General features: G+C 47.0%; 36 protein-coding genes and 1 pseudogene (1 of these 37 running past the window's edge). 18 read left to right on the plus strand and 19 right to left on the minus strand.

The window, feature by feature from the left end; genetic code table 11:
* Positions 1 to 408: 408 nt before the first annotated feature.
* The 6 genes and pseudogenes from NC796_RS15350 to NC796_RS15370 all read right to left on the minus strand — a co-directional run bounded on the left by NC796_RS15350 (position 409) and on the right by NC796_RS15370 (position 8,072).
* The gene (locus tag NC796_RS15350; RefSeq protein WP_310685635.1) at positions 409 to 645 is read right to left on the minus strand and encodes a DUF4469 domain-containing protein; all 237 of its coding nucleotides are present in this window, start codon (positions 643 to 645) and stop codon (positions 409 to 411) included.
* Positions 646 to 668: 23 nt separating this feature from the next.
* Positions 669 to 950 (minus strand): DNA-binding domain-containing protein, encoded by a 282-nt coding sequence (locus tag NC796_RS26835; RefSeq protein ID WP_409070385.1) that lies wholly within the window; start codon positions 948 to 950, stop codon positions 669 to 671.
* Positions 923 to 1,066, minus strand: a pseudogene (locus NC796_RS26840) (hypothetical protein); the annotation flags it as partial. The pseudogene NC796_RS26840 and the gene NC796_RS26835, both read right to left, overlap by 28 nt.
* 162 nt (positions 1,067 to 1,228) lie before the next feature.
* Positions 1,229 to 2,245: an IS5 family transposase gene (locus tag NC796_RS15360; protein ID WP_310685637.1), complete on the minus strand. Its 1,017-nt coding sequence runs from the start codon at positions 2,243 to 2,245 to the stop codon at positions 1,229 to 1,231.
* A gap of 653 nt (positions 2,246 to 2,898) precedes the next feature.
* Positions 2,899 to 3,558 (minus strand): energy transducer TonB, encoded by a 660-nt coding sequence (locus NC796_RS15365; RefSeq protein WP_310685638.1) that lies wholly within the window; start codon positions 3,556 to 3,558, stop codon positions 2,899 to 2,901.
* Between the two features lie 1,085 nt (positions 3,559 to 4,643).
* Positions 4,644 to 8,072, minus strand: coding sequence for a HEAT repeat domain-containing protein (locus tag NC796_RS15370; protein ID WP_310685640.1), 3,429 nt, complete (start codon positions 8,070 to 8,072; stop codon positions 4,644 to 4,646).
* Between the two features lie 1,123 nt (positions 8,073 to 9,195).
* Here NC796_RS15370 and NC796_RS15375 point away from each other — a divergent pair.
* From NC796_RS15375 to NC796_RS15440, 14 genes are all read left to right on the plus strand, one after another.
* Positions 9,196 to 12,603 carry a VCBS repeat-containing protein gene (locus tag NC796_RS15375; RefSeq protein WP_310685641.1) on the plus strand — a complete coding sequence of 1,136 codons (3,408 nt, stop codon included), beginning with the start codon at positions 9,196 to 9,198 and terminating at the stop codon, positions 12,601 to 12,603.
* A gap of 532 nt (positions 12,604 to 13,135) precedes the next feature.
* Complete coding sequence (locus NC796_RS15380) at positions 13,136 to 16,141, plus strand: TonB-dependent receptor (protein WP_310685642.1); 3,006 nt, start codon at positions 13,136 to 13,138, stop codon at positions 16,139 to 16,141.
* Between the two features lie 29 nt (positions 16,142 to 16,170).
* On the plus strand, positions 16,171 to 17,727 hold the full coding sequence (locus NC796_RS15385) for a RagB/SusD family nutrient uptake outer membrane protein (RefSeq protein WP_310685643.1): 1,557 nt from the start codon (positions 16,171 to 16,173) through the stop codon (positions 17,725 to 17,727).
* 122 nt (positions 17,728 to 17,849) lie between these two features.
* Positions 17,850 to 21,200 carry a VCBS repeat-containing protein gene (locus NC796_RS15390; RefSeq protein ID WP_310685644.1) on the plus strand — a complete coding sequence of 1,117 codons (3,351 nt, stop codon included), beginning with the start codon at positions 17,850 to 17,852 and terminating at the stop codon, positions 21,198 to 21,200.
* Positions 21,201 to 21,819: 619 nt separating this feature from the next.
* A complete protein-coding gene (locus tag NC796_RS15395) occupies positions 21,820 to 24,726 on the plus strand; it encodes a SusC/RagA family TonB-linked outer membrane protein (protein WP_310685645.1) in 2,907 nt (968 codons plus the stop codon).
* A gap of 50 nt (positions 24,727 to 24,776) precedes the next feature.
* Positions 24,777 to 26,441: a RagB/SusD family nutrient uptake outer membrane protein gene (locus NC796_RS15400; protein WP_310685646.1), complete on the plus strand. Its 1,665-nt coding sequence runs from the start codon at positions 24,777 to 24,779 to the stop codon at positions 26,439 to 26,441.
* A gap of 122 nt (positions 26,442 to 26,563) precedes the next feature.
* Complete coding sequence (locus NC796_RS15405; protein WP_310685647.1) at positions 26,564 to 29,983, plus strand: VCBS repeat-containing protein; 3,420 nt, start codon at positions 26,564 to 26,566, stop codon at positions 29,981 to 29,983.
* Positions 29,984 to 30,030: 47 nt separating this feature from the next.
* Positions 30,031 to 30,618: a hypothetical protein gene (locus NC796_RS15410; protein ID WP_310685648.1), complete on the plus strand. Its 588-nt coding sequence runs from the start codon at positions 30,031 to 30,033 to the stop codon at positions 30,616 to 30,618.
* 1 nt (position 30,619) lies between these two features.
* A complete protein-coding gene (locus tag NC796_RS15415) occupies positions 30,620 to 33,970 on the plus strand; it encodes a VCBS repeat-containing protein (protein WP_310685650.1) in 3,351 nt (1,116 codons plus the stop codon).
* Between the two features lie 125 nt (positions 33,971 to 34,095).
* Positions 34,096 to 35,034, plus strand: coding sequence for a hypothetical protein (locus tag NC796_RS15420; RefSeq protein WP_310685651.1), 939 nt, complete (start codon positions 34,096 to 34,098; stop codon positions 35,032 to 35,034).
* A 144-nt stretch (positions 35,035 to 35,178) separates the two neighbouring features.
* On the plus strand, positions 35,179 to 36,093 hold the full coding sequence (locus NC796_RS15425) for a sugar phosphate isomerase/epimerase family protein (protein WP_310685652.1): 915 nt from the start codon (positions 35,179 to 35,181) through the stop codon (positions 36,091 to 36,093).
* 79 nt (positions 36,094 to 36,172) lie between these two features.
* On the plus strand, positions 36,173 to 37,885 hold the full coding sequence (locus NC796_RS15430; RefSeq protein WP_310685654.1) for a GMC family oxidoreductase: 1,713 nt from the start codon (positions 36,173 to 36,175) through the stop codon (positions 37,883 to 37,885).
* 84 nt (positions 37,886 to 37,969) lie between these two features.
* Positions 37,970 to 38,578 carry a gluconate 2-dehydrogenase subunit 3 family protein gene (locus NC796_RS15435; protein WP_310685655.1) on the plus strand — a complete coding sequence of 203 codons (609 nt, stop codon included), beginning with the start codon at positions 37,970 to 37,972 and terminating at the stop codon, positions 38,576 to 38,578.
* Between the two features lie 63 nt (positions 38,579 to 38,641).
* Positions 38,642 to 39,364, plus strand: coding sequence for a DUF1080 domain-containing protein (locus NC796_RS15440; RefSeq protein WP_310685657.1), 723 nt, complete (start codon positions 38,642 to 38,644; stop codon positions 39,362 to 39,364).
* An 830-nt stretch (positions 39,365 to 40,194) separates the two neighbouring features.
* Here the strand turns inward: NC796_RS15440 and NC796_RS15445 are convergent.
* On the minus strand, positions 40,195 to 40,764 hold the full coding sequence (locus NC796_RS15445) for a gluconate 2-dehydrogenase subunit 3 family protein (RefSeq protein ID WP_310685659.1): 570 nt from the start codon (positions 40,762 to 40,764) through the stop codon (positions 40,195 to 40,197).
* A gap of 101 nt (positions 40,765 to 40,865) precedes the next feature.
* Positions 40,866 to 42,572: a GMC family oxidoreductase gene (locus NC796_RS15450; protein WP_310685660.1), complete on the minus strand. Its 1,707-nt coding sequence runs from the start codon at positions 42,570 to 42,572 to the stop codon at positions 40,866 to 40,868.
* Positions 42,573 to 42,772: 200 nt separating this feature from the next.
* On the opposite strand from NC796_RS15450, the gene NC796_RS15455 reads away from it, so the two are divergent.
* Positions 42,773 to 43,936: a Gfo/Idh/MocA family oxidoreductase gene (locus NC796_RS15455; protein WP_310685662.1), complete on the plus strand. Its 1,164-nt coding sequence runs from the start codon at positions 42,773 to 42,775 to the stop codon at positions 43,934 to 43,936.
* Positions 43,937 to 44,097: 161 nt separating this feature from the next.
* On the opposite strand, the gene NC796_RS15460 is transcribed toward NC796_RS15455, so the two are convergent.
* The 11 genes from NC796_RS15460 to thrS all read right to left on the minus strand — a co-directional run bounded on the left by NC796_RS15460 (position 44,098) and on the right by thrS (position 54,179).
* On the minus strand, positions 44,098 to 44,790 hold the full coding sequence (locus NC796_RS15460; RefSeq protein WP_310685664.1) for a tetratricopeptide repeat protein: 693 nt from the start codon (positions 44,788 to 44,790) through the stop codon (positions 44,098 to 44,100).
* Positions 44,791 to 44,913: 123 nt separating this feature from the next.
* A complete protein-coding gene (locus NC796_RS15465; RefSeq protein ID WP_310685666.1) occupies positions 44,914 to 45,609 on the minus strand; it encodes an ABC transporter ATP-binding protein in 696 nt (231 codons plus the stop codon).
* 12 nt (positions 45,610 to 45,621) lie between these two features.
* Complete coding sequence (locus NC796_RS15470) at positions 45,622 to 46,440, minus strand: TIGR00282 family metallophosphoesterase (protein WP_310685667.1); 819 nt, start codon at positions 46,438 to 46,440, stop codon at positions 45,622 to 45,624.
* A 214-nt stretch (positions 46,441 to 46,654) separates the two neighbouring features.
* Positions 46,655 to 46,954, minus strand: a complete 300-nt coding sequence (locus NC796_RS15475) for a cell division protein ZapA (RefSeq protein WP_310685669.1) — start codon at positions 46,952 to 46,954, stop codon at positions 46,655 to 46,657.
* Positions 46,951 to 47,211: a hypothetical protein gene (locus NC796_RS15480; RefSeq protein ID WP_310685671.1), complete on the minus strand. Its 261-nt coding sequence runs from the start codon at positions 47,209 to 47,211 to the stop codon at positions 46,951 to 46,953. Before NC796_RS15480 ends, NC796_RS15475 begins: the two co-directional genes overlap by 4 nt.
* Positions 47,212 to 47,219: 8 nt before the next feature.
* Positions 47,220 to 49,628, minus strand: coding sequence for a phenylalanine--tRNA ligase subunit beta (gene pheT / locus NC796_RS15485; protein ID WP_310685672.1), 2,409 nt, complete (start codon positions 49,626 to 49,628; stop codon positions 47,220 to 47,222).
* Positions 49,629 to 49,743: 115 nt separating this feature from the next.
* Positions 49,744 to 50,751 carry a phenylalanine--tRNA ligase subunit alpha gene (pheS, locus tag NC796_RS15490; protein ID WP_310685674.1) on the minus strand — a complete coding sequence of 336 codons (1,008 nt, stop codon included), beginning with the start codon at positions 50,749 to 50,751 and terminating at the stop codon, positions 49,744 to 49,746.
* 193 nt (positions 50,752 to 50,944) lie between these two features.
* On the minus strand, positions 50,945 to 51,292 hold the full coding sequence (rplT, locus tag NC796_RS15495; RefSeq protein WP_310685676.1) for a 50S ribosomal protein L20: 348 nt from the start codon (positions 51,290 to 51,292) through the stop codon (positions 50,945 to 50,947).
* Between the two features lie 31 nt (positions 51,293 to 51,323).
* Positions 51,324 to 51,521 carry a 50S ribosomal protein L35 gene (gene rpmI / locus NC796_RS15500; protein WP_310685678.1) on the minus strand — a complete coding sequence of 66 codons (198 nt, stop codon included), beginning with the start codon at positions 51,519 to 51,521 and terminating at the stop codon, positions 51,324 to 51,326.
* Positions 51,522 to 51,660: 139 nt separating this feature from the next.
* Positions 51,661 to 52,218: a translation initiation factor IF-3 gene (infC, locus tag NC796_RS15505; RefSeq protein WP_310685702.1), complete on the minus strand. Its 558-nt coding sequence runs from the start codon at positions 52,216 to 52,218 to the stop codon at positions 51,661 to 51,663.
* Between the two features lie 5 nt (positions 52,219 to 52,223).
* Positions 52,224 to 54,179 carry a threonine--tRNA ligase gene (gene thrS / locus NC796_RS15510; RefSeq protein WP_310685679.1) on the minus strand — a complete coding sequence of 652 codons (1,956 nt, stop codon included), beginning with the start codon at positions 54,177 to 54,179 and terminating at the stop codon, positions 52,224 to 52,226.
* A 321-nt stretch (positions 54,180 to 54,500) separates the two neighbouring features.
* Here thrS and NC796_RS15515 point away from each other — a divergent pair, with 321 nt between their 5' ends.
* The 3 genes from NC796_RS15515 to NC796_RS15525 all read left to right on the plus strand — a co-directional run.
* Positions 54,501 to 55,508 carry a formylglycine-generating enzyme family protein gene (locus NC796_RS15515; RefSeq protein WP_310685681.1) on the plus strand — a complete coding sequence of 336 codons (1,008 nt, stop codon included), beginning with the start codon at positions 54,501 to 54,503 and terminating at the stop codon, positions 55,506 to 55,508.
* Between the two features lie 261 nt (positions 55,509 to 55,769).
* Positions 55,770 to 57,119, plus strand: a complete 1,350-nt coding sequence (locus NC796_RS15520) for a Gfo/Idh/MocA family oxidoreductase (protein WP_310685682.1) — start codon at positions 55,770 to 55,772, stop codon at positions 57,117 to 57,119.
* A gap of 264 nt (positions 57,120 to 57,383) precedes the next feature.
* A protein-coding gene (locus tag NC796_RS15525) for an RNA polymerase sigma factor (protein WP_310685683.1) crosses the window boundary here: on the plus strand, positions 57,384 to 57,671 show its 5' end (the start). Its footprint extends 312 nt past the window's final position; 288 of the gene's 600 nt are visible here — the first part of the coding sequence; it begins with the start codon at positions 57,384 to 57,386; its stop codon lies beyond the right edge, outside the window.

Raw genomic sequence — 57,671 nt, forward strand, 5'->3', positions numbered from 1 at the left:
TCTGCCCACGGGCTTGCAAGCGTCCGGCTTTGGCAGTAGCCATTTCTTGTAGCTGTCGGGCAATAAGCTGCCCATCAGTTCAAAGTGAAACTGTTACATCATTGGCTACATCCCCCTGGCCCCCTTCAAAGGGGGAATTTTCCTGCCAGGCTCATAGCTTTACTCTTCAAAGGAGGGGTTTCTTATACATCGTGTGGGCCATACCCTGGAAATGCTGTTTAAACCTCTCACAAGCTCATAAGCCTCTCAAGAATCTTGAGCAGTAATGTTAAGAACCTTGAGCAGTAATGTTAAGAGTCTTGAGCAGTAATGACAAAACCTTTGAGCAGTAAGGGTAGCCCAGTTGTTCAAAAAAAGCCGCATGCCGTTAAACTGACATGCGGCCGTTTAACAGTGTAATGGTCTGTATTACGTGACGGCGAGGGGTGCTTTAAGAGTGCCTACACGCAGTTCGTTCGTGTTATGCAGCTTGGCCCGTACCTCCATGGTATACTCCCCGCTGGCCAGTCCCTCCGGCACCCGGAACCCCAGCTTGGAGGGACTGTTTTCTACAAACTCCTCGACCTTGGTTTCGGCCCCGTCCGAGGCGACCAAGAATAGCCCCTGGTCAGGATCTTCAGGGTCTATCTTCAGCAGTTCACCCACCAGTCGGCCGGTATGACTCGGGCTCAGCGTCTCGTTGTTAGTGTCGCTGCCGTTGTCATAGTATCGCTGCAGCTTGGGTTTGGGGCTCGCGGGCTCACCTTCTCCACGCTGATCCGCTCGGCAAGATTCTTCACACGTATCCCGGGATTCACGTTCAGCTTTACCTCGTGCCGCTCGGGATCAAAGCTGTCGGCGGGGCCGGTAAACACCCCGGAGATGGAGCCGTTGATCCGAAATAGCGGCGTGTTGATGCTTCCGCCCCGCAGCAGGATCTGGGCTATGGCGGCCTCAAACTCTTCGAGCACTGACAGCGTATAGAACCACGTGTAGCCATAAATTCGACGATATCTTCTAAGCTGTGGCTGTCCTGGTCGCGCACCATGGCCATATAGTCGTTGGAATTATCGGTTAAATGATTTTCATATAATGAGAGGGCTTTGAATTACCCTTGGTTTTGATTCACACGGCCATGTTGGCCGTCGTTCTTTAACATGATGTAGATTTCCGTGGTTTTTACCCGACCGGAAGCGGCGTTTCGGCCAATTTTTAGCCGAAATCGCCGCTCCCGGACATACTCCACCCCTCAGGTGGCCCCTGCGGGGATAATATCGGGTCGTTTTTTTGCCCACGTGATACTGCGTTCGATGTTCCAGCAGATCGCCGCCATCACAAACCGGGCCTGGTTGCGCGCTTTGGTTTTAGCCCGGGCCCAGCGCATTCCATAGCGGTCCTTGATGGCCGCAAACGGATGTTCTACCTGCGCGCGCACCCGCTGGTGATGCTTGTTGCGCTTCTTTTGAGCCGCGCTCAACGGAGCTCCGCGTTTGGCCTTGTCCAGGATCCCGTAGTACCAGCCCCGCTGACGGGCCGTCTGCTTCAGGGCCTCCCGGGCGTAGGCTTTGTCGCCGAACAGCGAGCGTTCGTCCTCGCTGACCAGCTCCTCCAGTACCGTACTGTCGTGGGGAGAGGCGGGGGTAAAGGCAACCTTGCGGATCAGCTTGCTGCCAACGTCCACCCCGATATGGCCCTTGTAGCCAAAGTAGTAGCGCCCGCCCTTTTTGGTGGAATCGGCGTCAGTGTCAACCTGCGAGGAGGGGCGTTCGTCCAACTCGGCGCGTTTTTCCTCCGACAGCGGGCGCCCGGAGGAGTCAATAATGGTGGCATCCACCACCGTGCCTTGTTTCAGCAGCAGGCCCTTGGCGGCCAGCTGCCGGTTGATCTCCCCGAACAGCTCTTCGACCAGGCCCTGGGTGGCCAGGGCTTCGCGAAACCGCCAGAAGGTGGAAAAATCAGGCACCGCCTGATCCAGCGGCAGCCCGGCGAACCGCCGGAAGCTGAGCCGGTCGATTAGCTGGTCTTCCAGCTGCGGGTCGCTCAGCTGATACAGATACTGCAGAAACAGCCCGCGGATCATCCACCGGACCGGGGTGCGGGGCTGTCCGCCTTTGGGGCCGGTTTTGTCAATACGCCGCCCGATTTGGTATAACGGCTGCCAGTCCAGCCACCCGTCAATTTGCTGCAGGCGCTTGGTGGAACGGGAAACCTGACCTGACTGGCCGGTCAATTGATCTAACATGCCGAGTTGAAAGCGCTTGTCCATAATCGAGGGTTCTTTAATTGGGTTGAGGTGGATGATCGCAACGAAATCTACATATTATTAACCGAAACATCGAAAATCAGGGGGTTCTGCAAAGCCCTCAATGAATAGGAAAGACTCATAGTTGTTTCCCGTTTATTAATAATTTTGACTCTAATGATAAGTTGAAAGATCTGTCTCTTGACGGATCTCTCTTGTCCTATAGATAGGTTTCAGGGCAAATCCTTACAGAATAATTTAAAACGGCTGTTTTGGGTGTTGGTAACCCGCTGTTCTCTTTCTCTTTATGGATAAAATTATTTTTTGGCGTGTTCCTCTTTTTCGGTGGATCGGGTTGTTAGGGGGGATGGGATTGTTGGTGCCCTGGTTGTTCTTTTTTTGCTCTTATTACTGTTAGAGGTGTTCATTTTTTTAGCGACAAAAAAATGAACGAAAAAAGTCGCCGGCCTTGGAAAACCTTCCCTGAAGGGCACTCCGTTCCGCTAAAAAAATCACAGATTTTTTCTTAACGCTTTCCGTCGCTTCCTTCCGGGTGGTCAGCTTTTCCAAGGCCGGGGGAGGTGCTTGCGACCTTAGGCTTTAGGACCTTCAACTTTAATCAACATCTCAACGCCTCAACAAATAAACAATTCAACATTTAAACAGTTCAATTCGGGCTAATACCTCAGCTTGAAGAGCACCGGCAGGCTAAATTGCACAGGCACTGGTTTGCCCCGTTGCCGGCCCGGTTCAAATTTGACCTGAGTTACCACGCGCAGTACTTCCTCGTCACATCCTCCGCCGATACCACGAAGTATATTAGGATTTTCAACTTCGCCTTTTTCATTTATTATGAACTGGATAATAACCCGCCCCTCAATACCTCTTCTCCGGGCTTTTTCAGGATATCTGATTTTCTGCTGAAGGTCCTGAAGCCCATCAATTAATTTCGGCATCTGTTCAACTACAATAAAAAAATTTTCTTCCTCCCCCTTGTTCTCGACTATGCTGGGAGGATCAGGCATTTTAATTTTTTCATCGATGCGTAGTTCAGCATCGATGTTGAGGATTTCATCGGGAATAATTTCGTCATTTGGGATTTCAACAGGCACCGGTGGTCGGGGTGGAGCAGGAGGTTGTTCCTTATGGCTGGTTCGTTCTATCTCCTCCATATTTACTACCTCTTGCTGGTTGGTGAGTGTGACTTCATTACCGGAAGAACTTCGGATAGGCAGTTTTGTTGCCACTAAAAAGATCAGGAGACTTATGATCAAGCCCGTCTCCACGAAGAGCGTATAATTTTTTTTGAGGTCCGTTATTTTTTTGAAGGGTTGCATGAGAACCTCCTTCACTCCATAAAAGTATTGATTAGGGCATATCTATTTTTTTTCTTATAAACTCTACTAAATGTATTCCTACTCCTGGAATTGCTTGGTTTAATCCCACCACGTAGTTATCGACGCAATTAAAAGCCAGAGAGTAAATTTAATCCTGACTAGAATTCAATATGTCACCGGGCGGGTTAAATGTCAACGAAATATTATCGCATTGTACCCTCTTTCTTTCCTGTCATCATGATGAGCCGTGGCTAAAAGAAACCCAGATGTTCACTTGGGGCGATCGCCCCGAATATGGAGGTTTTCCACATTCTTGCATTTCCCGGAACCTGTTGCAGGGTTCTTTCTTAACGCCTCCGCTGCACTTGCCCGGGCGGCTCATAAATCGCAAGGCCGGAAGACAGCATTAGGATCCAAAAAAAGACTTGGGAAAACTTTTATGCCAACCTTTCTCCTTCTACCCGTTTCCAGACAAGAGTTTTAATTAAAATACCAAAATATTACGCCTTGAACTCAGAGAAATTTCAGCCTCACAGCTTTCCCCTTTGAAGGGGAAATGAATTCGGCCCCCGCCGAAGAAAAGGGGATGTGCTGCTGTTCCCACGGGCCTGCAAGCGTCTGGCTGTGGCAGTAGCCTTTTTTATAGCTGTCGGAATAAGTTGCCCACAAAAGTGTAAAGGATGTCTCTGGTCTGTACATTCGAATGGGGAATTATTGCATGGGATTACAATCACAATCCTCTTGTGATTGTAATTGAGAGACAATTACGATTATAATCGTAGAAGGCTTACGACTATAATCGTAAAGGGCTTGCAATTATAATTGTAATCGTCTTACGATTATAATGGTAAGGGTTTTGGAATAATAAGGGCGCATGCCGGTTATCTGGCATGCGATCTGGATTTTATCTATTCCGTCAGGCAACCGTGAGCGTTGTATCAAGGCAGCCTGTACGCAGCTCATTTGTGTTGCAGAAATGATTCACTCTCTTGGATAACAAATTAAGTTCCATCTCGGTTTTTTCTACCCCACAAAAAAAGCCCGGTGATTGACACCGGGCTTTTAAATGAAAATAGGTGTTGCTATTACGAATCCTGCTCACCCTGGAGCTGGCTTAAGAACTCCACGAGATCCCGTATTTCTCCCTTGCTGAGGATATCAGCCATGGGGAACATGGCGGAAGGGGAGTTCGACCGCTCCGTGATTTGATCTTTAGAAATCTGCTGTGTTTCGCCGTCACTGGATTGTAGCACGACATAGGAATCGGTCTCTTCTTTGAGCACACCCTGTGCTGTATCTCCATTTTCGAGAGTGACAGATATTGAGCCATAGCCGGGGGCAATGCGTTCTCCCGGTTCAACCATGGATAGCAGCAGTTGCTCTCGTGACAAGGTATTGCCGATGTTACCCAACTCTGGTCCTACATCACCGCCACGACCGCCAATAGCATGGCACCGGGTACACTGCGCGGCATCATGACCATAGAAGACCTGGGCGCCCTGCTGTCCATTACCGCCATACAGGGCTTCTTTGTACTGGGCCACCATATCGTCCTCCGGCTTCTGCGATCGATATTTCTGCAGCTGAGATTGGAGTTCCTCTGAACTGGAGTTGTCTGCAGCCTGTACAAGTTCTAATTGAACTTCAGAGGGGACCTCTCCGTTTATCAGCTCGGTTAATTGATTCGAAAGTACGTTATTTGCAGCTTCACTCTGCATTTCTCCCAACGCGGTCAGTGCACTTTGCTGCTCAACGTAGGACCCGTTGCCGAGCACAGATGAGAGGAGTTCGACCTTTCGCTGCTCTTCAATACCAAGCGAAGGTATGAGGCCCAGGGCCGTCATCCTTACCGACTGTTGATCTCCTTCAAGGGCTACGGCAACAGCTTCATCCATGGACTCGTAATTCAAGCTGTCCAATGCATTCAGGGCAGCAATCTTAACTTCTGGTGAAGGATCGTCCTGGACCAGGCCAAATAGTTGAGGCATAGCCGGATTGTAGTTCAGGGAGCTGATTGCTTCTGCAATTGCCACTCTCAGTGTTTCACCGCCGTCGTTCAGAACGGGATCGATAATAGAGGCAAGCGCTTCGGTGGCATCCTCACGATTATTTTCTACCTCTCCACGGTAGCGACCGGTTACGCGGTCAAGGGTAGAAGACTCGGGCCAGACCGAAAGCGTTGCAATGGCTTCTGACCGCAGCGTTTCAGATATGCCATCACGGGTCGCAAAAGAGGCCAATCGCAGGGCATCTTCTGCCGTGCCGTTATAGAGATTTGCATTAATTACACGGCGAATCAGCGGTTCATTCGTGAATTCGGTTTCATTCAGCAGTTGGGCAAGTGCGGGTACCGCTTCCGTGATTTGCGTATCATCATTGATGGCACGTGCTGCATTCGTTACCACGTATTCGCTTTCGTCATCCAGGAACTGGGCCACTGAGGGATCCTCCAGTCGCCGCAGTGCAACAACAGCCGCAATGCGTACGGCCTCCGAGGGATGGTCAGCAAGTCCGGCAAGGGCGTCCACATCACCGATGCGTTCCAGGGCGATGGCACCACCGTGACGGAGGTAGACATCTTCGTCATTGTTGGCCTCCAGCATGGAAATAATCGGTTCAACAGCAGGTTGATACTCCATGCGCCCCAGGGCTTCAGCTGCAAAAAACTGCACGCGCAGTGACTCATCTTTCAGCAATGGGATGATCGCATCTGCTGCAGCTTTGTACCGGACATCTCCCAGCACTTTAGCTGCTTGTGCACGAATTTCCGGGTCAGTGTCCTCCAGGTACTGAACCAGTGATTCGGCATGTTCTACATCGTTGCGTGCCAGCTGACCGATGCCCCAGATACCGTGCAGCCGGGCCAGCTGATGGTCGGTCTGGCTGATAGCATTTAATAATGTTACCGTATCGTTTCGCCTGGCTAGCTCAAACTGTGCTTTCATCCGTACTCGCATATCCTGGTGATGCAGCAGATCTTTCAGCACATCTTCTGAACGAGTGCCAAATTCTTCACCTAGCAGCTGTTGCGTCTCCTCTCGGATATCTGTGCGACTTTCAGAAGCGACATCCAGTTTCCAGATGCGTCCTTTGTCCTTGGTATCCCATCCTTCGATCCAGTCAGCAAAGTATAGGCTTCCGTCGGGTCCAAACTCCATACCGGTAGTCAGTATTCCCTCAACAACGGGTTGGTCGCTTTTGAGGTCAAAGCCGGCACCGTTGGGCTCGAGCGTAAATCCATGGATCGCCGAGCGTGCCGGTGAGCCGGTAAACTCAGAAATGAAAAAGGTATCGTCCCACTCTTCAGAAAGAGCTGTCCCGGGATTATACGCCATTCCTGCCGGACCGCTGTGGTAAGGGGCAACGGGAGGGAGGAGATGGGCCGCCTGGTCTTCCCACCTTGGCTTATAATAGTCTTCATCCATCCACACCTTGTACTCATTGTTTTTGGGATCAACGTATTTGCCGAATTGCCAGTTGGTTCGCCAGCCGCTGTCGGAACCGCTTACCAGGTACACCAGTCGTTCATGTTCCCCGGCGTGATCTCCGTCATTATCAACAGAGATCAGGTTGCCATGCTTGTCAAAAACAAACTCATGGGTATTTCGCACGCCGCGGGCGAACACTTCAAAATTGCTGCCGTCGGGATCAGACCGGAAGATGGCGCCCTGGTTGGGATTCTCCCACGTCTTGCCATCGGGACCGATGATATTCGATCCGATGTCACCGATTCCCCAGTAAATGCGTCCATCGGGTGCTACTGTAGCGCCAGACATGCCGTGCCCGCTAAACCCGATGTGAACCATATATCCATTACTGATTGATGTTTTGGTGTCAGATATTCCGTCCCCGTCAGTATCAGTAGTTCTCCACATATCTGGAGCCACAGCAATGTAGACATCATCGTCAAAAGCAAGGACCGATCCAGCAACATCGGTAATCTCTTCATTGAAATCGCGAATATAAAGCTGAGAGCGATCGGCAACGCCATCCCCCGAGCGATCTTCAATAGTGTAGATCTCTTCCTGCTCTACCGTAAGATCTCTCCAGTCATGGGAGTCGTCGCCGTTGTGATCGGTGAGCCACTCATTTTGAGCACTGCGTTCCGGGGCCAGCTCCCGATGCAGAAAATCCTTGCGATCCTGTACCGTCTTCCAGCTAATTGCCTCAATCATCCAGTCGCGGTGCCCGCGGATGTCAAACTCGGAGCTTGTACTCCGGTTCGTTACGTTAATATATACGCGCCCTTTGTTGTCAATGTCCATACCGATGGGATCGGCCAAGAGTTTCTCTGAGGCCCACAGGCTCAGTTCCAGGCCATCGGCAAGCTCCGCCGAAACCTCACTTCGAATGGACTCGGCCTCTTGGGCTGCTTCCTGGTCATCCAGCGTCGTGATTTCCGGATCGGGCTGGCTGGAGCAACCAATAAATAATAGTATCGATATGCATAGCAGGGACCTGGTGAATAGTGAATATCTTGTGGAAACCGAAGTAAAAAGTGATTGCGATAACATGCGTTCTGTTTAATCTGTGAATGTTTCTAACTTTGGAAAGCAGAGGTGCTACCTAATAAAGAGCGATTTTAATTGATATGTAATGATTGCGCTTCTCATAGGAATGTTTTGATAGACTCAAATCGTTGTAAATTACATTAATATAAGTGCCCCTGACCCTTCCGGTTAATCAAATTTTTAGCATTTAAACCCTTTAGATTAACGAATTTTTTTCATCAAATGTCAAAAAAATGAGTAATCCTTTTGCAAAAGGAAATGAATGTAGAATATTTTCGATCATATCTCTGATAGACTAATACTCATCTGTGTCATCCCGGACTACGATCTAGGATCTAATATTCAGACTGTATCAACGATTCTGGACATTAGCAGATCCTGAAATAAGTTCAGAATGACACAAAATTAAATTCTATCCGTTGTAAAAAGTTGATGTTTAATATTTCTGAGCAGGTCAATTATTTTACGTCAGTTCGATATGAATCTGTAATCGGGAGGGATTGCGCGACCATCGGGGGGGTGAAATCAGAACCTGGATTTACAGGATTAGAGGATCTACAGGATAGTAATGTTTACCGGAGAAGGAATCCCGAAAATCTTTTAATCCTGTCCATCCTGATTCCAATGGGTGAACTGTGAAATTAGATGATCTTACATGCAAGCTAATCGACCATCACACAAAGCCTCTTGGCGATGACAGTTATAGTATTTCTTGTATCGAACCCGGGTTATTTTAAGAAATGATTGGCCATTAGAAACTGGCAGAAAACTATCTGGGAAATATTTATTTTCGTTTTGCAAAAAGGTTTCTTATTAACAGTTGCTCGGGATACCCGTTTAATTAGTTATCCATTTCGAATATCTTAGCCCGGATTATTCACGAAAAAGTATAAATTGAAGTTTAAGTTGTTGATATTATTTTCTATTTCGAAAATTAAGTATAGCTCAAATTTGCCTGCTGTAGCAAAACGGCTGCGAAATTTGGCCGTGCACTTCGTTGAAGGAAAAATGATTTGCTCAAGGTATGTAAATACCTTTCCGCCGCCATTTTTCTTTCGCCTTGTGCAAAACCAAATTTCTTGGTGAATAATCCGGGTTAGGTAAAATTTTTTCGCTAATCCATAAAATGAAGTATTACGTGGCACGTACTCCTTTTTCCTCAACTCCGTTCGGCAATTTTCCCAAATTTGTTCTCTCAATCATGCTGTTTCTGGCTGGTTGTACAGTTGAAAAGCCCAAAAGATTTGAGACGCTTCCTGTGGATCAGACCAACGTGACTTTCTCCAACGACCTTGAGACAACATCTGAGTTTAACATTTTGAATTATCTCTACTTTTATGATGGAGGCGGCGTTTCGATAGGGGATATCAACAATGATGGGTTGTCGGATCTCTATTTTACTGCCAATATGAAGCCCAACAGGCTCTACCTGAATAATGGGGATTTTCAGTTTGAGGATATTACTGCACAGGCAGGGGTAGAGGGGGGCGGTGACTGGACGACCGGGACCACGATGGTGGATATCAATGCCGACGGTTTGCTGGACATCTACGTAAATAATGTGAATTACCTCACCAAAGAGGGCCGAAACCAGCTGTTCATTAACAATGGGGATTCAACGTTCACCAATATGGCCGAGGAGTATGGGCTCGATTTCCAGGGCTATTCCAAGCATGCAACCTTTTTTGATTATGATAATGACGGGGACCTGGATCTCTATCTTTTGAATCACGCCGTGCACACTCAAGAGTCCTTCGCACGGGCTGATCGCCGCAAAGTTAACGATGCCAATGCCGGGGACCGGCTGTACCGGAATGATGGGGGCACCTTTACCAATGTTACTGAGCAGGCGGGCATTTACAACAGTATTTTGGGGTATGGACTGGCAGCCACCGCGAGCGATCTCAATAATGACGGTTGTACTGATATTTATGTGTCAAACGACTTCCATGAAAATGATTACCTGTACCAAAACAATTGTGACGGTACATTTGCAGAGGTTCTTGAGCGTTCTACCGGTCACACCAGCCGGGCTTCGATGGGCAATGATATCGCCGATATTAATAATGATGGCTTAGCGGATATATATGTGACCGATATGTTGCCGAATACGGAAGAGGGATTAAAAACGGCGGTCAGTTCTGAGACCTTCAAAGTGTATACCATCCAACGACAGTTTGGCTATCATCCACAGCTGGTACAAAATACACTGCAACTAAACAGGGGAGAAGGGCCTGACAGCTTAACAAAGTTTTCTGAAATTGCACAATATGCAGGAGTAAATGCTACCGACTGGAGTTGGGCACCGCTGTTTTTTGATATGGACAACGATGGGTATAAAGACCTGTATGTAACCAACGGTATTTACCGTCGGCCCAACAATCTGGATTACCTTTTATATGTACGTCAAGACACCACACAGGAATCGTTGAGCCGGGGTCGTGGATCTGGTGACATTGATGCAATTGAACGAATGCCTCACACCAAGGTGCCCAATGTGGGCTTCCGAAACAATGGAGATTATACCTTTTCTGATGAAAGCAGCTCGCTCGGATTTGATACACCGAGTTACTCCAATGGTGCCGCGTACGGCGACCTGGATAACGACGGCGATCTCGACCTGGTCACCAACAATCTAAATAGCATGGCAACAATCCAGCGCAATATGACCCGTGAACGAGAGGGCGGGAATTACCTGCAGATCTCATTCGAGGGAGAAGGCCAAAATACAAAAGGCATTGGCAGCAAGCTGGTAGTATACGATTCTACATCTTTGCAGAAGTACGAGATGTTTACAACACGGGGATTTCAATCCTCTGTGGAACCGAGGCTGACCGTGGGACTGGGTAGCAGCAAAGAGGTAGATTCTCTAACAGTTATCTGGCCTGATGGACGCTGGCAAACCTTGCGCCAGGTTAGTCCCAATCAATCGATGGTGTTAAAGCAAGCTGATGCAGCAGGATCTTATAATTACAATGCAAGAAGATCCGGTGATAGTACCCCACTCTTTGAAGAGGTCAGTTCCCAGGTTGGGCCCGATTACAGGCACAGGGAAGACACCTATCTCGACTTCAACCAGCAGCAGCTGGCACCGTTTATGCTTTCCTCACAGGGGCCGGGCATTGCTGTTGGGGATCTGAATGGCGATGGATTGGAAGATCTGTATGTCGGCGGAGCTAAACGCCAGGGGGGCAAGCTGATTATTCAACAGGAGGATGGCACATTCCAGGTAAAGGAAGTCCCCTCATTTGAGCACTATTCCCAATTTGAAGATGTGGACGCCGAACTGTTTGATGCCAACGGTGATGGTACACTTGACCTCTACATCGTCAGCGGTGGAAATGAGTTTTCCTATCAGACAGAAGGATTGAGAGATCGATTTTATTTTAATGATCAAAACGAGAACTTTGTCCGTGTGGCCGATGCCTTCCCAGAGGTGCTGGAGAATGGATCGGTTGCAAAAGCCAAAGATTATGACGGAGATGGGGATATGGACCTGTTCGTCGGCAGCCGCTCTATTCCCCATAACTACGGAATCTCACCTGATAGTCACCTTTTTGAGAACCAGGGCAATGGAAAATTTGAAGAGGTCACGGATGAAGTCGCCCCGGCACTGCGTCAATTGGGCATGGTAACTGATGCGAAGTGGTCAGACATCGATCTGAATGGGACCCCGGATCTCGTTATTTCAGGGGAATGGATGCCATTGGTCATTTTATATAATAGGGGAGGTAAGTTTGTAAGAGCAAGTGAAGAGGCCGGTTTGAAGGATACCAATGGTTGGTGGCAAAGTGTTGAAACGGGTGATTTTGACAGTGACGGGGATATCGATTTAGTGGCCGGAAACATGGGGACCAATTCATTCCGGAAAGCTTCTGATGAAAATCCAATCGTAATGTACCTGAAAGATTTCAACGATGACGGTCAAATTGACCCGATTATCGGCTATACACAAGAAGGTGCTGAATACCCCGTGGCACCCCGTGATGAACTGTTGACCCAGTTCAAGTTTCTTCGTCCCAAATTCAATAGTTACCAGGATTATGCCGGGAAAACCATTCAACAGATTTTTGGAGAAACGCTAACAGAAGGGGATTGGGAAAAGAAAACAGTAATGACTCTTAAATCAGCATATATTGAGAATCAGGGAGATGGGAGCTTTGAAGTTCATCCATTCCCCACAAAAACACAGTGGGCTCCCATTTTTGATTTCTCTGTGAATGATTACAACAATGATGGTAACGTGGATCTGCTAACCGGCGGAAATATGTTCGATGTAAAACCCTCAATGGGTGGCCGTTTTGACGCGGGCTATGGTCTGTATTTAAAAGGCAACGGGGATGGAACCTTTAGTGAAATTGAGATGCAAGAAAGTGGTTTCTCTGTTGGAGGTGAGATCAGAGATATCAGAAACCTGAGAAGGGCAGATGGTGGCCAGCTTATCATAGTAGCCCGGAATGATAAACCGTTGCTAATCTACACTTTTGGTCACAAGGGAACCAATGCATTTAAAGCTGGATCCAAGACGAAGTGAATTGACATCCTTTCTATACCTATAGCCAATGAGTAATGCGTAATATTATAAGACTGCGCCTGCCACTTAATATTAGCTCCTCAATATTGAAACCTAGCTTTATGAAAGAATTAAGGAATTAGCCTATCCTTTCAAGTCCAGAAAATCAATACATTATTGAATATAATAATGGGGATCTGAGAAGACGAGCTCATCACTATCAATTGGAGGCTTATGTTTATTGATTCCACTCATCTTAAAGGGGCTGTTTAGTACAAACTAGGTAATTTACAAAAAAATTGAATGAAATAATACGTTGCGCTAGAAGTAAAAAAGTCGCAAGTTACATTAACATATAAGTCAGTTAAGGTATAAGCTTAACCTTAGTACAGCCAATAAAAATTATGAGAGATTGGTTGTTGAAGTTATTTATTCCTGCATATCCATTCATAGATTTATTGACGTATTAATGTAAGGGCTTACCACCGTAATAAATCTCAATTTAAAAGGGAAATATATGAGAGGGGTAGGGCTACGATTAAAAACAGGTAGTATGTCTGTATCCTTTTGTTCCTGGTATTCAGGTATACGTAAAGTAAGTTTCTTTGCAGTATCGCTTTTCTTAATTGCTGCGGGTTCAGTATTTGCACAAGTGCCGGTCTCCGGTTCAGTTACCGATGCCGATGACGGAGAGCCGTTAACGGGGGTAAACATCTTGGTAAAGGGGACAACGAGCGGCACCTCCACCGGGCCGGATGGTACTTATGAGTTAAATGTGCCCTCTGCTGAGGATACGCTGGTTATATCTTTTATAGGTTATCTCTCACAACAGATACCAGTTAATGGTCGAAATACTATCGATATAGAACTTCAGGCAGACATACAGCTATTTGAAGATGTTGTTGTTATTGGATACGGAACGCAGCGAAAACAGGACGCCACCGGATCTGTGCTCTCGGTTACTGAGGATGATTTCAACCAGGGCGTTATTTCTTCACCTGAGCAACTGCTGCAGGGACGTGCTGCGGGAATTCAAATTACCCCTTCCAGTGGTGAACCGGGAGCCGGGGCCAACATCAGGATACGGGGAACCTCTTCTGTTCGAAGTGGTAATGATCCACTAATTGTGATTGATGGTGTTCCCCTCAGTGGTGGAAACATTACTCCTGGTGGAGGGGACTTCGGTGCGGGAGAACAAACGCCGCGAAATCCACTGAGCTTCATAAACCCGGAAGACATCGAAAGCATCAGTGTGCTTAAAGACGCCTCAGCCTCCGCCATCTATGGGGCCCGTGGTTCTAATGGTGTTATCCTTATTACCACCAAAAAAGGGCAGGGGGGCGAAACCGGAACTTTGAGCTTTAGCTCTACCGTCAGCACCAGCTCAGTACGCGAGAAGCTTGACCTGGTTAATGCCGACGAGTACGTTCAGCTGGCTGAACAAGCAGCAGCTGACCCGGCAGAAATTAATTTTGGCGGTTCTACCGACTGGCAGGACGAAATTTTCAGGAATGCCATTACCCATGAATATTCGGTCAGTTATGGCGGCGGTAGCGAAAGCACAACGTATCGTTTGTCTATGGGATATATGGATCAGCAGGGGATTATTGAAAGATCGGGATTGGAACGCTTGACGGGAAGATTAAATGCAACCCATGCCATGCTGGATGACAAGGTTCAGCTTGAGATCAACTTATTAAATTCACGGCTTGAGGATACCTATGCGCCGGTAACCAGGAGCGCTGGTTTTGAGGGGGACCTGATTGGCGCTGCACTTCAGGCCAACCCAACACGCTCTCCGTATGATAATGAGGGCAACCTGGTGCAGTCATCAGATTTTAGGAACCCGCTTGCCATGCTTAATTTGATTGATGACAACGCCGAAACATCGAAGCTGATTGCCAACCTGTCCGGCACATACAATTTTACGGATTGGTTCTCCTACAAGGTTAATCTGTCGCTTGACAACTCGGAGTCGGTCCGACGAATAGGGGTAGACCCGACCCTTTGGTTTGATGATCTCGGCTATAACGATGATGAGGGGCGAAGCAGAGGGCGGGCCGTAATCGATAATCTCTATACCAATAATACGCTGATTGAAAATACACTGAATGCCAGACGAACGGTATTTCAGAACGGAACACTCAGCCTCCTTGCAGGATTTTCGTACCAGGAATTTGAGACTCGTGCAGACTGGCTGCAGGCAGAGTATTTTGTTACAGACGAAATACCATTGGTTGACAACGTAGATGGAGTTGATAATCAAAATAATAAAGCGTTCCAGGCTTCATCATCCAGAAATGTTGAAGAACTGCAATCGTATTTTGGGCGAGCTAACCTGGATTATGACAACAAGTACCTGCTTACCGTTAACTTCCGGGCCGACGGATCCACAAAGTTCGGAGATAATAACAAGTATGGTTACTTCCCGTCATTTGCCGGTGGATGGCGAATCTCAGAAGAAGACTTCTTCTCCGGGCTGTCTTCTGTTTTCTCTGACCTGAAGTTAAGAGTGGGCTGGGGAATTACCGGGAACCAGGAATTTCCGGGTGGAGCTTCCCTCGCACGTTTTGAGGTTCAAAATGATGGATCCCTCGTGCAGGTGAATAACCCCAATCCCGACATTCAGTGGGAAGAGACCGAACAGTTAAGCGCCGGAATCGACTTTGAGGTTCTGCAGGGAAGAGTGCGTGGTTCAGTCGACTATTACCGCAAAGAGACGACCAATCTTATTTTTCTCAGGGATTTTGCGCAGCCGGCCGCTGTCGAATCTCAATGGGTTAACCTGGACGGTTCTGTTGTTAACGAGGGTGTGGAACTTGATCTCGATGCCTTTGTGGTAGACAACTCAAGATTGTCTTGGCAGGTTATTTACAACATGAGTTATACCACGAACGAGGTTAACGACCTGGGAACCTTTGTAAATACCGGGCAGATCCATGGGCAAGGGTTAACGGGTGCTTATGCACAACGTATCGCAGAGGGGCAGCCTTTGTTTTCCTTCTACATGCGGGAATTTCTTGGATTTGACGAGAATGGACTTGGACAATATGCCAATGATGAAGCGCTCAGTTTCGTGGGAGATCCGTTGCCCGACTTCGCACTTGGGCTGACAAATAATTTTACTTTCGGAAGGTTTGATGCCAGTATGTTCTGGACCGGCTCGTTTGGTTTCCAGGTCTACAACAATACAGCGAATGCCATCTTCCTGAAAGGCAACTTGAGAAATGGCCGAAACGTGACTGAAGAAGTAGCCAGAGGTCCAGAATCCCCAAATAATTTCGGGGAGGCATCGACCCGGTTCCTTGAAGATGGCGATTTCCTGCGATTGGCCAACCTGTCCATTGGATATAATTTTGATGTATCCAACCTGGCCCCGGTACGAAGATTGCGGCTGTCGCTAACGGGACAGAACTTGTTGCTATTCACAGACTATTCTGGCTTTGATCCCGAAGTGAATACAGATAAGAATATAGATGGTATACCTTCGCTCGGAATTGACTATACGGCTTACCCGAGACCGAGAACAATATCGCTGAAGGTTAACCTGGATATTTAAACATTTTGAAAGAACGACAAGGGACTGCTATGAAGAAACTAATTTATCTTTTAACAATAGGACTGATCCTTCTGGGATGTACCGATCTAACTGATGTGGATGAAGACGGGATTAGCAGGGATGTTGTGGAGGGAGGCGGGAGTGGCATTGATAATCCAGCCGCAGCTTTGACGGGTGCATATTCCCAACTTAATGAGCTAACCGGTGCAGGTGAAACTTTTGCCCTCATGGAGCATTCCTCAGACGAAATGATGGGGCCGACCCGGGGCACTGACTGGAGCGACTTTGGCGTGTGGCGTCAGTTGCATGCGCATATTTGGGATCCGGCCCATTCCGAGGTACTGGAAGCCTGGAACGACCTGAATGCTGGGATCTTCAGGGCTACCCAGGTGGTGGATGCCCAGGGAGCCACGGCTCGACAAATATCCGAAGCCCGTTTTTTGCGAGCATTCTTTATGTTCTACGTCATGGACCTGTATGGCCAGGTTCCATTTCGACCCTCCGACGCCGGACCAGATGATATTCCGCAGGTGTTCAGCCGGACTGATGCTTTCGATTTTATTATCGAAGACCTGACCAATAGCCGCCCGAATCTGCCTACATTGACTTCAGGCGCTGATGCAGGAATAGCCTCACAGGAAGCTGCAGATTTTCTGCTGGCCAAGCTGTACCTCAACCGGGCGGTTTACACTTCCTCAACTGCTGAAAACCCGTCAGCTGGCCCATACACTTTTGAAGATGTAGATATGGATGAAGTGATAACGCGGGTGCAGAATATCATTGATAATCCCTATACGGATCTGACTTCGTTCTATCATAATTTCCACTGGGATAACTCCACGTTATCCAACGAGCTCATTTTTGTCATAGATAACCAGGCAGGAGCCCCAACCGCAGTGGTCGATCCCTTTGTCTGGACCCTGCACTATAACCAGACGCCCCGCGCATGCTGCAATGGGTTTACGACCATTTCTGATTTTTACGGCCGGTTTACTGACGATTCGGACATCCGGAAAAGTGCTTATATCCCGGACATGTCTGCTACAACGGGCATATTGGGCGGCTTCTTAGTTGGCCAGCAATATGGAAGTTATAATGCACCGGATAGCCCGGAGAATCCGTTAACCGATCGCGGAGGTAATCCGCTGATCTTTACCGAAGAAGTAGACCTGCTATACTCCAATGAACGCATGGGAATTCGTGTCATCAAATACCTGGTGAACCCGAATGACTACAACAACCCAGGCACGGACTTCATCTTCTTTCGCTATGCCGATGCATTACTGATGAAAGCGGAAGCTCATTTCCGCAAAGGTGAAACCGGGGAAGCACTGAATATCATAAATACCATCAGGGAGAATCGCGAGGCTACCCCGCTACAGAGCCTCAGCGAGGAAGCAATACTCAATGAACGGGGATTTGAGATGTATTGGGAAGGGTGGCGGCGTAACGACCAGGTTCGTTTTGGCCAGTTTACTGAGGCCTGGGATCAAAAAGAAGCCTCCGACCCATATCGGGTGCTTTTCCCCATACCACAGCGGGCTCTCGACACCAACCCGAACTTAATTCAAAATGCTGGCTACTAAATATATCAGGTTCAAGAGATAAAATGACTATTCAAAAAAGAGGCCTGTACTATTCCAAGGCCTCTTTTTTTGAAATAAAGCTGGGAATTGCTAACCGTTTGAAAATTCATTTAGAGAAAACGATGAACAAACAAATAATCAGACCTGCGCGAAGCTCAGTTATATTGATTGTAACCTTTACTCTGTTGTTGTATGCCTGTGAACCACCTGTTCCCAAACGATTTTCTCAACTTTCTCCTGATATAACGGGAATCACGTTTATCAACCGATTAACGCCGACACCGGAGCTCAATATTTTTAACTATCTCTACTTTTATGACGGCGGGGGCGTGGCCGCAGGAGATCTTAACGGGGACGACCTGCCGGAACTGTTTTTTACATCTAATCAGGAAGAGAACAAAATCTATCTCAACAAGGGTAATTTCGAATTTGAGGATGTCACTGACATTGCCATTGGCACTTCCGAGGATGAGTGGACGACAGGCGTATCTTTTGTTGATATCAATAGTGACGGGAAGCTCGACATTTATGTCTGCAATGTGGGGGGATATCTGAATTTGAAAGGAACAAACCGGCTCTATATCAACAAGGGAAATAATGAACAGGGGATACCGGTCTTCGAGGAGAAAGCCGGGGAATATAGCTTGGATTTGATGGGTTTTGGCACCCAGGCCGCCTTTTTTGATTACGACCTGGACGGGGACCTGGACATGTATATGATGAATCACTCTGTTCACTCCGCCGGCACTTTTGATTATTCCACTATCCGACAAAAGCCGCACCCATTAGCTGGTGACAAACTGATGCGAAATGACGGCGGCCGGTTTGTGGATGTAACCGAGCACTCCGGGATATATAGCTCCGCACTGGGTTACGGGCTTGGAATAGGGATCAGTGACCTGAACCAGGATGGGTACCCGGATGTGTACATCGGCAATGATTTCCATGAGGACGACTACCTGTATATCAACAATGGGGACGGGACTTTTACAGAATCGCTGGAGGAGATGATTCAACATACCAGTCGCTCCTCAATGGGCAACGATTTGGTTGATATCAACAATGACGGGCTGGTTGATATTTTTTCCCTGGATATGCTCCCAGAAGACTACGAGAAGCTGAAAGCAACGGCAGGTGAGGACACTTACCAGATCTACGAGAGCAAACGACGTTACGGTTACAAACACCAGTTTTCCAGGAATACGCTACAGTTGAACCGGGGCAGAGGCAAGTTTAGTGAGATCGGTCTGATGGCAGGCGTTTATGCCACCGACTGGAGCTGGGCCGCCCTGGGAGCCGATTTTGACCATGACGGGCATATGGACCTGTTTGTCTCCAATGGCATCAGGGGACGTTCGAACGACCTGGATTACTACGAATACATCACACAAGATGCTATTCAAAATCGGCTCAAAGGGAAGCTCACCGAGCAAGATGTAACGTTAAGCAATCGGATGCCGGTCATCAAAATCCCGAATTACATATTTAAGAATGACGGGAGTTTAATTTTTGAGAATGTGTCTAATAGTTGGGGGCTGGACCAGGAAACGTTCTCCAACGGCGCCGCCTATGCGGATCTGGATCTTGATGGAGATCTGGATATTATTATCAATAATGTAGACCAAGAGGCGTCAATATTCAGGAACAATACAGTCGAAGCGTTTCCAAATGCCAATTACCTCAAAATTAAGCTGGTAGGCCCCAAAGACAACCGTTTAGGAGTGGGAACAAAGATTGAGATTCCTCTTGGAGCGGATAGCATAATATTCAGGGAGTTGTATCCTGTGCGGGGATACCAGTCTTCTGTGGAATATACCCTGCATGTGGGACTGGATACTATGCAAGTGATACCCGAGCTCACGGTCAAATGGCCAGACGGAAAATCGGAGACTCTGATGGGAGTAACTGCCAACCAAACCGTGACAATATATTACCACAATGCTTTAGCTCAAACGATAGAAACAATGCTGACGGCCTCCGTTGAAAGTCCTTTTACCGAGATTACCCGGCAGCTTGCTATTCCATACAAGCATGAAGAAAACAGCTTCGTGGAGTACACTCGTGAGCCGTTGATTCCCCATATGATTTCCAAGGAAGGTCCTGCGATTGCAGTGGGAGACGTAAACGGTGATGGGCTGGATGACTTTTATGCCGGTGGCGCCAAACGGCAAGCCGGAAAACTTTTTATTCAGCAACACAATGGGAGCTTTATTGAAAAAGAATCTTTTGCATTCCAGGAGGATTATATCCAGGAAGATGTAGATGCTACCTTTGGAGATTTCGATAATGATAGCGACCTGGACCTGATCGTGGTTAGCGGGGGAAATGAGTATTACGGCCATTCTGATTATATGCTTCCGCGGCTGTATTTAAACGACGGTAGCGGCCATTTTTTGAGGAGCCGTGAACGTTTGCCAGATCTCTACATAACTGGTTCGGTAGTAGCGAAGGGTGATGTCGATAACGACGGTGATATCGATCTGTTTGTTGGAGCACGGGCTATCCCGTTGAACTATGGTAAACCGCCAACTAGCTACCTGCTTGTTAACGAGAATGGTTCCTTCAAAATTGATACCACCGCTTATGGCAAATCTTTTACAAACCTCGGCATGGTAACCGATGCGGAGTGGGCCGATATGAACAAAGATGGCAAGATAGATCTTGTCGTAGCTTCTGAGTGGTCACCGCTGCGATTAGTATATAATTTACAGAAGAAAGGTGGAACCAGCGTTGTCGAACTTCCGAACTCTACCGGCTTGTGGAATGCTGTGACGCTGTCCGACCTGGATAATGACGGATTCCCGGATATAATAGCCGGAAACCTGGGGTTAAATTCAAAATTCAGGGCTTTTCCATCGGAACCTTTGCGCATGTATGTCAATGACTTTGACAGGAATGGAATCGCGGAACAGATTATCACCTATATAGATCACAAAGGTGAGGAGCGGCTTTTCGCAACAAAAGATGAATTGGCGACACAGTTGAACTACATCAACGAGAGATTTGAAAGTTACAAATCCTTTGGCGAGACTTCTCTTCATGATGTGATCGATCGCAAACTGTTATCATCTGCAGACAAGTATGAGGTTGATGAACTGAGGTCATCTCTTTTCTACAACAAAAAGGATCATTTTGCAAAAGAACCGATGCCGGTAACTTCACAATTTGCACCTATGCGTGATTTTTTCATTTATGACCTTGATAACGATCATTATTCTGATATAATAGGTGCAGGAAATTTCTATGAAGCTGCTATACAGCGGGGTCGTTATGATGCGAGTTTTGGCAATGTATTACTTAACAGGGGAGATAGGGGATTACAAGAGGTGTCCAATAGTAAGCTAAACTGGTTTCTTGAAGGAGAGATCAGAAAAATAAAAAAAATCAGGTTAGGGGATAAAGATATACTGGTAGTAGCTGCAAATAATGCGCCTTTACGTTTTTTTCTGATAGAACCTTTTGGTAGGCGCTGACATAAAACGGGTATTTTCTGTAAAAGCAGTATGTGAGGTGATAGTGTTAAAAGAGTCCTGGAATAATGGCTTGTAATGATGTGATTATTGTACTTCAGGTGTTTTGTAATATCTGAAGGTTTTACACCATTACTTTTGCATTTATGCTCAAAAAATATCACATATTCTCCCACTTGACTGGAAAATAGGCAGGAAAAATGTTGCTACTATATTGTATGATTCATGAAGTTGTAAAAGTCCCTATCTAACTTTTTGCATAAAAGAAAAAAAATTGCATCTTTAGGCAGTTACATTTTAATGCTTGTTATCTAATAGGTGTGGGTTTAACCTCTCGCAATCAAAATTACTAGGGAAATTGGTTGCACTCAAGAGGCTTACCTCTTGACAGTTCATTTAAGCTAATCTCCCAATTTAGAAGCTTAAATGTAAACGCTTACACCTTGGTTAATCTAAACTAAACACGAAGGTAAAAATTATGACAGGGAAAGGGTTACGACTTCATAATTGTATATCTGCGTTTATCCAAGAGCGTCGGTATACATTAAGAAAGAGATTGCTAAATGCAGGGCTAGCTGCATTGGTAATTTTTGCATTTTCAGCTGGCCAAGCGCTTGCACAAGTGCAAGTATCTGGTACAGTAACTGACGCCGGGGACGGCCAGCCATTGACTGGGGTTAACATTGTAGTAAAAGGAACTACAATTGGTACTTCCACAGATATTGATGGCAACTATGAATTAAATGTTCCTTCTGCGCAGGATACACTGGTGGCCTCTTTTATAGGCTACATTTCACAGCAAATTCCGGTTAATGGCAGAAATACCATTAATATTGACCTGCAATCCGATGTCCAGCAGTTCGAGGATGTCGTTGTAGTGGGGTACGGAACACAAGAGAAACAGCAGATTACAGGTTCAGTCTCCAGTGTCAAATCTGAGGATTTTGTAACCGGTAATGTAAATTCCGCCGGAGAATTGATTCAGGGTAAAGTGCCGGGGTTGACTATCGCGTCGAGTGGGGGAGACCCGAACTCGAGTCCAACCATCAGGTTGAGAGGTATCTCCAGTTTTGCATCCGCTCAGGAACCATTGGTTGTTGTTGACGGAATTATTGGAGCGAGTCTTGATAACCTGGATCCCAATGATATTGCATCCATTGACGTGTTGAAGGATGCTTCCGCTTCTGCAATTTACGGAACCAGGGGAGCTGCGGGTGTAATTGTGGTTACTACCAAATCAGGTGGCGGATCGGGCCCGGGGGCAACCCAGACCCAGGTTAACTATAACGGTTCGGTTTCTATGGTTGGAGTTGCAAACCGGTTGGACGTGTTGAGTGGCCAGCAGTTTCGGGCACTCTCTGAAGAAACCGGGACAGCCATTAACGACCTGGGAGCCAATACCGATTGGTTTGAGGAAATTACCCAGACCGGCTATAATCACATCCACAACCTGGCGCTTTCAGGTGGAGATGCAAACACCAATTACCGCATTTCGGGTAACTTCCGGGATAATACCGGTATTCAGCGTCAAACCGGTTTTAACCAGATCAACGGACGTATTAATCTGAACCAGCGGGCGTTGGATGATAAATTAAGCCTCACGCTTAACCTTGCATCGACAAACAGGGAAGAGCAGCGCGGATTTGATTCAGCTTTCAGGTATGCTGCAACGTTTAACCCGACTGCTCCTGTAATGTCAGATGGTTTCGAAAATACAGGTGGATTTACCGAAATCGCCTCCTTTGATGTCTTTAACCCGGTGGCAATTATCGAAACTGCCGAACACGATGCAACCGAAAAACGGTTTAACGGGGCACTCAGAGCCGATTATGAATTTGAAGACCTGGTACCTGGTTTATCAGCTTCTGCGTTCTACTCGCTGGAAACCGAAACGGAAGAAGTGAATCTCTTCTATGCTCAGACCAACAAGTTTACCGGTGGAGCAACCAAGTCGAGTCTTGGTCCCGGTCTCGCACAACGATTCATAAACAGTGATGAGAGCGAGTTGTTCGAGGCTACTGTTAGCTACAATACCGACATCAGCGATCTGCGCCTGGAAACAATTGCCGGTTATTCCTACAATGACTTTTTAGAAACCGGAACCAGTGCTCAAGGCGGCGACTTTATCAGTGATGCTGTTGGATTTAACAATCTTGGGTTTGCGCAGGATTTCAGCCAGGGTGAAGGAACGGTAGGAAGCTACAAGAATACACATAAAATTATCGGATTTTTTGGAAGGGCAAATCTCAACTGGGATGACACGTACTTCCTTAATGCCAGTGTTCGTCGAGAAGGTTCTTCCCGATTCGGAGAGAATGAAAAGTTCGGTACGTTCTGGTCAACTGGTGGTGGTGTAGAACTCACCAATATTTTCGAGATCGATTTCATGAGCCAGTTGAAAGCTCGCGCCAGTTATGGTGTTACCGGAAATGATGCACCATTCAGCGGCATCTCCAAGCTTCGTTTTGCCCCGGGAGGTAACTTCTTCGTTGGCGGAAATTTTGTACAGAGTTTCGGGCCGGTCAGTAACCCGAATCCAGATCTGAAGTGGGAGGAAAACCATGAATATACTGTGGGACTTGACTTCTCAATGTTCAATTCTCGTTTGAATGGTACCGTTGAGTACTATGAAAAAACGACCAAGGACCTTCTCTTTGAGGTTCAAGTTCCCGTTCCGCCAAACCTTTATCCCACGCGATGGGAAAATGTCGGAGAGCTTGAAAACAATGGATTTGATGCAAGCCTGGATTATGCTTTCATCCAGAGTAATGAAATGAACTGGAATTCAGGGTTCACATTCTCCACATTCAACACCGTGCTGAGCAGGTTCGTCTCTGGTGATGAGATCTTTATCGCCAACGCAGGGTCACCCGGCCAGAACAGTACGCCGCTGATTCGTGTGAAAGAAGGGGAACCCCTCGGTCAGATCTGGGGCCCTGAATTTGCCGGAATTGGTGATGACGGAGAATGGAGATTCTTTGATGCCGATGGCAACCGGGTGAAAATTGATGAGATTACCCGTGACGATGAAAAAGTGATCGGCAACGGTCTGCCGGACTTCAGTATTGGCTGGACCAACAACTTTAATTACAAAAACTGGGATGTCAGCACGTTCATTCGAGGAGTTTTTGGGCACGATCAAGTTAACACTTTCAGCCTGTTCTACGAAGTCCCCTCCTCCATTTCTACGTGGAACGTGCTCGAGTCAGCCCAGCAGATCTCTAACCTGACGTCACCTCCCACATTTTCAAGTTTCAATGTTGAGGATGCGTCATTTGTACGATTCCAGAATGCCAGTATCGGGTATACGGTACCGCTTCCTGAAAATAGCCAGATTAGCAGGTTGAGACTTTCGGTCTCAGGAAACAACCTGCTCACGCTGACGGGATATGACGGTATTGATCCGGAAGTTAGCTTTGAGGATGATGTCGATCCGAATAACCCGAATCCTCTGGCGCCGGGCATTGAACGCCGAAACAACTGGTTTACGGCACGTTCATTTACGTTCGGTGTAAATCTCGAATTCTAGGAAATTGTATAATGAGAATAAAAAATTTAGAATCTATGTTTTCAGATAAGATGAATAAACTAAGTAGATACGTGGGGCTGCTGCTTCTTACAGTAGTCTTTACGCTCGGCTCTTGTACTGATCTGACCGAGACCGTGGATGATCAGGTGACTTCAGAAAACTTCTTCCAAACAGACCAGGAATTCGTCTCTGCACTGGGTGATGCGTATGGCCCACTTTCTCGTTGGGGTGGACATAACGGTAACTCATCTAACAACGAAATCTCGACGGATGAGATGATTGTTACCCAGAAAGGGGCTGACTGGGAAGATGGTGGTGTATGGATCCGTATGAAGCGGCACACTTTCGCCTATGACGATCCAAACATTAATAACGCGTGGCTGGATCTCTACTCCGGCGTTAACAACTGTAACCGCCTGATTTTTCAATTCGAATCATTAGTTGAAGAGGGAACGGTATCGCAGGAAGACGCCGCTGGATTTATCGCAGAACTGAAAGTGCTGCGGGCGTTTTACTACCTGCAGTTGCTCGATAACTTCGGTAATGTGCCAATCATTACACAGTTTGAAGGTGCAGATGAGAACCCATCCCAGCCAAGCCAAAACTTCCAGGAGGGTCGTACCGCTGTATTCAATTTTGTTGAAGATGAAGTAACGGCAAATATGGATCAGCTCAGCGAGGATGTCGGTTCAACCTACGGGCGTGTCAACAAGTGGGTTGCCCACATGATTCTTGCCAAGCTGTACCTCAATGCTGAGGTCTACACAGGCACTGAGCGTTGGTCTGATGTAGTTACACAAGCCAACGCCATCATTGATTCCGGTAACTTTAGCATGGCGGCAAATTATGAAGATAACTTTGTCGTAAATAACGAAGGGTCGCCGGAATTTATCTTCGCCGTGCCATACGACCAGGTGTTCCTGCAGGGTTTCAACATGGTGATGATGACCAATCACGTTGCCGCCCAATCGATGTTTGAACTGCAGGCTCAGCCATGGAATGGTTATGCAACCATGGAAGAGTTCTACCGCTCCTACATCGATCCACAGCAAAATCCAGGTCCACAGGGTACTGTATTTGGTATTGAACCAACTTCGGAGGAGACTCCGGGTGTTGAAGAGGTACAGGGTACCCTGGATGACAGGCTTAGCAACTTCATTGTTGGGCCGGCATTCAGCACTTCCGGGGAACGGATCTCCGATGATGGGGCAACCGCTGCCGATCCCAATGGTGCACCGATCAGCTTCCATCCCCAGATTTTTAATCTAGAGCCCAACGGACTCCGCCAAGCGGGTGCACGGGTCGGCAAGTTTAAGTTCGAGATTGGAGCTACTTCCAACATGAACAATGACTTCCCGATCTATCGCTACACCGATGTACTGCTCATGAAAGCGGAAGCTTTATGGCGTATGGATAACAGTGACGCAGAAGCTCTGCGCCTTGTCAATATGGTCAGAAATCGTGCAGGTGTGGATGACTTTAACAGCTTAACGGCAGATCGCCTGCTAGCAGAACGCGGCCGTGAAATGTTCTATGAGATCTTTCGCCGACAGGACCTGATCCGGTTTGAAGGTGATGAAGGGGCAACCGAATTCAATGATTCGTGGAAATTCAAGCAGACCTCTCCAGATTGGAGAAATGTATTCCCGATCCCACGAGATCAGCTTGAAGCCAATAACAACCTGGTACAAAATCCTGGCGACTATCAAGGATAAGTACCTGTTTTAATGGCATAAATTATATTAAAGAAACATGCAGGAGACTGCATGTTTCTTTTTTTATGATATCTTGCATTCTTTACAAAGAGCACGGTTAATTTGTACCAAGCTGTACTTTGATGAGCAGATTTTCTTTTTTTCTCTATATACTCTGTCTCTTTTATTTAATTTCGTTAAACGGATGTTACTCATCGGATTCCAGCGAGACCGAACTATTTGAACGACTTCCAAGTTCAGAGACCAATATCAGCTTTAAAAATCAGCTTGATTATACCTCTAAACTTAATCCGTATACGTATCGAAATTTTTTTAACGGTGGTGGTGTAGGTCTTGGGGATTTTAACAACGATGGCAATGTAGATATTTTTTTCACCGGGAATCAGGTTCCCAACAAGCTCTATCTAAATCAGGGAAATTTTAAATTTAAAGACATTACTGAACAAGCCGGCGTGGCCTCCGAGGGGGTATGGTCGACAGGCGTTAGTATAGCAGATGTGAATGGAGACGGATGGCTCGATATTTACGTTTGTAAATCCGGGAGTCCGGGAGGGAAAAACCGGCACAATGAGCTGTTTATAAACAACGGTGACCTGACGTTTACTGAGAAGGCTGAAGAGTGGCGTGTAGATGTAACGGGGCTTTCCCACGATGCTACATTCTTTGATTACGATCGGGATGGGGATCTGGATATGTATTTGTTGAGCAACTCATTTGAACCTGTAACCGGCGCCTCAATGCGAACCGGGAACCGTACGAATCCAGATCCCAAAGGTGGAGATAGGCTGTTTCGGAATGAGATGATCTCGAAACAGGGCAGTTCAACAACTCATTTTACGGAAGTGACGCAACAAGCCGGAATTTACAGTAGTGCCATCGGGTTTGGGCTGGACGTGATGGTCGGTGACATAAACGCGGATCACTGGCCGGATATCTATATTTCAAACGATTATTTTGAACGGGACTACCTCTATCTAAATAATCAAGATGGCACATTTTCTGAGCAATTACCTTCGATGATGAAGTCGATCAGCCTCAGTTCTATGGGAGGTGACATGGCCGATATTAACGGCGATACAAGACCTGATATCTATGTTACTGATATGCTGCCGGAGGGATTAGCTCGTCAAAAATCCACCACCACATTCGACTTTTGGAATGATTACATAGGGCGTGCAAACCAGGGATATTATCATCAATTTGTTAGGAATACATTACAGCTGAATCGGGGTTCCTTGAACCTGAATCAGACTGGAAAAAGTGCGACAGTTCAGTTCAGCGAAATTGGTCGTTTAGCGGGAGTATATGCTACTGATTGGAGCTGGGCGGCACTTATTGCAGACCTGGATATGGATGGCCGAAATGATATCTATGTGACAAATGGAATTTACAAAGATCTCACCAACCAGGATTACGTGAGTGACAATCGCAGCATGGAAAGGGTGCGATCGGTTGCAGAGGGTGAAATGGAGGTTAAACAGCTTTTTGCGGATATACCATCCACACCGGTTAGCAATTATGCATTTAATGCTGCAGGCTCTTACCAGTTTAAAAACAGTGCGGAGGAATGGGGACTTGATAAGCCTGGATTTTCGAATGGCGCCGCATACGGTGACCTTGACAATGATGGGGATTTGGACTTGGTTGTTAATAATGTGAATGAAGCAGCATCTGTTTATCGAAATCGTACTGATACGCTCAAAGCAGCTCATAATTGGCTCCAGGTTGACCTAAAGGGAAATAGGCCAAATACTGGGGCGGTAGGAACTCAACTGACACTTTGGGCAGGTGATGAGGTTTTTTACCGCGAGCAGATGCCTAATCGGGGCTATCTGTCCAGTATTGACCACCGCGTACACTTTGGGCTTGGAAATAATAATCAGGTAGATTCTCTCAAAGTTATCTGGCCGGAGGGTACTGATACGTTGTTAACACAAGTTTCGGCGAATGATGTGTACGTTTTAGAACAATCGGTTCGAGAAGATGGAATATCAGGAGTTGATCAAAGTCTCCAAAATACCCGTTCAGAGTTACAAAATATTACTGATAAGGTACAGATCGACTATGTTCACAACGAGAACCCCTTTGTTGACTTTGAGCGGGAGAAACTACTCTTCCACATGCTTTCCACCCAGGGACCCGCAGCCTGTGTTGCAGATCTGAACGGTGACGGTTTGGATGACCTCTATCTGGGCGGTGCAAAAGGGCAGCCCGGTTCTCTTTACATGCAAAGGGAGGGAATGAAGTTTGAACCTGTAGCATCTGAAGTTTTTGCAACAGATCGCCAGTCGGAGGATACGGCATGTACGTTCTTTGATTCCGATGGGGATGGCGACGCTGACCTGTATGTGGGCAGTGGAGGCAGTGAATTTCCTTCAAGCTCTTCGGCGATAGCAGATCGTCTGTATATTAATGATTCCGGAGAAGGCTGGATCAAAGCGGAAGGCGTATTGCCATCGAGTATTTATAGTCCTACTTCAACGGTACAGGCAGCTGATTTCGACGCTGATGGAGATTATGATCTTCATGTGGGAACGCGGCAAAAAACTTTTGCTTACGGCCTCCCGGTTGAAGGGAAACTGCTTGAGAATGATGGTAGCGGATCGTTTTCTGACCGAACGGAAGAGTTTGCCATGGAACTCAAGGATTCAGGTCCCATAACAGCCAGCAGGTGGTTTGATTATGATCTTGACGGCGATCAAGATTTAATTGTAGTAGGAGAGTGGATGCCAGTTCGAATATTTCAAAACCGATTAGACGAAACAGGGCGGGCCACGTTTAAGGAACAGACCGAAGCCTTGAGGCTGGACAGTACAAACGGCTGGTGGCAAAGCGTGGAAACTGCAGATCTTAACCACGACGGCTATCCCGAAATTATTGCCGGCAACCAAGGGCTCAATTCAATGTACAAGGCCAGCAAAAGTGAACCCATGATATTACAAGCCGGAGATATTGACAGAAATGGGATAATTGAGCAGCTCACCTCCACAACTGTTGACGGTGTGGGAATCCCGATTGTTTTGCGACAAGATCTGCTTAGCCAGATTCCGTCGCTGGAGAAGAATTATCCCTCTTTCAACTCATATGCCGATGTGACTATCGATGAACTGTTGACCGGTTTGGAAACACAGGATATGACAGAACGAAAAATTTACACCACCAAGTCTACCATTTTTTGGAACAGGAACGGGAAATCGTTTGAACCTCGAACTTTGCCGGTGGAAGCCCAGTTTTCACCGATATATGCTATCCAGATCGATACATTGAAAAGCAGGCTCTATACTGCAGGGAACTTATACCACGTTAAACCACAGATCGGCCGGTATGATGCCAGTTTTGGCACAACAATACAGGTCGAAGGAAATGAAGATCTCACTGTCGTACCTCACTTAAAATCCGGATTTACCGTGGAAGGTGAAATTCGTTCTATTCACAAACTTAAAACGGGAACGGGTACTGTTTACGTAGTAGTTCGAAATGATGATACTCCGGTTTGGTTTAAAATAAGCAAGGAAAATTTAACCCAGTCAATTCCCCATTAATCTCACATGCTATTTAACTATCTAAATTAAAGACAAAACTGATTTATATGAATCGAAAGGTACTGTTGATTTTTTCTTTTGCCCTGATTTCTTGCTGTTATATCTCATGCGAGCAGAAATCTGCATATGAACAGCTCGTGGACCGACACTACCAAAAGGGAACCCAAAATGACAGCCTGTTTCTTGGATATCATTTTGGTATGACCCGAGATGAGTTTTACGATCACAGCTGGAAGCTCAATAGCCAAAAGGTTGTTCGTGAAGGCAACAATAACGAGTCGGTTCGTTACGAAGTGGACAACCTGAAAAGCAGGGCCAAAAAAAATTTTTATCCTCTTTTTCACCAGGATTCAATTTACAGTATGCCGGTAAAATACTCCTACACAGGGTGGGCCCCCTGGAATAAAGATCTTTGGGCAGATAGCTTAGAACAGGATATCTTGAAAGTTTTCCAGGAGCGGTATAACAACCGTTTCCAAAAAATGACGCATCCCGAAAAAGGCGTCCCTGCACATATCCTCATTGACGGCAATAAAAGAATAGCGATCTACCAGATGGATGATAATATGCAAGTAGCGGTTGTATATACTGATCTTGACGTGCTAAGCCAGATTCAAAAAGCCGAAGAGGAGTAACATGATTCACCGAGTAGTATTACTTGCCGTTTCTCTTTCCCTGGTAGCTCTTGCGGGGTGTGGAAGGGAAGAGAATGCGGGTACAAACAGCAATGCCCTATTCAAACTCCTTCCTTCAAGCCAGACGAATGTTACCTTTTCAAATGATCTCACATTCGATCCGGAATTTAACATTTATCGCTATCGAAACTACTATAATGGTGGTGGAGTTGCCGTGGGAGATATCAACAATGACGGACTGCAGGATCTGTATTTTACCTCAAACATGGAGGAGAACAAACTGTACCTGAACAAGGGAAATATGAGTTTCGAGGATATTACTGATAAAGCGGGAGTAGCCGGCACGCGGGCATGGTCGACTGGCGTCAGTATGGTCGACATCAACGGGGACGGGCTGCTGGATATTTATGTTTGTAATTCCGGCATCATAGAAGGGGACGACAAGCGAAATGAGCTTTTTATCAACAACGGGGATTCAACATTCACCGAACGAGCGGCTGAATACGGTATAGATGATCCTGCGCTCTCCATTCACGGCTCTTTTTTTGATTATGACCAGGATGGAGATCTGGATCTGTATCTGGTGAACAACTCTTTTCGTGCCATTGGCAGTTTTGACCTCGAGGAAAATAACAGGGGCACTTCGGACAGCCAGGGTGGGGACAAACTCTACCGAAATGAGGGCGGTCGATTTGTGGAAGTGACGGAAGAAGCGGGCATTTACAACAGTGAAATCGGTTTTGGACTGGGCGTTTCTGTGGCAGATATCAACCGTGACGGCTGGTCGGATATGTACATATCAAATGACTTTTTTGAGCGCGATTATCTCTACATAAATAATCGTGATGGCACCTTCCGGGAAGTGCTGGAGGAGCAGATAAACAGCATCAGTGCGGCCTCTATGGGGGCTGATGTGGCGGATCTGAGTGGGGATGGGTATCCCGAAATTTTTGTCACGGATATGCTCCCGGAACGGGAAGAGCGCCTTAAAAAAGTGACCACCTTTGATGACTGGGCCAACTACCGAAATTACGTGGAGAACGATTATTTTCACCAATTTACACGGAATACCCTGCAGCTCAATAACACCGACGGCACATTTAGCGAAGTAGGTCGCTGGGCGGGGGTCGAGGCCACCGACTGGAGCTGGGGAGCCAATATTGCTGATTTGGACATGGATGGTCGCCGGGACATCTTTGTGGCCAACGGTATCTACCAGGATATCACAAATCTTGATTACCTGGAGAAAATCTCAAAAGAGGATATGGTTCGCCGAATCGTCAGTGATCAAAATGTCGATTTTAAACGCCTGATTGAAATGGTTCCATCGACTCCGATTGCAAACTACGCCTTCCAAAATCGGGGCAATATGCAATTTGCCGACTCAACCGGGGCATGGGGATTGGACCAGCCTGGATTCTCCAATGGTTCGGCATACGGGGACCTGGATAACGACGGTGATCTTGACCTGGTAATCAATAACCTGAACAGTGAGGCCTCGATCTACGAAAACAGGGTAACGCAAATCAGGCCTGAAAATCATTGGCTGATGGTTGATATAAAGGGAACAGCGCAAAACAGCAATGCACTTGGTGCCCAGCTCACTGCATGGGCTGATGGAAAGCACTGGTTTGCCGAACAGATGCCGATCAGGGGATTCCAGTCAACCATGGATTCAAGGATCCATTTTGGGTTGGGAAAAGCAATATCTAAGCTGGATTCATTGATGATCCGCTGGCCGCAAGGGCAAAAAACATTACACTATAACTTGCCCGTTGATACTCTACTTGCATTTGATGTTGAAAAAATTGGTGAGTCCTATAAATTTGTGACACCTCAAAATGATAAGGCTCCCCCAAAGCCATACATCCAAAAGATACAGGCAAACCAGATCCTTGATTGGAAACACCGTGAAAATGGGTTTGTAGATTTTAAAAGAGACAAGCTTCTGTTTCACATGCGATCTACTGAGGGTCCACCGGTGTGCAGTGCCGATGTGAACAGGGATGGCTTGAAGGATTTATATCTGGGCGGAGCAAAAGACCAGCCGGGAACAGTATTTTTACAGCAGGAGAACGGGCAATTTTCTTCCACTTCCAATGAAGCAATAGCCAGTGACCGTCAGAGCGAGGACACTGCCTGCACGTGGTTCGATGCGGAAGGAGACGGCGACCCAGACCTCTATGTGGCCAGTGGAGGTAATGAATTCCCGGCAAGCAGCTCAGCACTGGGAGATCGGCTCTACATCAATGATGGAAATGGGAGCTTTATAAAATCGCAACAGCCGTTGCCCGGATGGCAGTATGAATCGAGCAGCACCGTTAGTGCTGCGGATTACGATGGGGATGGTGACATCGATCTTTTTGTGGGAGTTCGGCTGCGCCCCTTTGCAGTGGGAACGAAGGTTCGGGGATACCTGCTTGCCAATGATGGAAATGGACAGTTTGAGGATGTCACTAAACAGGCAGCGCCGGCCCTGATGGAGACCGGGATGATAACCGATGCCCAGTGGGGGGATGTGGACAATGATAAGGATCTTGATCTGCTATTAGCGGGGGAATGGATGCCGTTGACTTTATTTAAAAATGAGAACGGGAGCCTTCAAAAAGTAAACACTACGGCTGGACTTGACTCAACAGACGGGTGGTGGAAATCCGTATTATTTTACGACTTGGATCGGGATGGGGACCTCGATTTTGTGGCAGGCAACCATGGATTGAACTCCCGTTTTGAAGCCTCAAAAGAGAAACCGGCCCAACTGTGGACCGGAGATTTTGATCAGAGTGGCACAGTAGAGCAGGTCCTCACCATCCAAAAAGATGGGGAAGCCTACCCTATGGCCCTGCGCCATAATTTGATAGACCAAATTCCTTCACTCGAATCAAAATATCCGGACTATGAATCTTTTGCCGGTGAAAATGTACACGATATTTTTTCAAAGGAGATGCTAGATAATTCCGACCATTCGGTTGCCTACCAGTTGGCCAGTGTGGTTGGATGGAACATGGGATCCGGCAGCTTCCAGATTGAGGAGCTCCCCATGGAAGCCCAGCTATCCCCAATGTATGGGATCTATGCCGGCGATTTGAATGGTGATGAAAAGACAGAAATTTTAATGGGTGGAAATTTGCATAATGTTAAACCAGAGATAGGTATTTATGATGCGAGTTACGGTGTTACAATTACGGTAAACAAAGGAGAGTTGACTCCTGTTGAACCGGGATTATCCGGGTTTAAGACGGAAGGCGAAATACGTAAAATCATAGAATTAAACGGGTTGGGAAAGCCGGTGTTATTCATTGCCAGGAATGACGATACACCAATATTATTCGAGATGAGGAATCAAAGATAGTTTTTAATAAACTTGTTAATGCTATGACACAAAATAAGTTATCAGGAATATCTATAGTTTTAGGAATACTTTTTATTTTTGCCCTTCAATTCAATTCATCTGTTGCCCAACACACTGGCAAGGTAATGACGGTAAAAGGTCCAGTTACCCCTTCAGCACTTGGAACCACACTGCCACACGAGCATATCATGGTGGATTTTATCGGGGCGGATAGCGTTAGTAAAGACCGCTATGATCTCGATTCTGTAGCTACAATGGTAAAGCCCTTTCTGCAGGATTTTTGGAAATCTGGGGGACAAACACTAATTGAATGTACACCCAATTACCTGGGGCGAGATCCGGCATTACTCAAAAGACTGTCTGAGGAAACCGGCCTCAATTTGTTAACAAATACCGGATACTACGGTGATGAAAAAGGGCAGTTTCTACCGAATCACGTTTATGAAGAATCGGCAGGTCAACTGGCGGCAAGATGGATCACGGAATGGAAGGAAGGGATTGGAGATACCGGTGTGAAACCGGGATTTATCAAGATGCGGGTGGATGAGAGTCCAATTTCTGAAACCGGGCAAAAGCTTTTGCATGCAGCGGCCCAAACGCACAAGGCCAGCGGGCTCACCATAGGTGTGCATACCCCCGACGGCGCCACAGCTTTGGAACAGCTTGAAATTTTGCAGGACCACGGCATAGATCCCTCAGCTTTTATCTGGATTCATGCCCAAAATGAAGACGATAGCAAAATTCACCAAGAGGCAGCTCGAGAGGGGGCATGGGTCGAGTTTGACGGCATCGGGCCCGGCTCAGCGGACTATCATTTCAAGCTCATAAACAGCATGAGGCAGGATGGTTTGCTGGATCGGGTTCTCATTTCTCACGATGCTGGCTGGTACAGGGTGGGGCAACCGGGTGGAAGCCCGGGCGATTTTGATCCCTATACCTATATTTTTGAGCAGTTTATCCCCCGACTTAAACGCGCCGGTTTTACAGAGGAAGAAATTGATATGCTGGTAAGGGAAAACCCTCAAAAGGCGTTTACCATTTCGGTTCGTACGATCGAATCCTAAACGATCTGTTATTTAATCTTAGAGTCAGTGGTGGTAAAATGTTTTACCATTTTAAATAAATTTGCATAAACAACTGGATTTTTTGCAAACAAGTCGACACATTAATACCGATAAAATAAACATTAATGAACGAGGGGAAATTTAATGAATCAGGATAGAAGGACTTTTTTAACAACAGTCGGGAAAGCGATGCTGGGAACAGCCGCATTAACAAGTTTGCCGGCGGGTAGCCTTTTTTCCAGCTCCAATAATGATCTGTTTTTTGACATTTCACTTGCTCAGTGGTCATTGCACAAGGCACTGTTTGGGGGAGAATTGGATAATCTTGATTTTGCTGCTACTGCCAAAAATGAATTTGGAATTAGTGCCGTAGAATATGTAAACCAGTTTTTTAAGGATAAGGCCGAGGATACCTCTTACCTCAAACAGATGAAACAGCGTGCCGATGATAATGGAGTACGAAGCGTACTAATTATGTGTGACGGGGAAGGAGCTCTTGGCGATCCTGATTCAGGCGAAAGACAACAAGCAGTAGAAAATCACTATAAATGGGTTACTGCGGCCAAGTACCTGGGATGTCACTCCATACGTGTAAATGCACAGAGTCGTGGCAGCTGGGATGAGCAGATGAGCAGGGCGGCAGATGGCCTTCGAAGCCTGACGGAGTTTGCGGCTCAGCATGACATCAACGTGATTGTGGAAAATCACGGCGGTCTCTCCAGTAATGCTGAATGGCTGGTCGGTGTGATGAAACAAGTAGATCACCCTCGTTGTGGAACCCTACCTGATTTTGGCAACTTTAACATCTCTGAAAATGAGTCCTATGATCGTTACAAGGGAACACGGCTGTTAATGCCGTATGCCAAAGGGGTTAGTGCCAAAAGCTACAATTTTGACTCCAGTGGCAACGAAACCACGATAGATTTTGAGAAAATGCTTTCCATTGTTGAAGAGGCTGGATATACCGGCTACGTAGGTGTTGAATATGAGGGAAGCGAACTTAGTGAATATGAAGGTATAAAAGCTACCAAGGCGTTGCTCGAAAAAGTTGGTGCTTAGCCTTCGATATCTTCTCAGAACTAGGGGAATATCAAATAATTTTTGCACTGATTCTAAAAAAATGGGGATAGTAAGATAAATGCAGATTAAAGAAAGTTCGAAGCAGTACGATGTGTGTATCATAGGATCGGGAGCAGGCGGTGGTATGGCAGCCCACGAGCTTACCAAAGCCGGGGCCGATGTGGTGATGCTGGAGGCCGGCGGGTGGTTCGACTCGGAGGAGTTTGCCATGTTCACCTGGCCATACGAGTCGCCGCGACGCGGAGCCAGCACCCGGCGACAACCGTTCGGGGAGTTCGACGCCTGCTTTGGTGGTTGGGATATTGAGGGCGAACCCTACAGCTCGACTGAGGGGACCGACTTCGACTGGTTCCGCGGTCGCATGCTGGGGGGACGCACCAACCACTGGGGACGCATTTCGCTTCGATTTGGCCCCGATGATTTCCGGGTGCGCAGCATCGACGGGATGGGCGATGACTGGCCGATCTCCTACGAAGAACTCAAACCCTACTACGACCGAATTGACCGGCTGATAGGCGTTTTTGGGACAAATGAGGGCATCTATAACGAACCCGGTGGCATTTTCCAGCCACCGCCGGAACCGCGCTGCTATGAACACCTGATCAAGGATGCCTGCGATGATATGGGCATTCCCTGCATTCCTTCCCGGCTTTCTATTTTGACCGAACCTAAAAATGGCCGGGCGGCCTGCCACTATTGCGGGCAGTGCAACCGCAGCTGTTCCACCCACTCCAACTTTTCAAGTCCTTCTGTTTTATTGCCACCGGCCCTTGAGACGGGCAATTTGGAGATTATCACGCATGCTATGGCCCGGGAGATCACCCACCAGGATGGGAAGGCGACTGGCGTTTCCTACGTAAACAAAGAGGATGGTAAAGAATACAAAGTACGGGCCCGGATCGTGGTCCTGGCCGCCAGTGCCTGCGAGTCAGCCCGGCTTTTGCTGAATTCCAAATCCAGTGAATTTCCTGACGGGCTGGCCAACTCCAGCGGCAAAGTAGGTAAATATCTGATGGATACGACCGGCACTTCCGTGGCCGGGGTTATCCCGCAGCTAATGGACTCACCACCCCATAACGAAGATGGGACCGGTGGGATGCACCTGTATATCCCGTGGTGGGGCGACAACAGCAAACTCGATTTTGCCCGGGGCTACCACGTGGAGCTGTGGGGTGGCCGCGGCATGCCCAGTTATGGATTTATGGGTGGCATACAAAACTACAGTGATCTCTACCAGGATCGACCCAACGGGGGCGGCGGATATGGCAAGCAACTGAAAGAGGATTACCGTCGCTACTACGGTTCAATTGTTGGGTTATCCGGCCGTGGAGAGAGCATTGGCTACGAGGACAATTACTGTGAAATTGACCCCAATTCTGTTGATGAGTGGGGCATCCCGACGCTGCGGTTTAACTACACGTGGAGCGACCAGGAATACCGGCAGGTGCGCCACATGCAACAAACGTTCCGCCAGATCATCGGTGAGATGGGTGGGCAGCCACTGTGGGATATGCCGGGGAAAGAGGACGGGTATGGGATCTCCACGCCCGGAGAAATTATTCACGAGGTGGGCACCACGCGGATGGGCGATGACCCCTCGACCTCGGTGCTCAACAAATACTGCCAGGCCCACGATGTGGACAACCTGTTTGTAGCCGACGGCGGGCCGTTTGTCTCACAACCCCACAAAAATACTACCTGGACCCTGCTGGCCCTGTCGATGCGTACCTCCAACTACATCGCTGACCAGATGAATAAAGGAAACCTTTAATTAAGCTAGTCGAGCCCTGGGCTATAATAGATTAAACTAATGCCAATACTCAGGCCTCACTACTCAAGACTCAATACGAATATTATGGATCGACGTGAAGCGTTAAAGACACTATCGCTGGGGACCCTGGCCAGCACGTTTGTGATGACCGGCTGCCAGACGCCTCCTTCCAAGACCAGCTCCGAGGAGAGATTTTGGGCTCATGTGACCGAAGAGGATATCGAAAAGTGGGAGACCCAGTTTTTCACTGATCACGAATTTGAGACTGTCCGCCAGCTGGCCAATCTGATCATTCCCGCAGACGAGCGTTCCGGAAATGCCGAGGATGCCGGCGTGCCGGAATTTATCGACTTTATGATGCTGGATCGCCCCCAGTACCAAACGCCGATTCGGGGCGGGCTCCGGTGGCTGGACGTGCAGTGCCAGAAGCAGTTCGACAAAGTGTTTATTGACTGCAGCGAGCAGGAAAAGGTGACGATGCTCGACCAAATAGCCTACCCCGATGTTGCTGCTCCCGAAATGGAGCATGGCGTTGCTTTTTTCAACCAGTTCCGGGACCTGGTGGCCTCGGGATTCTGGTCGAGCAAGATCGGCATTGAGGATATCGGGTACATCGGCAACCAGCCGAACGACTGGCAGGGGTGTCCAGACGAGGTGCTGGAGCATGTGGGACTCGATCCAAACAATATTTGATATTTGCTCATAGACATCTGATTAGCATTAAATAACCCAGAAATTATATATAACGTTATTCTTATGGATTTTAAACGTATCATTTTAGTAACGCTCTGTTTGGCATTGGCAACCTCATTAAGTGTTGCCCAGCACAATACTCTGACCAGCAAGGAAAAACAGGAGGGATGGAAGCTCCTGTTTGACGGGGAGACCACCGATGGGTGGCGCGGATATAACAAAGAAAGCTTCCCTGAGCAGGGATGGGTAGTAGAAGACGGGATGCTCTCAGTCGTGGAAGGCGGCGGGGGTGGAGATATTATCACCAACGAAGTATTTGAAGACTACATCCTGAAACTAGAGTGGCGAGTTGCGAAAGGAGCCAACGGCGGTATTTTTTATGCGGCCCTCGAGCAGCCCGGGGAAGCCATCTACTGGTCGGCGCCGGAAATTCAGATTTTGGACAACGCCAACCACCCAGATGCCACCCGTGGAAAAAATGGGAATCGCAAAGCCACGTCACTGTATGATTTGATACCCGCTGATCCACAAAATGCAAATCCCTTTGGAGAGTGGAATGAGATCCGTATAGTAGTAGAAAATGACGGTGCGCATGTTGAGCACTGGATGAACGGGGAGAAAGTCGTCGAATATGAGCGTTGGACCGATGAGTGGTACCAGATGTTGGAGGAAAGCAAGTTCGCCCCGCACCCGGAATTTGGAGCGGCCCACCGTGGATATATCGGCCTGCAGGACCACGGCAATAAGGTGGATTTCCGAAATATTAAAATAAAAGAATTAGAGTAGGGGAGCCTCAGGGATATTTTCCTTTAAACTTATTGAAGTCCCTTTCAGAAAACACCGAGAGGGACTTTTTATGGAGATACTCTCAATAATTCTGCTTTCTTCCAATTGGAGAGACTAAGTCCAATATTTAGGGCATCCTCAGACGAATTCTAAGTCAATATTTACTAGTATCTTACAAGCTTAAATGGGGTAATTCAAATGCACCATTATCTGCGAATTCCTCAAGAACCTTGCATGTGATACGGTTCTGGCAGGCACCTTGCATCATGCCATAAGATAACGACTCATAACCGGGGAATGGGGTGTTCATTTTTTCGTTGAGGAAAAAACTCACCAAAAAATCCCAGATATTCCCCTCTTTCGCCTTTACAAAGAAGGTGCTTTTCCACAGTAGTTACCACTCAGGGCATATATAGCAGGGATTTTCTGGACTTGGGGCCACTGCCACTGAAATAGGGTTGTATCTCCTCCGGCCTACGGATTTGTGAGCCGCCGGAGGCAAAAGTAGCGAAGGCGTGAAGAAATCCCCGCCGGTGATTTTTGGCTTTTTACTGGCGGATTTATTCATACAAAAAGGAACAACTCTGCTGGGGAAAAAGGCTACCGTGACTTTTTAAAGATGCCCTATTTAAAGATGTGCATGATGACTAAAAAAAGGAAACTGGCTGCTCCCGGTTTGTTGATTTGTATCCCATCGTAGTTTGTCGATAACCAAAGCAATTCCCTACGTTACTTCGCTATCGACTCCATTCCCTAAGCGTCAAATTAATGGGTATTCAACAGAACCGGCAAGCAGCCAGTGAAATTATTGATGAAAAGTATGCCTCAGGTCAGGATGACCAAGCGCGTCCAACCTCGCTATATGGATAGCAGCCATCATACCGTCCGGCAACATGATTCCATTCGAGCTCTTGGGTAGCACCGATTTCAGAAGTGTAGTATCCGACGAGCGTATATTCTTTCATCATATCGAAGAAAGACTTGAGGCCGGAAGTAGACATTGGATTATCTTTGGCTTCCTGCTGTTTTTGCTCGAGTACGGCGACCTGTTGCTCTTCCGACAGGTCAAGAAAAGCAGCCCCATGAAGCTCTTGGCTTGTTGGATCTATGGTATTAAGCCCCTCCAGGAAATGCTTCTTCTCCTCCTCTGAATTCCAGTCGGTGAGCATTTTGTCAATAAACTGGTTTACGTTAGCCGCTTTTGCCCCAGGGGTATCGGTGGCGGGAATGATCAATTCAGAAATTTGGGTCACCAGTTCATCTTGGTGAGCCGAAAGTGTTTGCGGTGTATACCCCCCAGGCCCGGAGCTACAACCACTCATGACGGCTGTTATAGTTGACATTGAGAGTGCTCCTCCACTAAGCAGTGCAATTCGTTTTAAAGCTTCACGTCGTTTCATGGTACTAGTCTTATGTAAGTGAGTATAGAGCCTTGAGTAACTGGCCATAAGCATGCAGCAAAATATAGCTCATGGCTCAGGAATCATGGCCCAGAACTAAATTAAAGATTTCCTTTATTCAACTGGTCTACAGCAAAATCAACTGCACGGGCGGTGAGAGCCATATAGGTCAGCGATGGATTTTGGCAAGCTGCTGACGTCATGCAAGCGCCGTCAGTGACGAACACATTGGGGACCTCATGAAGCTGATTGTTGCCGTTGAGTACCGAAGTCTCAGGATCGTTGCCCATACGCGCAGTGCCCATCTCATGGATACCTTCTCCAAAGAGGTACTCACCTTCGTATGCGTTTACGTCTTTGGCACCGGCAGCTTCCAGCATCTCGGCCGCCGTTTCAGCCATATCTTTGCGCATAGCTCGTTCATTCTCACCGATTGAGGCACTGATATGAAGCAGTGGAATACCCCATTCGTCCGTTTTCTCTTCATCAAGTTCCACATAGTTATCGTAGTTGGGCAGGATTTCACCGAATGCGGTCATGCCCACATTCCATGGTCCCGGATCGCGCAGTTGTTTTTTGAAATCAGCACCAAAACCTTCCATTCCCAGTCCACGGCTCCAGCTTGGACGACCTGCTCGTCCCTGGAATCCATAACCTCGCAGAAAATCAGGCTGTTCTGTTTCAGGACTAATATTTCGGAAGCGGGGGATATAAAATCCGTTTGGACGATTTCCAAAGGTGTAGGTGTCCATGTGCCCTTCATAGGTTCCATTAGCTCCAACACGGAAGTGGTGGTCCATCAGGTAATGACCCAGCACCCCGCCTGAATTCCCCATTCCATTGGGGAAAACATCAGATTTGGAGTTTAATAAAATTTGTGTTGAACCAAGCGTAGAGGCGTTCAGAAAGATTACATCCGCATAAAATTCAATGCTTTCTTTCGATTCACGATCGATAACCCGGACGCCGGTAGCTTTACCCGACTCTTTATCATAGATGACACTATGCACGATGCTGTCGGGTCGAAGCGTCATGTTGCCGGTTTCCCTGGCAGCCGGCAGTGTGCTGCTTTGAGAAGAAAAATAGGCTCCGACAGAACAGCCGCGCGAGCAGGGGCCGCAGTAATGGCATGCACCGCGTCCGTTATGTGCCTGGGTTAGTACTGCTGCTCGTCCTATCGTGAGCGTTCGCTCAGGAAAATTACTTTCAATTGCTTTTTTGACATCTTGCTCCACACAGTTCAGATCCATGGGAGGCAGAAACTGTCCATCCGGTAATTGCGGCAGGCCCTCTTCCTGACCACTAATGCCGGCAAATTTCTCAACATAATCATACCACGGAGCGATCTCTTCGTACCTAATCGGCCACTCAACCGCGATGTCCTCTTCGGCATTGGCTTGAAAGTCCATCGGGCTCCAACGGTACGATTGGCGTCCCCATGTCAGCGACCGACCACCTACATGGTAACCACGCACCCAAAGGAAGGGGTTATCTTCATCTTCCACTTCATAAGGGTGTTTTTTATCGTTGACAAAGAAATGCTGGTTGTATTCTCCAACTACATCCGACCGGAGCTGCCTCGGCTTTTCCTCTTCCAGGAACTGGCGGTCTCCACGACCCCGAAATTCCATCTCCCATGGCGCTTTATGTTCCGTAATGTAATCCTTTCCATGCTCCACGTTACGGCCACGTTCCAGAACTAAGGTCTTTAGTCCTTTTTCGGTGAGCTCTTTGGCGGCCCATCCCCCCGAAATCCCGGAACCGACCACAATCGCATCATATTTATTGACTTCTTGTGAGATATGCATAAGCTGATATTTCCTTGTATAACACTAATACTTCTGTTCGATGAAAGGCAACATAGATTAGCTATTTATATTTTGCAAATTTATTGCACAGATTATAAAAATTACCCAAAACCCTCATAAAATTCGATTTTCAAGGCTTGCATTTCACTATTGTTTTTGGGTATTTGCGCCTCTCAACAAAAGTAAAAAAAGAGGATAAAATGACACTAGACAGAAAACTGAGATATGGTATGGTCGGAGGCGGTCCGGGCGCTTTTATCGGAGAAGTGCATCGGATGGCAGCCGCATTGGATGGAAAAATTGAACTGGTAGCGGGCGCTTTTTCTTCATCTGCTGAAAAATCGAAACAGAAGGGGGAAGAGTTAAACCTGGACCCTTCCAGGGTATATGGTTCATACCAGGAGATGGCTGAAAAAGAGAGCCAGTTACCCGAAGATGAACGCATCGATTTTGTTTCTATCGTGACGCCAAACTTTTTGCACCATCCCGTAGCGAAAACCTTTATCGAGGCGGGTTTTCACGTGGTCTGTGATAAGCCGATGACCAAAACGGTTGAAGAAGCTGAAGAACTTTGTCGATTGGTGGATGAGCATGATGTGATTTTTGCATTGACCCACAATTATACCGGTTATCCCATGGTTAAGGAAGCACGAGAGATGATCGAGAATGGGAAACTGGGAGAGATACGAAAAGTGGTTGTAGAATATCCACAGGGATGGCTGGCCGAACAGGTCGACAACAAACAGGCCAATTGGCGTACGGATCCTAAAAAGGCGGGTGTTTCTTCTGCTGTAGGTGATATTGGATCACATGCAGAAAATCTTGTTGAGTATATTACAGGCCTGCAAATTGAATCGCTTATTGCAGACATCAGTTCATTTGTAGAGGGCCGTGAGCTCGAAGATGATGCCAACGTATTGGTTCACTACAAAGGCGGAGCGCGTGGAATCTTATACTGTTCTCAGGTCTCAGTCGGCGAAGAAAATAACCTTAGTATAAGAGCCTACGGAACCAAAGCTGCGATTGAGTGGAAGCAGGAAAATCCCAACTATCTGCACGTACTCTACCAAGATGGACCGGAGCAGGTCTATAAGCGCGGTAATGAGTATTTAACAGAAGCTGCTAAGCATAATTCCCGAATTCCTTCCGGACACCCTGAAGGATTTATTGAGGCCTTTGCAAATATATATGTCAATTTTGCCAATACTCTTTCAGCCAAGTTAAGCGGCGAAGATCCCGGTGAACTGGATCTCGATTTCCCAACGGTGCAAGACGGGGCACGTGGCGTAGATTTTATTCATAAAGTGATTGAAAGTGGCAAGAAAAGTAAGTGGGTGGATGTCGATTATACACCACCTTCCTAACCTTATCCCACATATAGCTTGATTCTAAAATCCGCCTGCGAAAGTGGGCGGATTTTTTTGGGTAATTTTTAAGAGATTCTCCACTAATTGGAATTTTGGGTAATAAAAAAAGCTCCTGATAAGAGTTCAGGAGCTTTAAATTAATTTGAAAGGCTGACAAATTATTTTGCTGCCGCGGCCAGAATTCCAATAAGTCGCTCAGCTTCCGGCACTTGGTTACTGTTGGGATATTCATCCAGAATTAACTGGGCATATTCCCGAGCCTGTGCAGTATTGCCTGCATCATAGAAAGCGTTGGCCGCTTCCAAATAATTATACGGGGTTGTGGAGTCGTTTTCATCCCATTCGGCTGCTTCTAGGTAGGTTTGAGCGGCTTGTTCATGCTGACCCAAGTCAGTATAAAGAACTCCTTTAAAAGAGAGTGGGCCAACTCCCAGGATTCCTACCGGAACTTCATAGCTTTCCATATAGCTGAGGGCCGCTTCCGTGTTGCCCAAATTATATTCACAAACAGCAGCATAATAGCGCGCCAAATTTCCGGCATTAGTACCGCCGTAATTATTGATAATCTGCTCAAATCCCACGGTAAAATCTTCGTCAGATCCAGTAAGTGCACTTTGAAAATTTGACTGCAGGAAAAAAGTCTCAGCCGGGCCCATAAGCTGTTGTGCTTGTTGTTCCTGGGATTGGGAGTAGTAATAATACCCAATGCCCCCGGCAATGATCAGAATCAATGCAATAGCTCCACCAATAATTGCATTTTTGTTCTGCTCATATACGCCCTGAACCCGTTCAACTGATTGAATCAGCGGGTCCTGTTCCAGTTCTTCTTTGGTCATTCGTCGTTTAGCCATTGTAACCTTCGTATATCAATTTTGAGCTGAAATTTTGAGTGGTCAAAATTAGTATTGTTTTGGCACTTCCCAAAATAGAATATTTGTTCTTTTGACCGCTTCTATTTTTGTTCGGTTGTCTCGTTAATTTAACGGATTAAGCTTTCCTTTATTAAGTTCGTACGTCTGATCGCATCGCCCGGCGATATCTTTTTCATGGGTGATCAGCAAAATACTGACGCCATCTTTTTCCCGGAGCTCAAAAAGATATTCAAGTACAATTTCAGTATTGGCATCGTCCAGGTTGCCGGTAGGCTCATCAGCCAGGATGAGGGAGGGGTTGTTCATGAGCGCCCGGGCCATAGATACACGTTGCTGCTCGCCGCCCGATAGTTCGGTGGGACGGTGTTCAGCTCGTCCCGGAATGCCGAAACGATTCAGAAGCTCCATAGCGCGCTCTTCTGAGGGCTTAATTTCCTTCCCTGCTATCAGAGCTGGCATGAGCACATTTTCAAGCGCCGAAAACTCGGGCAAAAGGTGATGAAACTGGAATACGAAGCCGAGTTGCCGGTTGCGAAAATCAGCCAGCTCTTCTGACTTCAAATCATATATCGATTTTGAGTTCCACAAAATTTCACCCGAATCGGGGCGGTCCAATCCCCCCAGCACATGCAGAAGGGTACTTTTTCCGCTTCCACTCGGGCCTACAACTGAGACGATAGCCCCGGAGTCAATTCTGATCGTACAGTCGTTAAGTACTGTTAAGGCTCCATTGCCGGTCTTGGCGGGATAGGTCTTCACAATATTCGAGCCGGTAAGTATTGAGGGGCTGTTTTCCATGGGAATTACTGATCACTCTTCAAGTGTGCTGTTGTTGAAGCTGGGATATACTATCGACTCAATATGCTTGCATTTGTTTGTTTCCAGGTCCACAACACAATTAACGGCGCATACATGATTATTCCCATTGGCAATTTGATAGCGTTGGTGGGTACCAAGCATAAATCGTTTCATTGAGACGTTTTTGTCCATTCCGAGCACTGAGTCAAACGAGCCGGTCATCCCGGCATCACTGATATACCCCATCCCTTTTGGAAGGATTCGGGCATCGTTGGTAGGAACATGGGTATGAGTGCCCACAAAAACGGCAGCTTTGCCATCCAGGTGCCATGCCAGGGCCATTTTTTCGGCGGTTGCCTCAGCGTGGAAGTCGATGAAAACGGTATCGGTTTCTTCCTTAATTCGATCTAAGGCCCAATCAGCAGTTGAGAAGGGATCATCGATAGCCTGCATAAAGGTTCTTCCCTGGAGATTAAGCACTCCGATCTTATGGTCAAAATCAGGGATCTCATAGATACCGTATCCATAACCGGGATTTCCTTTGGGATAGTTGAGCGGCCGAAGGATCTCGTGGTTGTTCTTCATGTAGGAGAAGACTTTCCACTTGGCAAAAGAATGGTTTCCACCTGTAATGACATGGACGCCCAAATCGTGCAGGTTGCTTATAATTGAGCGATTAATCCCGTGCCCTTCGTGCGAGTTTTCACCGTTGGCAATAACAAAATCGGCTTCATACTTCTCAATAAGTCCGGGAAGTACCGTTTGCAGGAGGCTGAGGCCCGGTTCACCGACGATATCACCAATAAAAAGAATGTTCAATTTTTTACTCATAATCCAAATAATCTCCGGTTTGTTGATCTTTAGAACCGGTAGTCATCAAATTCATTTAGCAGAGTTCGATAAATAAGAAGCACAAAGGTAAGGAATATTAAATGGTATTCAGAATGGGAATTTTAAAGACGGGGAAGTGGGTATTGAGATACTAAAAGCTGTAGTTGGGCAGCTGAAAGGGAATGATTCTTATACATTGCTCAGTAAAACAGGCTTATTGGCTTACGCTTATTTCTTCAATGAACTCTTCAAGGGACTCATTAACATCCTGCATTAGTTTATCCTCTTTTTTGTTGAGTTCACGGTTACGCCGGCGTTCTTCGAAAATTTCTTCCGCAAGGCTGAGTGCCGCCAAGACCATTACAGTAGTCTCCTGTTGCTTTTTGAGCTCTTTTTTATACTGCATAAACCGGTCGTCGACATATTGTGCAATTCGACGCATTGTCTCTTCTTCCGACTCTTCAACCTTGATGGGATACTGTTTCCCGAGGATCGTTATTTTTATTGATTTCATTGCCCGTTTTCCTCCAGGTGATCGTCAATTTTTGAGATAAGTCCCAATACCTGGTGCCGCAACGCAAGCCGCTCGCTCTCCGCCATTGCCGAGAAAATATCGGTTTGGCCGTCCTGGATCTCCTCAATTTTCTCGCGGAGACGGTTGTTTTCTTTTTCCAGCTCTTTGATCTGATCCTTGAGCTGGTCAACCTCACCACGGATCTGGTTGAGAAGCTTATTGAACTGTTGATGATATGGACTATCGTTTGTCAGCACCTAATGAATTACGCTCGTAATGTTGCAGAATACTGTTCCTTCAGCACATTTAATACTTCTTCAATAATAGGCTCTACATCATTGATAGTCAACGTCTTATTCTTATCAAGGAAAGACAAACGGAAAGCGACGCTTTTCTTCGCTTCGCCTATCGATTCTCCTTCAAATACATCGAATATATCGATACTTCTGAGCTTTTCTCCGGCGGTATCCTCAATTGTTTGCATCAAATCGCCGGCGGCAATATTTGCATTTACTACCACCGCTAGATCGAACTCGAATGGGGGATATTTTGAAACAGGATCGTACCCTTCCTGGGATAATTGTTCTAGTAACTGCTCAATTTTAGTGACCGAGAATTCGGCTGCAAACGTAGGTTGTTCAATCTCAAGATGTTCCAGCATCTCTTGCTTAACCTCGTAAAGCGATCCAATCTCTACTTCATTCACAGCATAAATCAAGCGTTCTTTATCAACCCTTTGGTTTACATGCCGGAGTATCCCGAGCTGTTTTAACAATGCGTTTACATTTGATTTTAAATCAAACAGATCATAGGGCTGAGGCTCGGCATTCCAGTACTCAATGTTTTTGAGGCCTGCCAGCCCTATCAGCAAGCTGGTTTCTTCCTGTATCCCTTCGAAATAAGTGCCTTCCTCAGCTTTTTGGAATGTATTTCCAACTTCAAAGAATCGCACTTCGCTGTTTTTCCGGTTGAAGTTGTATGCAACTGCTTTCAGGAACCCGTAGAGCAGGGAAGGGCGGAGGGTAGTCATCTCTTTGGAAATTGGATTCAGGGTGTTAATCATCTGATCCAGCTCTCCGAGATAAGTGGCATCCTCTTCCGGCATAAGGGAGTTGGTGTAAATCTCTTTGAATCGCAGGCTTTTTACCGCATCCCGAATGCGAACCATCAGTTTTTCATGGTCACTGATCGGCTCGGGTGAGATAAACTTGGCGTGTTTCGGTGCTTCAATGTTATTGTAGTCATACAAACGGCCCACTTCCTCAATCAGGTCCACTTCACGTTCCAGGTCGGGTCGAAATGTGGGAATTTTATACGTGAGCGTTTCCTCATCTTCGGAAACCAGTTCGAGTTCGAGCCCTTGAAGGATATCCTTTACTTCCCCGAGATCCAGCTCGGTGCCCAACAAGCGATTTACATAGCCGAGACGCAGATCCAGTTCCATAGACTCCGTTCTCACCGGATGCACGTCAGTACAGCCCTCAACAATAGTACCGCCGGCTACTTTTGCAATAAGTTCAGCGCACCGTTCGGCGGCAATGCGCTGCAGCTGTGGATCGATACCCCGCTCAAAACGATATGAGGCATCCGTTTGCAGGTTCTGCTCTTTGGCTGTTTTTCGGATGGTCCCGGGATCGAAATAGGCACTTTCCACCAGGATCTCGGTCGTTTCTTCATCCACCTCGGAATCCACGCCACCCATCACACCGGCGATCGCCACAGGTCCTTCACCATCACAGATGAAAAGTGTGCCGGCAGGGCATGTTCGTTTTATATGATCCAATGTTTCAAACTCAATCTCTTTCTCAAAATCCTTGACGACGATCTTCTTACCGCGGATCGTCTGGTAATCAAAGGCGTGAAGCGGCTGACCGAGCTCCAGCAGTACGTAGTTGGTGATATCGACCACATTGTTTACCGGTCGCACGCCAACGGCCTTGAGCCGATTCTTAATCCATGCGGGAGATTCAGCGATGGTTACGCCCTTCACCATCTTGCCCACATAGCGATGGCATTTTTCCTCATTTTCTATTTGAATGTCGATCTCTTTTTCAATCGGTTTCGGATCATCAAAATCCTCTTCAAACGGCTTCTTAAGCTCCAGGTCTAATGCTGCAGCCAAGTCACGGGCCACACCCAGGTGACAGGTGGCGTCGGGGCGATTGGGAGAGATCTCAATATCGATCACGGTATCTTCATACAGATCGAGCACACTGCTGATCGGGCTTCCCACTTCCACGCCGTTTTGGAGCACCATGATACCCGAGTGATCGTCACTGATGCCCAGTTCACTTTCGGAGCATATCATCCCTCTTGACTCTTCTCCGCGGAGTTTGGCTTCCCGGATCACGAAAGGTTCACCGTTTTCCAATTTGAGCGGCAGGGTAGTGCCCACAGTTGCGACCGGCACATTTTGGTCTTTAGCTACATTATCGGCGCCACATACAATCTGGACCCGCTCCTTACCCAAGTCCACTTTACAAAGTCGCAGTCGGTCGGCATTGGGGTGTTCGCTAACTTCCAGCACTTTCCCTACGACAACGCCGTCGAGACTGCTGCCTATTTTTTCAATGGAATCGACTTCCAGCCCGATGAGCGTCAGCTTTTCTGCCGTTTCCTCGGGACTCAGGTCGAAATCAATAAATTCTTTTAGCCAGTTATATGAAATCTTCATTGCTTAACATTGAATCTTTAATGGAACACTGCTAAAGCTGATTGTGAGGATTTACACAGATAAATTAAATCAGCAAACCTATCTGTGTAACCGTGTCAACCGTGTTCCAATTTCATTAATCAAATTGTTCTAAGAAGCGGGTGTCATTTTCATAGAATGTGCGTATATCATTGATACCGTGCCGTAGCATGGCTATACGGTCCACACCCATCCCCCAGGCAAATCCAGTGTACTTTTCTGGATCAATGTCCACCGATTTAAACACATTTGGATCCACCATACCGGAGCCAAGAATCTCCAGCCATTTCCCGTCCCCGTTTGCTTCCCACCAGATATCCATCTCGAGGCTGGGTTCCGTAAACGGGAAAAAACCGGGACGCAGGCGATACGTAACATCACTGCCGAACATCAGCTTGGCAAAGCTGATCAGCGTTTCCTTAAGCTCTGCTACGCTGACATCCGTATCTACGTATAGCGCTTCCACCTGGTGAAACAGGAAATACGATTTGGGACTCACAGCCTCATTTCGATACACCTTGCCAGGTGCTATGATCCGGATGGGCGGTTCCCGCCTCTGCATCTCCCGGATTTGAATAGGGGAGGTGTGGGTACGGAGTACCAGGTCCTGCTCTTCCGGGTCGTCATGCTTGCGGATAAAAAACGTATCCTGTTCGTCACGAGCCGGGTGATTCGGCGGAAAATTCAGTGCTGTGAAGTTGTGAAAATCGTCCTCAATTTCGGGTCCGTCGGCAATAGAAAAACCCAGCCGGTAAAAAATTTCCTTCATCTCGTTCAGCGTCTGGGTCAGTGGGTGGTAGGAGCCCACCGTCATAGGGGCTGTTGGCAGCGTGAGGTCGTCGAGCGCACTTACCTGACGAGCCTCTTTCTTTTCCAGCTTTTCCTTGGCATCGTCAAACTTATTTTGTGCCAGATTCTTTACCTCGTTCATCGCTTTTCCAACTGTCGCCTTCTCCTCATTGGGTACTTCACCCATTTTGGAGAACATCGTCTGAACTTTGCCCTTTCGGGAGAGGAATTCCAGTCGGAAAGCCTCCAGCTCTTCCTCATCGGTGATAGGAAACGCTTCAACTTCGTTTTTTATCGTTTCAATATAATCAAGCATCACAAATATTATCTGTCGGTATAAACAGTACAAATAGTCAGCACGGAAATATAATAATTAGTTTGTTGTACTTCGTATTGCGTACTGCTGGTAGATGGAGTTGAGTATTTTGGTTTTATCCTAAATAAAAAAACCGACAAACCTTACCCTTTTGAATAAGATCTGCCGGTTATAAAATCAAACTGTGAACCGTTTATGCCGTTGCTTCTTCAACAATAGCGGTGAACGTTTCCGGATCACGCACGGCCAGATCGGCCAATACTTTGCGATTGATTTCAATATCTTTCTTTTTGAGGGCTCCCATCAATTTGGAATAGGTCGTATCGTTCTGACGGGCAGCTGCATTAATGCGTGTGATCCAGAGTCGTCGGAATTCACGTTTGCGAACTTTGCGGTCGCGATACTGGTACAGCATCCCTTTTTCAACCGCGTTTTTCGCAAATTTATACACATTTTTACGCTTGCCCCAGTAACCTTTCGCCTGTTTCAGAATCTTACGGCGACGGCGACGGGAAGCCACCTTGTTTCTTGCTCGTGGCATTTTTGTCTTATGTGTTTAAAGTTAGTATTGGTTATTTGTAAGGAAGCATTTTCTTGACATTCTTTTCCTGGGTCTTGTCAACCAGGGTATCTTTGCCAAGTTTACGCTTACGTTTGCTTCGCTTCTTTGTGAGGATATGTCGTTTCCCCGCTTTCTTACGCTTCACTCTACCGGAACCGGTAACCTTAAAACGTTTTTTAGCTCCACTATTGGATTTCATTTTAGGCATAATAATCACCCGTTTAAACTTAAATTCAAAAGAGTTCGAAGATAAGCAATATCAATAACTGATTAAAGGATTATTTACATCTTCCTTATGTTGGTGATATCAGCATAACTGAACTCGACTTTAAATCAGTATTGGTAGGTTACCCTTTTGATGTAGGGGAGAGCATCATGATCATCCGTCGCCCTTCCATTGTTGGCTTGGATTCAATTTCCCCAACATCACTGAGTTCTTCGGCAAGATCCATCAGCAACTCTTCACCCCGCTCAGTGTAAAGCATATCGCGACCCCTGAACTGGACAGTCGCTTTGACCTTGTCACCATCTTCCAGAAAACCGCGCGCATGCCGAGTTTTAAACTCCAGATCGTGATCATCAGTATTGGGACGGAAGCGAAGCTCTTTAACCTGAACAGTGTGCTGCTTTTTCTTGGCTTCTTTCTCTTTCTTCTTCTTCTTATACATAAACTTGCCGAAGTCAATAATTTTACAGACAGGTGGTTTGGCTTTGGGGGCCACCTCGACAAGGTCCAGATCATATGATCGTGCAATTTCAAGGGCACGATCTATATCTACGATCTCATGTTCTTCATCAGGCCGGATTACCCGTACTTTCCTTGACCGGATTTCATCATTTACATTTGGTCTGTCCGGATCTTTTCGCGGACGTGGTCGTCTACTTCTTCCGATAATTACCTCTATTTATTTTAATTAGAATTTGAGTGATCGGGAACTCGTTTACTATCGATCTCATCAATTAGGTTAGAAATAAAATCAGAAAAATCAAAAGTTCCAATATCGCCTTCTTTATGCCGGCGAACAGAAACGGTTCCATCTTCTGCTTCATTTCCACCTACTATTAACATATAAGGAATCTTACTCGTTTCAGCATCCCTTATTTTTCCGCCAATTTGCTCGCTTCTGTCATCCACTTCTACGCGCACATCATGTTCCTTCAGCTTCGCAGCGCATTGGTAAGCATATTCGTTAAAATCATCAGCAATAGGAATCATTTTAACCTGCACGGGCGCCAACCAAACCGGGAAATCACCGGCAAAATGTTCAATCAGGATGCTGCAGAAACGCTCCATGGATCCGAACGGTGCACGATGAATAATAACAGGACGGTGCTTCTCATTGTCAGAACCTATATAGGTCAGGTCGAACCGTTCAGGCATCACGTAATCGACCTGCACGGTGCCGAGTTGCCATTTTCGCCCTATAGCATCGCGGATGATGAAATCGATTTTTGGCCCATAAAAGCTGGCTTCGCCGCGGGCAATTTTGTAGTCCAGGCCTTCTTCATCGGCCACCTCCTTGATTTCCCGTTCGGCCCGCTCCCAGTATTCATCCTCTCCACCATATTTTTCCTCGTTGTCATCACGGAACGAGAGGCGGATATCCACCGGCATGTCAAATATGCTAAAAACAAATTGCGTGAGATCGAGACAGTTCTTGATCTCACGCTTCAGCTGCTCGTGCGTGCAATATATATGGGCATCGTCCTGGGTGAAACCCCGAACCCTCGATAGCCCGTTCAGTTCGCCCGACTGTTCGTAGCGATAAACGCTTCCAAACTCAGCCAGCCGCAGGGGAAGATCGCGGTAGCTGTGCAACTCGTTGGAGTAAATGCGATGGTGATGCGGGCAGTTCATCGGCTTGAGCATGTACTCTTCATCGTCCACCTGTATCGGGTTATACTGCGATTCCCGATAGTAGGGATAGTGCCCAGAGGTTTTATACAGCTCCAGGTTCCCGATGTGCGGGGTAATTACTTCTTTGTAGCCCCGCTTTTTTTGTTCTTCCCGCAGAAATGACTCCAGCGTCCGACGGATGATCGTTCCATTTGGCAACCAAACAGGTAGACCCTGCCCAACCATCTGGTCCATCATAAACAACTTAAGCTCTTTGCCCAGCTTTTTGTGATCGCGGCGCTTGGCCTCCTCCATCTTGTGGATATACTCTTCCAGCAACTTCTGCTTTGGAAAGGAGATCCCGTAAATCCGGGTCAGCTGCTCACTGTCTACATCGCCACGCCAGTAAGCCCCGGCAACATTCGTCAATTTGACCGCTTTCACCAGCCCGGTATTGGGGATGTGCGGACCGCGACATAAATCGGTGAAATCACCCTGGGTATAGAACGTTATATTCCCGTCCTCCAGGTCCTTAATCAGGTCGACTTTATATTCATTGCCCTTCTCTTTGTAAAAGGAGAGAGCCTCTTCCTTGGTAACGGGCTTCCGCTCAAAGCCGGATTTCTGGCGGGCTTTTTCAATGATTTTCTTCTCAATCTTGTCAAGGTCGTCCTGGCCAACCGATTTGTCTCCAAAGTCAATATCATAATAAAACCCATTCTCAATAGGCGGTCCGATACCGAACTTGGCATCGGGATAGAGTTCCTGAATGGCTTCAGCCAGAAGGTGAGCGGAAGAGTGCCAGAATGTGTACTTGCCGTCCTCACTATTCCATGTATTTATCGTGATGGTCCCATCGCGCTCTATGGGGCGATCGAGGTCCAGGATTTCGTCATCAAGAGTGACACTGAGTGCTTCTCGTGCTAATCCTTTTGAGATAGATTCTGCTACTTCGTAGCCGGTAACCCCTTTGGGATACTGCTTTTCAGACCCGTCAGGGAAGGTTATCGTAATTTTGTCGTTCGGCATGGATTGAATTTAAACAAAAGTTTCCGGTCGATATTAAGGCAGCTAAAAATATAAAAAATAGCGCAGAGCTAAAGTAATTTATAGAACCTTTTTGATATCACTGTATCTTTTTCTTTTAATCAGGTAAAATCTAACGGGATTCGAATGAACATGACTGAGTACCTGCTAAAAAAAACAGAGAAATTAAATCGAACTATTTGAAAAAAGACATTACAATAAGGTTCTTTAATTCTCTTTATTAAGGGTAGGTTTAGCCGAATGATAAGCCGTTAAGCTGGAATTTAGTATATAACGTTGAGAACTTTATAATCTGTATCATTCATGCACCATTTTATCGTGAAAAGTTGGTATCTGTTTGCCGGTTTAATTATTGCAGTAGCTGGTTATTATACTGATGGAGCACCGTCTACCACTCAAACTGATGATTTCGAACGATACACGGAGCCAATACCGGGATCTGACCAGACTATTGAAATGGCACCGGTTACAGGGGGGACCTTTACTATGGGGAGTACGGAAAATGAGGATGAAGGTCCACCGAAGAAAGTAACTGTGGACTCATTTTGGATGGGTGTTCACGAGATAACATGGGATCAATACGACCTGTTTGTTAAAGAGGAGATTGAAAAACTCAAGGAACAGTTATCATCAGCAAACGGTGTAGATCTGCAGGCGGATGCCGTATCCCTGCCCACACCACCATATGTTGATATGAGTTTCGGAATGGGACGCGAAGGGTATCCGGCCATAAATATGACGCATTATGCCGCTGTCATGTATACGAAATGGCTGACGGCCAAAACCGATCACTTTTACCGGTTGCCCACGGAAGCTGAGTGGGAATATGCTTGTCGAGCGGGCAGCAACACCGCCTATTCTTTTGGGGATGAGGCCGGCAACCTGGAAGAGTATGCCTGGTTCGAAGGCAATAGCGAAGACAAATACCACCAGGTGGGTCAGAAAAAGCCGAATGCGCTAGGCCTTCATGATATGCACGGCAACGTAGCCGAATGGACTATGGATCAGTACTTTGAGGATTACTTCAGTAAAATTGAAGATGGTGCTGAAAACCCATTATTCCTTCCGGATGAGCTCTATCCCCGATCTTTGCGCGGGGGATCATGGTCGCAGGAGGCCTCGGAGCTTCGCTGTGCAAACAGGCATGGGTCAATTACCCGGTGGAAGCGGCGTGATCCACAACTGCCCAAAAGCCGCTGGTGGCTTACGGATGCTCCATTCCTGGGATTTCGTGTAGTGCGCCCGGCCGAACAGCCTCCGAAAGAGCAAATGGAGCAGTATTGGATTGAGGCTATCGAAGACTATAACTAACACATATTTGTAAATAGTTCTACTTGTTGATCTGCCTCCAGTTACATCTGGAAGAACTTGAAGGTTTACTGGATTTAGCTATTAATTCGTCGATCTTTTATAAGATTTAAATGTATTGTTTCCAGTAATTTTGTAGTGTGAGCTGAATATAATTTTGATGGTTGTTAACCATAACATAAATTACTTCAGTAAAAAGTAATTGCAGCCCTTTGACAGGGATTTTAGTAAAGGGGTTCTAATCTTTAATTACAGTGGGATATTATGAGTAAAAAGGAAGATGGTATGAATGGGAAGCATAAAATTTCCAGGCGGGATTTTGTTAAGACCTCCTCCTCCTTAGCAGCTGGAGGACTCTTGCTGGGCTCACTTCCGGTTGGGGCAGGGGCCTACGCCGGCGGGACAGCCACCCTGAAAATAGCCCTCGTAGGTTGTGGAGGCCGGGGTACAGGAGCAGCCCGGCAAGCACTGAGCACTGGTGACGGCGTTCAGCTCGTCGCCATGGCTGATGCATTTCGCGATCGGTTGGATGAGAGTTTCGAAACACTGAACAAGGTGTTTGACGATGAGCCTGAAAAGCTAAATGTACCTGAAGAACACAAGTTCGTTGGGTTTGATGCATATAAAAATGCAATTGAACTCGCCGATGTTGTTATTCTTGCGACTCCACCCGGATTCCGACCGGACCATTTTGAGGCAGCTATCCAGGCTGACAAGCATGTGTTTATGGAAAAACCGCTGGCTACAGATGCTCCAGGCGTCAGAAAAATCATGGAAGCCGGCAAGATGGCCGACCAAAAAGGCTTAAATGTAGTCGTGGGTCTGCAGCGACACTACCAGAATAGCTATCGCGAAGTAATAAATCGAATTAATGATGGCGCCGTCGGCGATATCGTATCGGGCCAGGTCTACTGGAACAGCGACGGTGTGTGGGTACGCGAGCGCCAGCCCCATCAAAATGAGATGGAATTCCAGATGCGGAACTGGTACTACTTTACCTGGCTCTGCGGCGATCATATTATGGAGCAGCATATCCACAACATTGATGTGGCCAACTGGTTCATAGGGGAATACCCGGAATCTGCCCAGGGGATGGGAGGGCGCGAAGTGCGTACGGGTTCCAATCACGGGCAGATTTTTGACCACCACTTTGTCGAGTTTACCTATCCGAGCGGAGCAGTCATTGCCAGCCAGTGCCGACATCAACCCAACACGATGAGTCGGGTTGCCGAGTTTTTCCAGGGAACCAAGGGAACCATTGACACCAGTGGCGACCGCGGTATCTTGAAAAGCTGGGACGGGGAAACCCTGTATGACCACAACGCTGACACTGATCCGAATCCATACCAGCAAGAACACGACGAACTTTTTGCTGCCATCCGTAATGGTGATCATATCAATGATACCGAATACGGAGCCAAAAGTACGTTAACCGCGTTGATGGGACGCATGGCGACCTATTCCGGTGAAGTTATCAACTGGGAAGATGCGCTCAATTCCCCAAAGAGCCTGATGCCAGAAAAGTATGGATGGGAAGAAACGCCCCCCGTAGTGCCCAATGAAGATGGCAAATATCCTGTACCAGTACCGGGTAAAACGGAGGTTATTGCATAGAATTCCAGGAAAATACCAATTAAAAATGCAGATGACATCTTAAGTGGATGTCATCTGTTTACTTTAAGAAGTGGTATTAGTATACTTTATCTAGTGTGATTAAAACACTTAAGGGTTTCAGCTTACAAGTTTATGCAAAGGGTTTTAACAAAAAAGTTGCATTGGGAACAAAAAATTCTATCTTAAAACTAAGCCACGTGCCTCTCTACTACGATAAAATTTTGGTGGTCAAAGCTCTATAAATAAGGGGAAGGGAAATAATATATGGACAATGGCGACTGTTATTATGAAATGTCGGATTCAGAAATATGGCAAACACTTAAGGAAGGGGACCGGCAATCGCTGAAGGTTCTGTTTGAACGCTATTATGATGATCTGTTTGGTTACGCTTACAAAGTAAGTGGAGATACCTACCTGTCAAAAGACTGCGTACAGGAATTGTTCTATCGCATCTGGGACAGGAAGGACCATTTGTCCGATGTCACCTCTGTGAAAGCCTATCTGTGGGTGTCACTTCGCAGAGATATTTTTAAAGCTATCAATAATGATAAC

The organism is Aliifodinibius sp. S!AR15-10, from assembly GCF_031569985.1.
Taxonomy (GTDB): Bacteria; Bacteroidota; Rhodothermia; order Balneolales; family Balneolaceae; genus JAMQKA01.

What these genes read in the sequence shown, in the direction of transcription:
- NC796_RS15360 (WP_310685637.1), bottom strand. Translation starts at nt 2,245, where the DNA reads ATGGACAAGCGCTTTCAACTCGGCATGTTAGATCAATTGACCGGCCAG.
- NC796_RS15365 (WP_310685638.1), bottom strand. Translation starts at nt 3,558, where the DNA reads ATGCAACCCTTCAAAAAAATAACGGACCTCAAAAAAAATTATACGCTC.
- NC796_RS15370 (WP_310685640.1), bottom strand. Translation starts at nt 8,072, where the DNA reads ATGTTATCGCAATCACTTTTTACTTCGGTTTCCACAAGATATTCACTA.
- NC796_RS15375 (WP_310685641.1), top strand. Translation starts at nt 9,196, where the DNA reads ATGAAGTATTACGTGGCACGTACTCCTTTTTCCTCAACTCCGTTCGGC.
- NC796_RS15380 (WP_310685642.1), top strand. Translation starts at nt 13,136, where the DNA reads ATGTCTGTATCCTTTTGTTCCTGGTATTCAGGTATACGTAAAGTAAGT.
- NC796_RS15385 (WP_310685643.1), top strand. Translation starts at nt 16,171, where the DNA reads ATGAAGAAACTAATTTATCTTTTAACAATAGGACTGATCCTTCTGGGA.
- NC796_RS15390 (WP_310685644.1), top strand. Translation starts at nt 17,850, where the DNA reads ATGAACAAACAAATAATCAGACCTGCGCGAAGCTCAGTTATATTGATT.
- NC796_RS15400 (WP_310685646.1), top strand. Translation starts at nt 24,777, where the DNA reads ATGAATAAACTAAGTAGATACGTGGGGCTGCTGCTTCTTACAGTAGTC.
- NC796_RS15405 (WP_310685647.1), top strand. Translation starts at nt 26,564, where the DNA reads ATGAGCAGATTTTCTTTTTTTCTCTATATACTCTGTCTCTTTTATTTA.
- NC796_RS15410 (WP_310685648.1), top strand. Translation starts at nt 30,031, where the DNA reads ATGAATCGAAAGGTACTGTTGATTTTTTCTTTTGCCCTGATTTCTTGC.
- NC796_RS15415 (WP_310685650.1), top strand. Translation starts at nt 30,620, where the DNA reads ATGATTCACCGAGTAGTATTACTTGCCGTTTCTCTTTCCCTGGTAGCT.
- NC796_RS15420 (WP_310685651.1), top strand. Translation starts at nt 34,096, where the DNA reads ATGACGGTAAAAGGTCCAGTTACCCCTTCAGCACTTGGAACCACACTG.
- NC796_RS15425 (WP_310685652.1), top strand. Translation starts at nt 35,179, where the DNA reads ATGAATCAGGATAGAAGGACTTTTTTAACAACAGTCGGGAAAGCGATG.
- NC796_RS15430 (WP_310685654.1), top strand. Translation starts at nt 36,173, where the DNA reads ATGCAGATTAAAGAAAGTTCGAAGCAGTACGATGTGTGTATCATAGGA.
- NC796_RS15435 (WP_310685655.1), top strand. Translation starts at nt 37,970, where the DNA reads ATGGATCGACGTGAAGCGTTAAAGACACTATCGCTGGGGACCCTGGCC.
- NC796_RS15440 (WP_310685657.1), top strand. Translation starts at nt 38,642, where the DNA reads ATGGATTTTAAACGTATCATTTTAGTAACGCTCTGTTTGGCATTGGCA.
- NC796_RS15445 (WP_310685659.1), bottom strand. Translation starts at nt 40,764, where the DNA reads ATGAAACGACGTGAAGCTTTAAAACGAATTGCACTGCTTAGTGGAGGA.
- NC796_RS15450 (WP_310685660.1), bottom strand. Translation starts at nt 42,572, where the DNA reads ATGCATATCTCACAAGAAGTCAATAAATATGATGCGATTGTGGTCGGT.
- NC796_RS15455 (WP_310685662.1), top strand. Translation starts at nt 42,773, where the DNA reads ATGACACTAGACAGAAAACTGAGATATGGTATGGTCGGAGGCGGTCCG.
- NC796_RS15460 (WP_310685664.1), bottom strand. Translation starts at nt 44,790, where the DNA reads ATGGCTAAACGACGAATGACCAAAGAAGAACTGGAACAGGACCCGCTG.
- NC796_RS15465 (WP_310685666.1), bottom strand. Translation starts at nt 45,609, where the DNA reads ATGGAAAACAGCCCCTCAATACTTACCGGCTCGAATATTGTGAAGACC.
- NC796_RS15470 (WP_310685667.1), bottom strand. Translation starts at nt 46,440, where the DNA reads ATGAGTAAAAAATTGAACATTCTTTTTATTGGTGATATCGTCGGTGAA.
- NC796_RS15475 (WP_310685669.1), bottom strand. Translation starts at nt 46,954, where the DNA reads ATGAAATCAATAAAAATAACGATCCTCGGGAAACAGTATCCCATCAAG.
- pheT (WP_310685672.1), bottom strand. Translation starts at nt 49,628, where the DNA reads ATGAAGATTTCATATAACTGGCTAAAAGAATTTATTGATTTCGACCTG.
- pheS (WP_310685674.1), bottom strand. Translation starts at nt 50,751, where the DNA reads ATGCTTGATTATATTGAAACGATAAAAAACGAAGTTGAAGCGTTTCCT.
- rplT (WP_310685676.1), bottom strand. Translation starts at nt 51,292, where the DNA reads ATGCCACGAGCAAGAAACAAGGTGGCTTCCCGTCGCCGTCGCCGTAAG.
- rpmI (WP_310685678.1), bottom strand. Translation starts at nt 51,521, where the DNA reads ATGCCTAAAATGAAATCCAATAGTGGAGCTAAAAAACGTTTTAAGGTT.
- thrS (WP_310685679.1), bottom strand. Translation starts at nt 54,179, where the DNA reads ATGCCGAACGACAAAATTACGATAACCTTCCCTGACGGGTCTGAAAAG.
- NC796_RS15515 (WP_310685681.1), top strand. Translation starts at nt 54,501, where the DNA reads ATGCACCATTTTATCGTGAAAAGTTGGTATCTGTTTGCCGGTTTAATT.
- NC796_RS15520 (WP_310685682.1), top strand. Translation starts at nt 55,770, where the DNA reads ATGAGTAAAAAGGAAGATGGTATGAATGGGAAGCATAAAATTTCCAGG.